51 protein-coding genes and 4 pseudogenes (2 of these 55 running past the window's edge) are annotated in these 57,671 nt (G+C 46.8%); 33 read left to right on the plus strand and 22 right to left on the minus strand.

The genetic code is table 11. The annotated features are described in order from the left end of the window. On the minus strand, positions 1-1,206 hold the 5' portion of the coding sequence (gltA, locus tag D791_RS02150) for a citrate synthase (RefSeq protein WP_036507085.1). The gene continues 75 nt to the left of window position 1, outside the view; the window shows 1,206 of its 1,281 coding nt (coding positions 1-1,206); the start codon lies at positions 1,204-1,206; its stop codon lies off the left edge, out of view. 446 nt (positions 1,207-1,652) lie between these two features. Here gltA and sdhC point away from each other — a divergent pair, with 446 nt between their 5' ends. The 11 genes and pseudogenes from sdhC to D791_RS20240 all read left to right on the plus strand — a co-directional run bounded on the left by sdhC (position 1,653) and on the right by D791_RS20240 (position 14,021). Beyond that, positions 1,653-2,030, plus strand: coding sequence for a succinate dehydrogenase, cytochrome b556 subunit (gene sdhC, locus D791_RS02155; protein ID WP_036507087.1), 378 nt, complete (start codon positions 1,653-1,655; stop codon positions 2,028-2,030). Beyond that, on the plus strand, positions 2,024-2,371 hold the full coding sequence (sdhD, locus tag D791_RS02160) for a succinate dehydrogenase, hydrophobic membrane anchor protein (RefSeq protein ID WP_036507089.1): 348 nt from the start codon (positions 2,024-2,026) through the stop codon (positions 2,369-2,371). The genes sdhC and sdhD overlap by 7 nt, the downstream gene beginning before the upstream one ends. A 3-nt stretch (positions 2,372-2,374) precedes the next feature. Next, a complete protein-coding gene (gene sdhA, locus D791_RS02165) occupies positions 2,375-4,147 on the plus strand; it encodes a succinate dehydrogenase flavoprotein subunit (protein ID WP_036507091.1) in 1,773 nt (590 codons plus the stop codon). A 12-nt stretch (positions 4,148-4,159) separates the two neighbouring features. Further along, positions 4,160-4,864: a succinate dehydrogenase iron-sulfur subunit gene (locus D791_RS02170; RefSeq protein ID WP_036507094.1), complete on the plus strand. Its 705-nt coding sequence runs from the start codon at positions 4,160-4,162 to the stop codon at positions 4,862-4,864. A gap of 311 nt (positions 4,865-5,175) precedes the next feature. Then, positions 5,176-8,007 carry a 2-oxoglutarate dehydrogenase E1 component gene (locus D791_RS02175; protein ID WP_081763681.1) on the plus strand — a complete coding sequence of 944 codons (2,832 nt, stop codon included), beginning with the start codon at positions 5,176-5,178 and terminating at the stop codon, positions 8,005-8,007. 48 nt (positions 8,008-8,055) lie between these two features. Further along, positions 8,056-9,270, plus strand: a complete 1,215-nt coding sequence (gene odhB / locus D791_RS02180; protein WP_036507096.1) for a 2-oxoglutarate dehydrogenase complex dihydrolipoyllysine-residue succinyltransferase — start codon at positions 8,056-8,058, stop codon at positions 9,268-9,270. Between the two features lie 39 nt (positions 9,271-9,309). Continuing rightward, positions 9,310-10,746 carry a dihydrolipoyl dehydrogenase gene (gene lpdA / locus D791_RS02185; RefSeq protein ID WP_036507098.1) on the plus strand — a complete coding sequence of 479 codons (1,437 nt, stop codon included), beginning with the start codon at positions 9,310-9,312 and terminating at the stop codon, positions 10,744-10,746. Positions 10,747-10,876: 130 nt separating this feature from the next. Further along, positions 10,877-12,042 (plus strand): annotated as a pseudogene (gene sucC / locus D791_RS02190) (ADP-forming succinate--CoA ligase subunit beta). 2 nt (positions 12,043-12,044) lie between these two features. Next, positions 12,045-12,926, plus strand: a complete 882-nt coding sequence (gene sucD / locus D791_RS02195; protein ID WP_036507100.1) for a succinate--CoA ligase subunit alpha — start codon at positions 12,045-12,047, stop codon at positions 12,924-12,926. 139 nt (positions 12,927-13,065) lie between these two features. Continuing rightward, on the plus strand, positions 13,066-13,767 hold the full coding sequence (locus D791_RS02200; RefSeq protein WP_202806787.1) for a 2-thiouracil desulfurase family protein: 702 nt from the start codon (positions 13,066-13,068) through the stop codon (positions 13,765-13,767). Beyond that, positions 13,686-14,021, plus strand: a complete 336-nt coding sequence (locus D791_RS20240; protein ID WP_237748475.1) for a YbgA family protein — start codon at positions 13,686-13,688, stop codon at positions 14,019-14,021. Before D791_RS02200 ends, D791_RS20240 begins: the two co-directional genes overlap by 82 nt. 34 nt (positions 14,022-14,055) lie before the next feature. Here the strand turns inward: D791_RS20240 and thiI are convergent, their stop codons facing one another. Together thiI and D791_RS02210 are read right to left on the minus strand one after the other, a co-directional pair. Further along, positions 14,056-15,534 carry a tRNA uracil 4-sulfurtransferase ThiI gene (thiI, locus tag D791_RS02205; protein WP_036507102.1) on the minus strand — a complete coding sequence of 493 codons (1,479 nt, stop codon included), beginning with the start codon at positions 15,532-15,534 and terminating at the stop codon, positions 14,056-14,058. A 91-nt stretch (positions 15,535-15,625) separates the two neighbouring features. Further along, positions 15,626-17,113 (minus strand): uracil permease, encoded by a 1,488-nt coding sequence (locus D791_RS02210; protein WP_036507111.1) that lies wholly within the window; start codon positions 17,111-17,113, stop codon positions 15,626-15,628. A 123-nt stretch (positions 17,114-17,236) separates the two neighbouring features. Here D791_RS02210 and D791_RS02215 point away from each other — a divergent pair, with 123 nt between their 5' ends. From D791_RS02215 to fdhA, 3 genes and pseudogenes are all read left to right on the plus strand, one after another. Beyond that, positions 17,237-19,504, plus strand: a complete 2,268-nt coding sequence (locus D791_RS02215) for a QueT transporter family protein (RefSeq protein WP_202806789.1) — start codon at positions 17,237-17,239, stop codon at positions 19,502-19,504. 226 nt (positions 19,505-19,730) lie between these two features. Continuing rightward, positions 19,731-21,686, plus strand: a complete 1,956-nt coding sequence (locus tag D791_RS02220; protein WP_036507113.1) for a methyl-accepting chemotaxis protein — start codon at positions 19,731-19,733, stop codon at positions 21,684-21,686. A gap of 330 nt (positions 21,687-22,016) precedes the next feature. Further along, positions 22,017-23,215 (plus strand): annotated as a pseudogene (fdhA, locus tag D791_RS02225) (formaldehyde dehydrogenase, glutathione-independent). A 75-nt stretch (positions 23,216-23,290) separates the two neighbouring features. On the opposite strand, the gene D791_RS02230 reads toward fdhA, so the two are convergent. The 3 genes from D791_RS02230 to D791_RS02240 form a co-directional block, all read right to left on the minus strand. Then, positions 23,291-24,463, minus strand: coding sequence for a vWA domain-containing protein (locus D791_RS02230; RefSeq protein ID WP_036507114.1), 1,173 nt, complete (start codon positions 24,461-24,463; stop codon positions 23,291-23,293). Positions 24,464-24,478: 15 nt separating this feature from the next. Then, positions 24,479-25,324 (minus strand): AAA family ATPase, encoded by an 846-nt coding sequence (locus tag D791_RS02235; protein WP_036507115.1) that lies wholly within the window; start codon positions 25,322-25,324, stop codon positions 24,479-24,481. Positions 25,325-25,415: 91 nt separating this feature from the next. Further along, positions 25,416-26,036, minus strand: a complete 621-nt coding sequence (locus tag D791_RS02240) for a LysE family translocator (RefSeq protein ID WP_036507116.1) — start codon at positions 26,034-26,036, stop codon at positions 25,416-25,418. A gap of 73 nt (positions 26,037-26,109) precedes the next feature. On the opposite strand from D791_RS02240, the gene D791_RS02245 reads away from it, so the two are divergent. The 4 genes from D791_RS02245 (at position 26,110) to D791_RS02260 (ending at position 30,458) form a co-directional block, all read left to right on the plus strand. Continuing rightward, positions 26,110-27,459 carry an MFS transporter gene (locus tag D791_RS02245; RefSeq protein ID WP_036507118.1) on the plus strand — a complete coding sequence of 450 codons (1,350 nt, stop codon included), beginning with the start codon at positions 26,110-26,112 and terminating at the stop codon, positions 27,457-27,459. Between the two features lie 15 nt (positions 27,460-27,474). Further along, complete coding sequence (gene gloA2, locus D791_RS02250) at positions 27,475-27,858, plus strand: SMU1112c/YaeR family gloxylase I-like metalloprotein (protein ID WP_036507122.1); 384 nt, start codon at positions 27,475-27,477, stop codon at positions 27,856-27,858. A gap of 160 nt (positions 27,859-28,018) precedes the next feature. Continuing rightward, positions 28,019-30,040, plus strand: coding sequence for a methyl-accepting chemotaxis protein (locus D791_RS21300; RefSeq protein ID WP_051513981.1), 2,022 nt, complete (start codon positions 28,019-28,021; stop codon positions 30,038-30,040). 76 nt (positions 30,041-30,116) lie between these two features. Further along, positions 30,117-30,458: a zinc ribbon domain-containing protein YjdM gene (locus D791_RS02260; RefSeq protein WP_036507124.1), complete on the plus strand. Its 342-nt coding sequence runs from the start codon at positions 30,117-30,119 to the stop codon at positions 30,456-30,458. Positions 30,459-30,471: 13 nt separating this feature from the next. Here the strand turns inward: D791_RS02260 and D791_RS02265 are convergent, their stop codons facing one another. Further along, complete coding sequence (locus D791_RS02265; RefSeq protein WP_036507126.1) at positions 30,472-31,017, minus strand: YaeQ family protein; 546 nt, start codon at positions 31,015-31,017, stop codon at positions 30,472-30,474. 133 nt (positions 31,018-31,150) lie between these two features. Between D791_RS02265 and D791_RS02270 the strand changes: the two genes are divergently transcribed. After that, complete coding sequence (locus tag D791_RS02270; protein ID WP_036507128.1) at positions 31,151-31,681, plus strand: GNAT family N-acetyltransferase; 531 nt, start codon at positions 31,151-31,153, stop codon at positions 31,679-31,681. 30 nt (positions 31,682-31,711) lie between these two features. Here the strand turns inward: D791_RS02270 and D791_RS02275 are convergent, their stop codons facing one another. After that, positions 31,712-32,647 (minus strand): 2-hydroxyacid dehydrogenase, encoded by a 936-nt coding sequence (locus D791_RS02275; RefSeq protein ID WP_036507130.1) that lies wholly within the window; start codon positions 32,645-32,647, stop codon positions 31,712-31,714. A 169-nt stretch (positions 32,648-32,816) separates the two neighbouring features. Here D791_RS02275 and D791_RS02280 point away from each other — a divergent pair, with 169 nt between their 5' ends. From D791_RS02280 to mqo, 7 genes are all read left to right on the plus strand, one after another. Further along, positions 32,817-34,085: a DEAD/DEAH box helicase gene (locus D791_RS02280; protein WP_036507132.1), complete on the plus strand. Its 1,269-nt coding sequence runs from the start codon at positions 32,817-32,819 to the stop codon at positions 34,083-34,085. Positions 34,086-34,150: 65 nt separating this feature from the next. Beyond that, positions 34,151-34,771, plus strand: coding sequence for a LysE family translocator (locus D791_RS02285; RefSeq protein ID WP_036507134.1), 621 nt, complete (start codon positions 34,151-34,153; stop codon positions 34,769-34,771). A gap of 9 nt (positions 34,772-34,780) precedes the next feature. Next, the gene (locus D791_RS02290; RefSeq protein ID WP_157682203.1) at positions 34,781-35,176 is read left to right on the plus strand and encodes a DNA-deoxyinosine glycosylase; all 396 of its coding nucleotides are present in this window, start codon (positions 34,781-34,783) and stop codon (positions 35,174-35,176) included. A 258-nt stretch (positions 35,177-35,434) separates the two neighbouring features. Continuing rightward, the gene (locus D791_RS02295) at positions 35,435-35,659 is read left to right on the plus strand and encodes a hypothetical protein (protein WP_157682205.1); all 225 of its coding nucleotides are present in this window, start codon (positions 35,435-35,437) and stop codon (positions 35,657-35,659) included. Next, positions 35,646-36,182: a hypothetical protein gene (locus D791_RS02300; RefSeq protein ID WP_036507136.1), complete on the plus strand. Its 537-nt coding sequence runs from the start codon at positions 35,646-35,648 to the stop codon at positions 36,180-36,182. The genes D791_RS02295 and D791_RS02300 overlap by 14 nt, the downstream gene beginning before the upstream one ends. Before the next feature lie 80 nt (positions 36,183-36,262). After that, the gene (locus D791_RS02305) at positions 36,263-36,727 is read left to right on the plus strand and encodes a hypothetical protein (protein WP_157682208.1); all 465 of its coding nucleotides are present in this window, start codon (positions 36,263-36,265) and stop codon (positions 36,725-36,727) included. A gap of 266 nt (positions 36,728-36,993) precedes the next feature. Further along, positions 36,994-38,484, plus strand: coding sequence for a malate dehydrogenase (quinone) (gene mqo / locus D791_RS02310; protein ID WP_036507138.1), 1,491 nt, complete (start codon positions 36,994-36,996; stop codon positions 38,482-38,484). Positions 38,485-38,532: 48 nt separating this feature from the next. Here mqo and D791_RS02315 read toward each other — a convergent pair whose 3' ends face one another. After that, a complete protein-coding gene (locus D791_RS02315) occupies positions 38,533-38,730 on the minus strand; it encodes a cation transporter (protein WP_036507139.1) in 198 nt (65 codons plus the stop codon). Between the two features lie 93 nt (positions 38,731-38,823). On the opposite strand from D791_RS02315, the gene mtgA reads away from it, so the two are divergent. After that, entirely contained in the window at positions 38,824-39,522 is a 699-nt protein-coding gene (mtgA, locus tag D791_RS02320) for a monofunctional biosynthetic peptidoglycan transglycosylase (RefSeq protein ID WP_036507141.1), read from the plus strand. A 6-nt stretch (positions 39,523-39,528) separates the two neighbouring features. On the opposite strand, the gene D791_RS02325 is transcribed toward mtgA, so the two are convergent. Genes D791_RS02325 through arsC form a run of 4 tightly spaced genes read right to left on the minus strand, consistent with a single transcriptional unit; the run spans position 39,529 to position 41,868 of the window. Further along, positions 39,529-40,509, minus strand: a complete 981-nt coding sequence (locus D791_RS02325) for a nucleoid-associated protein (RefSeq protein WP_036507143.1) — start codon at positions 40,507-40,509, stop codon at positions 39,529-39,531. A 41-nt stretch (positions 40,510-40,550) separates the two neighbouring features. Further along, complete coding sequence (locus D791_RS02330) at positions 40,551-40,919, minus strand: DUF2069 domain-containing protein (protein ID WP_036507145.1); 369 nt, start codon at positions 40,917-40,919, stop codon at positions 40,551-40,553. Further along, a complete protein-coding gene (wrbA, locus tag D791_RS02335) occupies positions 40,916-41,518 on the minus strand; it encodes an NAD(P)H:quinone oxidoreductase (RefSeq protein ID WP_036507148.1) in 603 nt (200 codons plus the stop codon). The genes D791_RS02330 and wrbA overlap by 4 nt, the downstream gene beginning before the upstream one ends. After that, positions 41,515-41,868 (minus strand): arsenate reductase (glutaredoxin), encoded by a 354-nt coding sequence (arsC, locus tag D791_RS02340; RefSeq protein WP_036507150.1) that lies wholly within the window; start codon positions 41,866-41,868, stop codon positions 41,515-41,517. The genes wrbA and arsC overlap by 4 nt, the downstream gene beginning before the upstream one ends. Positions 41,869-42,001: 133 nt before the next feature. Between arsC and D791_RS21640 the strand changes: the two are divergent. Next, positions 42,002-42,699 (plus strand): annotated as a pseudogene (locus D791_RS21640) (YihY family inner membrane protein); the annotation flags it as partial. A gap of 457 nt (positions 42,700-43,156) precedes the next feature. Here D791_RS21640 and D791_RS18740 read toward each other — a convergent pair. Then, positions 43,157-45,931, minus strand: coding sequence for an EAL domain-containing protein (locus tag D791_RS18740; protein ID WP_051513988.1), 2,775 nt, complete (start codon positions 45,929-45,931; stop codon positions 43,157-43,159). A gap of 10 nt (positions 45,932-45,941) precedes the next feature. Then, positions 45,942-46,418: a prepilin-type N-terminal cleavage/methylation domain-containing protein gene (locus D791_RS21305; protein ID WP_036507151.1), complete on the minus strand. Its 477-nt coding sequence runs from the start codon at positions 46,416-46,418 to the stop codon at positions 45,942-45,944. 258 nt (positions 46,419-46,676) lie between these two features. Here D791_RS21305 and D791_RS02360 point away from each other — a divergent pair, with 258 nt between their 5' ends. The 3 genes from D791_RS02360 to D791_RS02370 all read left to right on the plus strand — a co-directional run bounded on the left by D791_RS02360 (position 46,677) and on the right by D791_RS02370 (position 49,772). Then, on the plus strand, positions 46,677-48,095 hold the full coding sequence (locus D791_RS02360) for a solute carrier family 23 protein (RefSeq protein WP_036507154.1): 1,419 nt from the start codon (positions 46,677-46,679) through the stop codon (positions 48,093-48,095). 70 nt (positions 48,096-48,165) lie between these two features. Then, complete coding sequence (locus D791_RS02365; RefSeq protein WP_036507157.1) at positions 48,166-48,789, plus strand: transglycosylase SLT domain-containing protein; 624 nt, start codon at positions 48,166-48,168, stop codon at positions 48,787-48,789. Between the two features lie 71 nt (positions 48,790-48,860). After that, complete coding sequence (locus tag D791_RS02370; RefSeq protein ID WP_036507160.1) at positions 48,861-49,772, plus strand: universal stress protein; 912 nt, start codon at positions 48,861-48,863, stop codon at positions 49,770-49,772. 53 nt (positions 49,773-49,825) lie between these two features. Here the strand turns inward: D791_RS02370 and xthA are convergent. After that, a pseudogene (gene xthA / locus D791_RS02375) lies at positions 49,826-50,640 on the minus strand (exodeoxyribonuclease III). Positions 50,641-50,825: 185 nt separating this feature from the next. On the opposite strand from xthA, the gene gor reads away from it, so the two are divergent. Further along, positions 50,826-52,193, plus strand: coding sequence for a glutathione-disulfide reductase (gene gor, locus D791_RS02380; RefSeq protein WP_036507163.1), 1,368 nt, complete (start codon positions 50,826-50,828; stop codon positions 52,191-52,193). A 61-nt stretch (positions 52,194-52,254) separates the two neighbouring features. On the opposite strand, the gene D791_RS20585 is transcribed toward gor, so the two are convergent. Further along, on the minus strand, positions 52,255-52,731 hold the full coding sequence (locus D791_RS20585; protein WP_237748482.1) for a hypothetical protein: 477 nt from the start codon (positions 52,729-52,731) through the stop codon (positions 52,255-52,257). After that, positions 52,643-53,419 (minus strand): cation diffusion facilitator family transporter, encoded by a 777-nt coding sequence (locus tag D791_RS02385; protein WP_237748476.1) that lies wholly within the window; start codon positions 53,417-53,419, stop codon positions 52,643-52,645. Before D791_RS02385 ends, D791_RS20585 begins: the two co-directional genes overlap by 89 nt. Positions 53,420-53,903: 484 nt before the next feature. On the opposite strand from D791_RS02385, the gene D791_RS02390 reads away from it, so the two are divergent. Continuing rightward, positions 53,904-54,776: a bile acid:sodium symporter family protein gene (locus D791_RS02390; RefSeq protein ID WP_157682210.1), complete on the plus strand. Its 873-nt coding sequence runs from the start codon at positions 53,904-53,906 to the stop codon at positions 54,774-54,776. Here the strand turns inward: D791_RS02390 and queE are convergent. The 4 genes in view from queE to fnr are tightly spaced (at most 31 nt apart) and all read right to left on the minus strand, a layout consistent with a single transcriptional unit that may run on beyond the window. Next, on the minus strand, positions 54,773-55,402 hold the full coding sequence (gene queE / locus D791_RS02395; RefSeq protein WP_036507165.1) for a 7-carboxy-7-deazaguanine synthase: 630 nt from the start codon (positions 55,400-55,402) through the stop codon (positions 54,773-54,775). The two genes, D791_RS02390 and queE, sit on opposite strands and share 4 nt — an antisense overlap. A 12-nt stretch (positions 55,403-55,414) precedes the next feature. Then, complete coding sequence (locus D791_RS02400) at positions 55,415-56,329, minus strand: recombination-associated protein RdgC (RefSeq protein ID WP_036507167.1); 915 nt, start codon at positions 56,327-56,329, stop codon at positions 55,415-55,417. Positions 56,330-56,333: 4 nt separating this feature from the next. Further along, positions 56,334-56,876: an adenine phosphoribosyltransferase gene (locus D791_RS02405; RefSeq protein ID WP_036507170.1), complete on the minus strand. Its 543-nt coding sequence runs from the start codon at positions 56,874-56,876 to the stop codon at positions 56,334-56,336. A 31-nt stretch (positions 56,877-56,907) separates the two neighbouring features. Next, on the minus strand, positions 56,908-57,671 hold the 3' portion of the coding sequence (fnr, locus tag D791_RS02410; protein WP_036507173.1) for a fumarate/nitrate reduction transcriptional regulator Fnr. The gene runs 7 nt beyond the window's last position; only the last 764 of its 771 coding nucleotides appear in the window; its start codon lies off the right edge, out of view; the stop codon is at positions 56,908-56,910.

A 57,671-nucleotide genomic window follows, 5' to 3' on the forward strand; every position in this document is an offset into this window, starting at 1 on the left:
ATGGAACTCGTTCCAATGGGAAATCCAGCCAATGGTGCGAGACAGTGCAAATATCACCGTGAACATGCTTGTTGGAATGCCGATTGCTTTCAGAATGATACCTGAGTAGAAGTCGACGTTTGGATAGAGTTTTCTCTCAACAAAGTACGGATCTTCTAGTGCAATTTCTTCAAGGCGAGTTGCGATTTTTAATAATGGATCGTTCTCGATTCCGAGCTCACCTAAGACCTCATCGCAGGTTTTCTTCATGACTTTTGCGCGCGGATCAAAGTTGCGATAGACGCGATGTCCGAAGCCCATCAAGCGGAAAGAGTCTTCAGGGTCTTTTGCGCGTTGAATAAACTCTGGGATATTGGCTTCGTCGCCGATTTCTTCCAGCATGGTCAGTACTGCTTCGTTTGCACCACCATGTGCAGGTCCCCATAAAGCCGCAATGCCAGCAGCAATACATGCAAATGGATTGGCGCCTGATGAGCCCGCCAAACGAACGGTAGATGTTGATGCGTTTTGTTCATGATCAGCATGCAGTGTGAAAATTCGATCCATTGCGCGAACAAGGATTGGGTTGGCAACGTAATCTGCACAGGGCGTTGAGAACATCATACGCAAAAAGTTTTCAGCATAGGTGTTGTCATTGCGTGGATGCATGAATGGCTGGCCAATTGAATACTTATAACACATGGCCGCCAACGTGGGCATTTTTGCAATCAAACGATACGCACAAACTTCGCGGTGATGCGCATTGTTGATGTCCAGTGAGTCATGGTAGAAGGCAGATAGAGCGCCGACAACACCACACATGATCGCCATCGGGTGCGCATCGCGGCGGAAACCTTTAAAGAAGGCGCTTAGTTGCTCGTGCACCATTGTGTGATTGGAAATGGTGTTGTTGAAAACAGCTTTTTGTTGTTCGGTTGGGAGTTCACCGTTTAGTAATAAGTAGCAAACTTCCAAGTAATCAGACTTTTCAGCGAGTTGCTCGATTGGGTATCCGCGATGCAGAAGAATGCCCTTGTCGCCATCGATGTAAGTAATTTGTGATTCACAGGCCGCAGTCGACACGAAGCCAGGGTCATATGTGAATAGGCCTTTGCTAGTCAAAGGACGAACATCAATGACGTCGGGGCCCTCTGTTCCGGAGTAAACGGGTAATTCAATCGTTCCATCCAGACCATCGACCGTCAAACGTGCTTTCTTGTCAGCCATAGTTGGCTCCTATCATTCGGTTTAATTACAACGACTTGTGACCAGTCGCTTGATTACACTGTTGAGAATTGACCTAGTTAAGGACGGTACAACTATAAAGTTTGTCACGCGATTGTCAATTAAACCTAAAGGCGAATATTGCGCCGCAACATCAAAAAATTCGAACAGAGGTGATCAACTCGTAAGAAATGGCCTTATAATACGTGGGTTCGAAGAAAGGCATGCTCTGCAAGCCACGGTTTATGCTTAGACCATTGTTGTACATGCGTGATATCGCGTTGTATTCAAGGGTTGAAGTGACTATACTCCGTGGCCTGAGTTGACATTGTACTTATGTGTGCAATGCCACAAATGTGCAATGCCAGTTCGGCATCCCGAGCTACTGCTTCTGAGCACTTCCAAACAACCAAGTCCTGCAAAGGGACCCAAAAGTGTGAACTAGAGCCGTGAACAAAAAAAGACCTGTAAACTTAGATCTTCAAACGATTAAATTGCCGATTACGGCGATCACATCCATTCTGCACCGCGTAACAGGTGTAGCGTTGTTCTTCGGCGCTATATTTGCAGTGTATCTACTTGGGCTATCGCTCGAGTCTGAGGCTGGCTTTGCCGCTGCCTCTGACTTAATGAACAATAGCTTCTTGGCGAAATTGATAGCGTGGGGACTTGTGTCTGCCTTGCTTTACCACTTCGTAGCAGGAGTCAAGCATCTAGTCATGGACTTGGGTCACTGTGAAGAATTGGAAAGTGGCAAACAGGCCGCTAAAGTTACGTTGATCGTAGCTGGCGTATTAGTCCTTCTTGCAGGAGTGTGGATATGGTAACTAGCATTACGAGTTTTGGCCGTAGTGGTCTTTATGACTGGATGATGCAGCGCGTAACCGCTGTTGTCCTTATGGCATATACGATCTTTATGATCGGGTATCTTCTTTTTAACCCAAGTCTGGATTATGCACAGTGGAGCGGTCTGTTCTCAGGCACGGCTATGCGTATCTTTACGTTGTTAGCAATCTTGTCTATGGCGGCTCACGCTTGGATAGGCCTGTGGTCAGTTTCAACTGACTACATCAAGATTACTAGCCTTCGGTTTGTTTTTCAGTCCGTATGTGGCCTGCTCGCGTTTATTTACGTTGTGTGGGGCATTCAGATTCTGTGGGGTGCTTAAGAGATGTCTAATCTTCGTACATTAAGTTTCGACGCGATTGTTGTCGGAGGTGGTGGTGCTGGTATGCGTGCTGCTTTGCAGTTGGCGCAATCAGGTCTTAAAACCGCATGCGTGACAAAAGTGTTTCCAACACGCTCTCATACGGTATCAGCGCAAGGTGGTATTACCTGTGCAATTGCAAGTGCGGACCCTAATGATGATTGGCGCTGGCACATGTACGATACCGTCAAGGGATCTGATTACATCGGAGATCAAGACGCTATCGAATATATGTGCTCTGTCGGACCGCAAGCTGTATTCGAATTGGACCACATGGGATTGCCTTTCTCACGTACAGAGACAGGTCGCATTTATCAGCGTCCATTTGGTGGTCAGTCTAAAAACTTTGGTGAGGGCGGCCAAGCGGCTCGTACCTGTGCAGCGGCTGACCGTACTGGGCATGCGTTATTGCATACGTTGTATCAGGCGAACATGAAAGCGGGCACCACCTTTTTGAATGAGTGGTATGCCGTTGATTTGGTCAAAAATGCAGACGGTGCCGTCGTCGGAACGATTGCAATTTGCATTGAAACCGGTGAAACCGTTTACATCAAGTGTAAAGCAACAGTGTTGGCAACTGGTGGCGCAGGCCGTATTTACGCGTCAACCACTAACGCATTGATAAACACAGGTGACGGCATAGGTATGGCGTTGCGCATCGGTGTTCCTGCTCAGGACATGGAAATGTGGCAGTTCCATCCAACCGGTATTGCCGGTGCGGGTACTCTGGTAACAGAGGGTTGTCGTGGAGAAGGTGGTTACCTGATCAATAAAGACGGCGAACGCTTCATGGAGCGCTATGCACCGAATGCGAAAGATCTGGCGGGTCGTGATGTAGTTGCCCGTTCAATGATCCTAGAGATTCTTGAAGGGCGTGGTTGTGGACCTGATGGTGATCACGTGTTGCTTAAGCTAGATCACTTGGGTGAAGAAGTACTTCATTCTCGTCTGCCAGGTATCTGTGAACTTTCTAAGACCTTTGCGGCTGTCGACCCAGTTAAAGAGCCTATCCCCGTTGTGCCAACCTGCCATTATATGATGGGTGGATTGCCAACTAACATCGGTGGTCAAGTATTAGCGCCTGATGCTGAGGGTGTTGATCACTTGGTGCCGGGTCTGTTTGCTTGTGGTGAAGCGGCGTGTGTGTCTGTGCATGGTGCAAACCGTCTGGGTGGTAACTCACTGCTTGACTTGGTTGTCTTTGGTCGTGCAGCGGGCATGCACATTGAAGAGCAAATGCGTGAAGGCTACGAAGTTAAAGACGCCACAGATGCTGACGTCGAAGCGGCAATGGCACGTCTCAATCGTTTGAATAATTCAACGTCAGGTGAGCGTGTTGCTGATGTCAGAAAAGAACTACAAAGTACAATGCAATTGTATTTTGGTGTGTTCCGTGACGGTCCTAGCATGGAAAAAGGTTTGGGCTTATTAAAAGATATTCGTAAGAAAGTCGAAAACCTGTATCTAGAAGATAAGAGCCAAGCGTTCAACACGTCACGTATCGAAGCACTTGAGTTGGAAAACTTACTTGAAGTGGCGGAAGCGACAGCGATTGCAGCTGTTGAGCGTAAAGAATCACGTGGTGCACATGCTCGTAATGACTTCACTGAGCGTGACGATGAAAATTGGTTGTGCCATTCGGTCTATTTCCCGGTAGAAAAGCGTATAGGTAAGCGTGCAGTTAACTTTGCACCTAAAACTATGGACGCGTTCCCACCGAAGATTAGAACTTACTAAGGGGTTGTTATAATGCTGGTAAGTGTATATCGCTATAATCCTGAAAAGGACAATGCACCCTATATGCAGGATATCCATATAGATATTCCTGGTGGAAAAGACATCATGGTGTTGGATCTCCTTCAGCTGCTGAAAGAGAAAGACACAACATTAACGTTTAGACGTTCGTGCCGTGAAGGTGTTTGCGGTTCGGATGGTATGAACATGAATGGCAAAAACGGCTTGGCATGTATCACGCCTTTGTCGCAAGTGGTTGAAAAAGATAAGCTGGTATTGCGCCCGCTTCCTGGCTTGCCTGTGATTCGTGACCTCGTCATCGATATGTCGCAGTTTTATCGTCAATATGAGAAGGTTAAGCCTTTCTTGATCAACGATACGCCTGCGCCTGCAATCGAGCGTTTGCAGTCACCTGAAGATCGTGCTGAGTTGGATGGTTTGTACGAGTGTATTCTATGTGCATGTTGTTCAACGGCCTGTCCTTCATTCTGGTGGAATCCAGATAAGTTCATTGGGCCTTCTGGTTTGCTGCAGGCATATCGATTCTTAGCCGATACGCGTGACACCGCTCGTGATCAGCGTTTATCTGAGCTTGATGACCCATTCAGTGTTTTCCGCTGTCATGGTATCATGAACTGTGTGAATGTCTGTCCTAAGGGGTTAAACCCTACCAAGGCGATAGGTAAAATCAGAAATATGCTCTTGCAGCGTGCGACCTGATTAGTACTTTCCCTTAAAACGGCGCTTATGCGCCGTTTTTATTATAATAATATAACAAAATGTTACAATGAGACTCGTTCAGTACCCAAAGGTCTATGTTACGTGGAAGCTTATTTTCTGTAGAATTTCATGTGCATGATCTGTGTTAACCTATGCCTAAACGTCGTAAAATAGCCTGATGTAATTAGGCTGATACAGCGGCTGGCAAACATTACAACAATCGGTAATTAGCAGCGAGGCAGCGTTCTAAACGTTAAGGATATGGTGCAGCCTTATCGAATAGCTTCCTCCAGACTCAGGGTGAAAAAATAATGCAAGACAGCATGATGGAGCTGATGTGGAAGAATGCACACCTATACGGTGGAAATCTTTCATACGTAGAACAACTTTACGAAACATACCTCATGGATCCAAACGCTGTTCCACAAGAGTGGCGCGAAGAATTTGACCGCTTACCTGTAAGTGCTCAAAACATTACGCAGGATATTCCCCACTCTCCGATACGTGATCATTTCTTAGCCATGTCTAAGAATAAGCGTCGCGCTCTGCCCGCAGCTGTTGCGAGCGTCAGTTCTGAACATGAGAAAAAGCAAATTCGTGTATTGCGTATGATTAACGCATACCGAGTTCGCGGGCATCAGGTTGCACAGATTGATCCGCTGAAATTGTTGAAGCGTGAGCCTGTACCTGATTTAGATCTTCGTTTCCACGAACTATCTGAAGCCGATAACGATACACAATTCCAATTGGGTTCGCTGTTTTTTGGCCCTGAAGAAGCGCCACTGCGGTCCATTGTCGAAGATTTGAAAAAGACCTACTGTTCATCCGTAGGTGTTGAGTATATGCACATTGTTGATACTCAGGAAAAACGCTGGATTCAGTCACGTATGGAGCCTGTGCGCTCAAGCCCAGTGCTTGAAGCTGAAACGCGTAAACACATTCTTGAGCGTTTAACGGCAGCAGAAGGGCTTGAAAAGTATTTAGGCTCTCGTTACGCGGGTGCTAAGCGTTTTGGTGTTGAAGGGGGTGAATCTCTCATTCCATGTCTTGATGAACTGATTCAGCGTGCAGGTAAAGAAGGCGCTAAAGAAGTGGTTATCGGCATGGCGCACCGTGGTCGTTTAAACGTACTGGTCAATATCTTTGGTAAAAACCCATCCGATCTTTTCGGCGAATTTGAGGGTAAAAAGACCCTTGAAACATCAGGTGACGTTAAATACCACCAAGGTTTTTCATCCAATGTGATGACGCCAGGTGGAGAAGTTCACCTTGCCATGGCCTTTAACCCTTCCCATTTGGAAATTGTATCGCCAGTGGTTGAAGGATCGGTTCGTGCACGCCAAGATCGTCGTGAAGATGAAGTTGGCAACTCAGTTATTCCGGTTTCTATTCACGGTGATGCTGCATTTGCTGGTCAAGGCGTCGTCATGGAAACCTTCCAGATGTCTCAAACCCGTGCTTATAAAACGGGCGGGACGATCCATCTGGTCATTAACAACCAAGTTGGTTTTACAACGTCTAAAAAAGAAGATGCACGTTCGACTGAATACTGCACAGACGTTGCCAAAATGGTCCAAGCACCGATTTTCCATGTGAACGGTGACGATCCAGAAGCTGTTCGCTTTGTGACTCAGCTTGCACTTGATTACCGTAATGCCTTTAACAAAGATGTGGTTATCGACCTGGTATGTTACCGTCGTCGAGGTCATAACGAAGCCGATGAGCCATCAGGCACTCAGCCTTTAATGTATCAGCAGATTAAGGTTCAGAAAACAACACGTGAGCTTTATGCGCAGCGTTTAGTTGATGAAGGCGTGCTAACGGCTGAAGACTGTAAAGAAATGGAGCAGGCCTACCGTAAAGCCTTAGAAAACGGTGAGCATGTTGCGAACGCACTGGTGCTTGAGCCAAACACTGAATTGTTTGTCGACTGGAAGCCTTACTTAGGCCATCAGTGGTCATTTGAGGCTGACACTCGTGTTGACATTAAACTTCTGCAGGAACTTGGGCAAAAAATGTGTCGCTTCCCAGAAGGGTTTGCAATTCAAAAGCAAGTACAGAAAATTTACGATGACCGTTTGCGCATGGCGGCAGGTGCCATGGAAATCAACTGGGGCTTTGCTGAAACCCTTGCCTACGCAACCTTGTTGGCAGAAGGTCACCCGGTTCGTATTACCGGTCAGGATGTGGGTCGTGGTACCTTCTCGCACCGTCATGCGGCTGTGCATCATCAGAAGGATGCGAGCACCTATGTTCCATTGCAACACTTAGCAGACGACCAGCCTGACTTTGATATTTACGACTCTTACTTGTCAGAAGAGGCTGTCTTGGCGTTTGAGTATGGCTATGCCACGACCATGCCAAATACGATGGTGATCTGGGAAGCTCAGTTCGGTGACTTTGCCAATGGCGCACAAGTTGTTATCGACCAGTTCATTACCAGTGGTGAGCATAAGTGGGGACGTCTGTGTGGTCTAACCATGCTGTTGCCTCATGGCTTTGAAGGTCAAGGACCTGAGCACTCATCTGCACGTCTTGAACGCTTCCTGCAGCTTTGTGCTGAGCACAACATTCAAGTTTGTGTTCCCACGACGCCTTCTCAGATTTTCCATCTATTGCGTCGTCAAATTACGCGTCCTTTAAGAAAACCATTGGTGGTTATGTCGCCGAAGTCTTTGCTTCGTCATAAGCAAGCGACATGTTCACTTGAAGATCTTGCAGAAGGTAGCTTCCAGCCTGTGATTGGTGAGGCCGATAAACTAGATCCAGCAAACGTTAAACGTTTGGTTCTGTGCAGCGGCAAGGTTTATTATGACCTTTACAATCGTCGTGCAGAATTGGCAAAAGAGGATGTGGCAATTGTTCGTATTGAGCAATTATACCCCTTCCCTGAAGAGATCTTAGGTCAGACAATTGCAGAATATACCAACCTTGAGTCGGTGGTTTGGTGTCAAGAAGAGCCAATGAACCAAGGCGCGTGGTACTGCAGTCAGCATCACATGCGTCACGTTTTACAGAAGCATAATCCTTCACTTCATTTGGAAGGTGTGGGTAGACCCCATGCGGCTGCGCCAGCTGTGGGTTACATTTCTGTTCACGTTGAGCAGCAAGAGCAGTTGGTTAACGAAGCGATCAATGGTTAATAACACGTTCTCACAAGAACATCAGTGCAGCATATAGAAGGAAAGAGCATGAGTATCGAAATTAAAGCCCCAACATTCCCGGAATCCGTTGCAGACGGTACCGTTGCAACTTGGCACAAACAACCTGGTGAGGCGTGTGCAGCTGATGAGCTCATCGTTGATATAGAAACGGATAAAGTTGTTCTGGAAGTCGTTGCGCCTGCTGATGGTGTGCTTGCATCCATCATCAAGGGTGAAGGCGATACAGTATTAAGCGAAGAAGTTCTCGCTATTTTTGAAGCAGGGGCTGTTGCAAGTGCTGCGCCAGCGGCTGCAACTGCAGTTGTTGCAGATGTGACTGCAACGGATGCTGAAAAAATTGGACCTGCTGCCCGTAAGTTGATCGACGAGAACAACTTGGATGCCAGTAAGATTCAAGGTACAGGCAAAAATGGTGGGATCACCAAAGAAGACGTTCAAAACTACATCAACAATCCAAGCGCAGCCGCTCCTGTAGCTGCAGCGGCTCCAGCGCCTGCAGCTAAACCTGCTGCCGCTGTTATTAATGTTCCTGTTGGTGACCGAGTTGAAAAGCGTGTTCCTATGACGCGTTTGCGTGCCACCATTGCTAAGCGTTTAGTTGAAGCACAACAAAATGCCGCGATGCTAACCACCTACAACGAAGTCAACATGAAGCCTGTTATGGAGCTTCGTAAGCAGTATAAAGATCTGTTTGAAAAAGTTCATGGTGGCACTCGTTTAGGCTTCATGTCCTTCTTCGTTAAGGCGGCGACGGAAGCATTGAAGCGCTTCCCAGCCGTAAACGCATCGATTGATGGTAATGACATGGTTTACCATGGCTACCAAGACATCGGTGTTGCTGTTTCCACTGAGCGTGGTTTGATGGTGCCAGTATTGCGTGATACAGACAGCATGAGCTTGGCTGACGTTGAAGCGACCATCGCTGATTTTGGTAAGCGTGGCCGTGATGGTAAGCTTGGCATGGACGATATGCAGGGTGGAACCTTCACGATTACGAATGGTGGTGTCTTTGGCTCATTGATGTCTACGCCCATTCTGAACCCACCACAAACAGCTATTTTGGGAATGCACAAGATCCAAGAGCGCCCAATGGCTGTGAATGGTCAGGTTGTGATTTTACCAATGATGTACCTCGCATTGTCATACGATCATCGTATGATTGATGGAAAAGAGGCTGTACAATTCCTGGTTACAATAAAAGATCTGTTAGAAGACCCTGCACGTCTGTTGCTTGAAGTCTAAGTAACATCCGTAATCAACGAATTAAAACAGGATAAGTGAATGTCTGAAAAATTTGATGTCATAGTGATTGGTGCCGGCCCTGGCGGTTATGTTGCGGCGATTCGTGCAGCTCAGTTAGGTTTGAAAACAGCCTGCGTTGAAAAATGGGTTGACGGAAAAGGTGCACCTGTTTTAGGTGGAACTTGCTTAAACGTAGGTTGTATTCCTTCTAAAGCACTGCTCGAAACGACACACAAAATGCATGAAGCACAGCACGGGTTTGCTGCGCAGGGTATTGTGGCTGAAAACGTACACATCGACCCTAAGCAAATGGTTGCTCGCAAAGATCAAATCGTTAAGAACTTAACCGGTGGTATCGCGGGTTTATTCAAAGCAAATGGCGTTACTCTGCTGCAAGGTAAAGGTCGTCTTCTTGCCAATAAGCAAGTTGAAGTAACGGATAAAGATGGCAATGTTAGCCTCCATGCTGCTGAAAACGTCGTATTAGCGGCAGGCTCTGTGCCTGTCGAGATCCCACCAGCGCCATTAACTGAAGGTTTGATTCTTGATAATGCGGGAGCTCTCGATATTGACGAGGTTCCAGCGCGCTTAGGTATCATCGGTGCAGGTGTTATCGGTTTGGAAATGGGTTCAATTTGGGCTCGTTGTGGATCGCAAGTTACTGTACTTGAGGCAATGGATACATTCTTGTCTGTTACCGACCAAGACGTATCAAAAGAAGCCTACAAGCTGATGACTAAGCAAGGTTTAGACATCAAGCTGGGTGCGCGTTGCACGGGAACTGAAGTTAACGGTAACGAAGTGACCGTTAAGTACACCGATGCAAACGGTGAACAAAGCTTGGTCGTTGATAAGCTGATTGTTGCTGTAGGTCGTCGTCCATTAACTCAAAACTTGGTATCTGACGACTCTGGTGTCAAGCTGGACGAGCGTGGCTTTATCTTTGTTGATGAGCAGTGCCGTACCGATGCACCAGGTATCTATGCGATTGGTGATATTGTTCGTGGTCCTATGCTTGCGCATAAGGCGTCTGAAGAAGGCATCATGGTTGTCGATATCATTGCTGGCCACAAAGCGCAATTAAACTACGATTGTGTCCCGAACATCATTTACACCTTCCCTGAGTTGGCTTGGGTCGGCAAGACCGAGCAAGAACTTAAGAATGAAGGTGTAGCGATTAAAGTTGGTAAGTTCCCATTTGCGGCATCAGGCCGTGCGATGGCTGCCAATGCGACGGAAGGTTTCGTCAAAATGATCGCAGACGAAAAGACTGACAGAATTCTGGGCGTTCATATCGTAGGCGGTATCGCCTCCGAGCTGATCGCTCAGGCCGTTATCGCAATGGAGTTTTGTGCTACTGCAGAGGATTTGCAAATGACGGTATTCGCTCACCCAACCGTGAGTGAAGCGGTTCACGAAGCCGCACTTGCAGTGGATAATCACGCCATCCACATTGCGAATCGTAAAAAACGCTAACCGAAGGGTTGCAAATGAAGACCGGGCCAAAAGTCCGGTCTTTTTGAACGCAGTCTAAAGTGCGTGCAACCTTAGTAACCCTGTTTACTAAAGTTGCGCATGTATAATCGATAATTCAACGGATTAGAACATGAACCTTCATGAGTACCAAGGCAAACAACTGTTTGCTCAATATGGTCTGCCGGTTTCCAAAGGTTTCGCGGTAGATACCCCAGAAGCAGCAGCTGAAGCTGCTGAAAAAATCGGTGGTGATAAGTGGGTTGTTAAAGCTCAAGTTCACGCTGGTGGCCGTGGTAAAGCAGGTGGCGTAAAGCTTGTTTCTTCTCCTGAAGAAGCTAAAGCTTTTGCTGAAAAATGGTTGGGTCAGCGTTTAGTCACGTATCAGACAGACGCCAATGGTCAGCCTGTTACCAAAATTCTGGTTGAAACCTGCACAGATATCGCCAATGAGCTTTATTTGGGCGCTGTTGTTGATCGTTCTAGCCGTCGTATCGTCTTCATGGCGTCTACTGAGGGTGGTGTTGAGATCGAGAAAGTTGCTCATGAAACGCCAGAAAAAATCTTGAAAGCCACTATCGATCCGTTGACAGGCGCTCAGCCTTATCAAGGTCGTGATTTGGCGTTCAAACTGGGCTTGCAAGGTGACCAAATCAAGCAGTTCGTACAGATCTTCATGGGTCTTGCGAAAATGTTCCAAGAAAAAGATTTGGCTCTGTTAGAGATCAACCCTTTGGTTATCACTGATGCTGGCAACCTTCACTGCTAGATGCAAAAATTGTCATCGACAGCAATGCGGTTTACCGTCACAAAGATCTTCAAGCGATGCACGATCCGTCACAAGACGACGAGCGTGAAGCGCATGCGGCTCAGTGGGAGCTTAACTATGTTGCCCTTGAAGGTAACATCGGTTGCATGGTAAACGGTGCAGGTCTTGCAATGGGTACGATGGACATTGTTAAGTTGCACGGTGGCCAACCTGCTAACTTCCTGGACGTTGGTGGTGGTGCGACCAAAGAGCGTGTAACTGAAGCGTTCAAAATCATTCTGTCTGACAGCACTGTCAGCGCAGTATTGGTTAACATCTTCGGTGGTATCGTTCGTTGCGACCTGATTGCTGATGGTATTATCGGTGCGGTTAAAGAAGTTGGTGTTAACGTTCCTGTTGTTGTACGTCTGGAAGGTAATAACGCTGAACTCGGCGCTCAGCGTCTGGCTGAATCCGGTCTTGATATCATTGCAGCGACCAGCTTGACTGATGCTGCACAGCAGGTTGTAAAAGCCGCGGAGGGTAAATAATCATGTCCGTTCTGATTAATAAAGACACTAAAGTCATCTGTCAGGGTTTCACTGGCGGTCAAGGTACCTTCCATTCAGAGCAGGCGATTGCATACGGCACGAAAATGGTCGGCGGTGTCACTCCAGGCAAAGGCGGCACTGAGCACTTAGGTTTACCTGTGTTCAATACTGTTGCTGAAGCGGTTGAAGCAACGGGTGCTGAAGCATCGGTTATCTACGTACCTGCTGCTTTTTGTAAAGACTCTATCCTTGAAGCTGCAAACGGTGGCATTAAGCTGATCGTTTGTATCACTGAAGGTATCCCAACGTTGGATATGCTTGAGTGTAAAGTGAAGTGTGATGAGCTTGGTGTGCGTTTGATTGGTCCTAACTGCCCAGGTGTTATCACTCCGGGTGAGTGCAAGATCGGTATCATGCCTGGCCACATTCACTTGCCAGGTAAAGTGGGTATCGTTTCACGTTCAGGTACACTGACGTATGAAGCGGTTAAGCAAACTACTGATGCAGGCTTCGGTCAATCCACTTGTGTGGGTATCGGTGGCGACCCAATTCCAGGTTCTAACTTCATCGATATTCTGGAGCTTTTCCAGAACGACCCACAGACTGAAGCGATTGTTATGATCGGTGAGATCGGTGGTTCTGCTGAAGAGGAAGCGGCTGCTTACATCAAAGCAAACGTGACTAAGCCTGTTGTATCTTACATTGCTGGTGTTACGGCTCCTGCTGGTAAGCGTATGGGCCATGCGGGCGCAATCATTTCTGGTGGTAAAGGAACTGCAGACGAGAAGTTCGCAGCACTTGAAGACGCTGGTGTGAAGACTGTTCGTTCACTGGCTGATATCGGCAAGGCTCTGGCTGAAGTAACGGGTTGGGCGACTAAGTAATTACGACGTCCTAGTCTCTACTCAAAAAAGCAGCGAAAGCTGCTTTTTTTGTTTTAAGCTGCTAACGTTATTCGTAAACATGACGGCTGAGTTGGCGTCGTGTCGACAAATACACACGACAAAGGAGTATCAAACCAGCATGAGCCAGTTTAATCCAGATAGTATCCAAATAGGGATTAGTGCGTGTTTGCTCGGTGAAAAGGTCCGTTATGATGGCGGTCATAAAGCCTCTCAGTATTGCATGCAGGAGCTTTCCCAGGTCTTTTCGTATGTGCCTGTTTGTCCTGAAATGGCCATAGGATTAAGCACACCTAGACCGACCATACGTTTGGTTCAGGAAGAGTCAGGCATGCGCTTATTGGCCTCTGATAAAAGCTTTGATGTTACCGATGCTATGCAGGCCTTTAGTGAAAAGCGGATCTCAACGCTTGATTATTTAAGTGGCTATATTGTCTGTGCAAAATCACCGTCCTGTGGCATGGAGCGGGTTAGGGTATATGATGGTCGTACCGGGTATAGCCGTAAATCAGGTGTAGGGCTTTACACAGCGAATTTGCAGCGGATCTATCCTTACCTTCCCGTAGAGGAGGATGGCCGCTTACATGATCTCGTCTTAAAAGAAAATTTTATTACACGTGTATTTGCAAACCACGCCTGGAAAACGCTTAAGCATGAAGCATCACGCGCCAATCGTTGGTCGCTTTTCATACCCGTTATAAATTCTTATTGTTGGCGCATCATCAGGCACACTACCGTGAATTGGGCCGTTATGTTGCGAACTTCAGTGATGATATTGAACAAGACGCAGAGCAGTACTATCAATTGTTTATGCAAGCACTGATGCATCCAGCGACACGGAAAAATCACACCAATGTGTTACAGCATATACAAGGATTTTTTTCCGACAGGCTTACGCCTAAACAAAAGCAAGAGTTGACGGAATCGATTGCTAAATATAACCAAGGACTGCTTCCGTTGTTAGTCCCCATTACCTTGATTCGTCATTATCTCAACGAGTTTGATGAAGAATATATTGCGCAGCAAGTGTATTTAAACCCACATCCGCAAGCGCTCAAACTCCATTACGGCTATTGAGAATAGCGGTCTAATCAGACCGCTTTTGTACGGATTACTCTGCTAGTAAACGAGCAGGGCAGATTTTGATATTGCTAAATCCAGCACTCAGGAGGTTCTGAGTTTGCAGTTTGCTCATGATGCCTTGATCGCAATATAACCAGTATTCTTTACTCTGATCCAAGTTTGCGAACTGGGAGTGAAGTCGATAAAAGGGCAGTTCGATAACGGGATATCCCTGGTTTTTTAACGGTGAAGACTCACGTTCGTCGGGTGCACGAATATCGATAATCACCACTCGATCATCCGGCTCGCTTGCAATCTGTCCTTCTTCAACCTGAGGTATGTCGGGAGTTTCGTTGAGCACCTGTGTAATCGACTGGAATACGGCAGATGTGACGGCGTCTTGAAGAACCAGCGAGTCCATTGCATCTTCTGCGGCTTCGATCTCGGTTAATTTTGCACGAGAGGTCGGGCGCTGGCTAATGACACCACAATATTCCGGAATTCGTTCGCAAAGCTCAGCAACACCAATAGCCCGCGCTTGGTCAATAATCAGCTGTTTGTTAGCACTGATTAAGGGGCGGAGAATCAATCGGGGAACCGTTTGATCAATGATTTGGAGATTGGTCAGCGTTTGACTGGATACTTGTGCAATCGCTTCGCCCGTAACGAGTGCCGAGGTTTTCAGCTTTCGGGCCAACTGATCAGCACAACGTATCATTGCTCGTTTAAGTATTACCCCCATGAGTCCCTGATCGACGTGCGTCAAAATATGCTCGACGACGCCTTCAAAAGGCACGGTAACAAACTTAACTTGATGGGACTGGCAGTATTGCGACCAAAGATAATGGGCCACCCGTTTGACGCCCTCCTCATGAGCAGCTCCGCCTAAACGGAAGAAAACAAAGTGGGTGTAGATGCCTCGTTGCAGCATTTGATAGGCCGCTACACTTGAATCAAAGCCGCCAGACATCAGCGTAACTACATTCTCCTGTGTTCCCAAAGGGTAGCCACCCAGTCCCTCACGACGCCTGCCTACGATAAACAGTCGATCGTGGTGTATTTGCAACAGTACAAGCTCGTCGGGTGATGTCAGATTCACCCCGGCTGCGGAGGAATGCTCCAACAGATAAGCACCAACCTTCCTTTGAAGCTCCAAGGAACTATAGGAATGAATCCCGGCTCGCTGAACCCGCACGGCAAAGGTTTTATTCTGCAAACGTTCGGCCACCGTACTGAGAGTCAGCGTGCAGATTCCCTCAATATCCGGCAGTGGGTGTTCTTGCGTTTCCATAAAATGATGAATACCGGGGATTCGTGTCAGCGCATCGCTGATGGCTTGAATCTGGGCAGTCGATGTACTTGGATCGGTTTCGACTTCCAGTAAATCCCAGCAGCCACCAACGCGGCTAAGCTCACAGATGGGTTTAACCAAGTGGCGTATGTTTTTTTTCAGCTGCTTAATATACTGCTGACGGACACCACGACTTTTTATCGTGATTTCGGGGAAGAGGCGAATAATAAATTTCATGCGATACGTGTTGATTAGGTTGGTCGCCGACGATGCGACAAAAAGCCCATTATTTTAATGGAAAATAAGGGGCTTTGGCAGTTTTTATTTGTTAACTGCTTTTTGCTGTCGGCGCTTTGACGACATAGTAAGCAAAAAAGGCCGCCATGATCAGATAACCTTGTACAAAGTCGGGTGCTGCATAAAAGCCGAGCTTTGGAGCATGCATTAGCCCGATGAAAGAGAGAGCCGCTGCAATCAGCGCAAATACGGTTGCACGTTTAAAGTGGCGGTCGATCACACTGACGGCAATGGCACCCAGTAGAATGGCTGTAAACATCGCGCCTTGACCTAAGGGGACAATTCCCTCAGAAATACCGGCCATGACCTCACTGGCGCCTCGCCCAAAACGTGTCGACAGATAGTTGGCGAAGTAGGGAAGCATGGCTAAGGCGACCGCTGGGTAGTAGCGAGTATCATTGGTTTGGAAGCTGGTCGCAATCATCGACATACCGACAAACACTAGAATAGGCGCGACAACGGCAACTGGAATTAAGGCAGCCAACACCGCAATCAATCCAAATAAGGTGGCTAACACATAGACCAAACCATTGAGCAAACTGTAGCCTCGGCCAGCATTCATCCACTTGGCACCAACAGTGGCGATGTACACTGTGGTTGGAAATAGACCTCCAAACACAGCACCGAGCAACGTACCTACACCGTCAACGGCTTGACACTCCCGTACATCGTATTTATCACCAGCGGCTTCCATCGCCTCAACATTGTTCATCGTTTCAATGGCGTTATAAAGCGTAATAGGCAGAATCACAGTAATCAGCGCAGCCCCGACACCAAACAGCATGCCTAAGCCCTCAAGCCAAGCAAAAGAAGGAAAAATAGGGTAAAAACCAAAATGCGTAAAAGCTTCAGTCAGTTTGACCGTATCGGTTTCGCCCATTAGATACGCCAGTGCGGTTCCGATAATTATGGCAAACAGCGATGCCGGAATATTGAAAGGAAGGCTGACACGCGCGACCAGTCCGACCAAAATAATGGCGATGACCAGTAAACCTATGACCGGCATCTCCAGTGTTTTGAACAGCATCTCCCCCGCAATAAAAGTCAAGGCGACACCTGCAACAGCTCCCAGCATCGCGGCTCGGGGTAGGTTTTTTTGCACCCAGTTACCAATGAAGCTGATTAAGATTTCGATCACACCGCTAATTAAGCACGCCGCCACCGCGATTTTCCACGCCAGTTCAGCATCTCCAGTCAGGGTTTTAGCCGGTAGCAAAATGCCAAATAAGAAGACAAACATCACAGGTGTACTAATCCCGTAGGATAAAGCGGTAACATCGGTACGTTGTTCTTTTTTAGCTAGCCGAGCCGCACTCCATGCGTAGTAAAAATTACCAAACATAACGGCAACGGCAGCACCTGGTAGCACTTTACCGAAGACAATCTCGGCCGGAAAACCCATGCCGAGCATGGAGATAGCAATAATGACAAAGTTAGCAATGTTATTCTGGAACAGTGCAAAGAAAGCATCCGTATCTTCTTTTTTATACCAAGGGTAATGGAAGGTTTTTTCGTTCATGGGGGGCTCTACTTGTGTAAAAGCGGAGCATTTTAACAGCCTAGCAAGGCTTTCCCTATCCTTGTATTTATATTTCACGAATTAAAAAAAACTGTTTCTATGCAGGGGGCGATGAGGAGTAAAATGCAAAATGTCTTAGACTTACTAGTCTATTCGACTCTGGACGACTATCTTAAGGAACTCTCTATGCGCTCATCACTCGTAACAGGCTCTTATCCTTGGCGGTTTTTTCGTTCAGGGGGCTTTGATCAGGTGCAAATTGAAAATGCAGACGATTTGAGGCACTTGGCTGAGTTGGATCAAAAACTTTGGTCTGTTCTAGCCTGCCCAACCGTTGGATTGGAGTTTGATCCGCGCACCCTTGCGTTACTGGATAACGATGGAGATGGCCGTATACGTGCGCCTGAGATTATTCGTGCCGTCCGTTGGGTTATTAAAGTGCTCAAGGCACCTGATATTTTATTTGAAGAGGGTGATCGCTTGCCTCTAGAGGCAATCAATCATGAGGATGAAGAGGGAGCTAAGCTGCTTGCAACCGCCGAACAGATCTTACAATACCTTGGCAAAGGCAATGCGGATGTTATCACGATCGAAGATGTGTCAGATACCACCCAACTGTTTACTCCTGATCATTACAATGGTGACGGTATTATTCCGGTTCAGCTCACCAATGATGAAACCTTAATTCAAGCCATTGGCCATATTATGGCCTGTTATGGCGAGCAAATGGACAGAAGTGGGCAGCCTGGCATCAATCAAAATACATTAGATCAATTTTTCAATGATGCGCATGCTTTATCTGATTGGTTAGCAAAAGCTGAATTGTCTTCACAAGATATTTTACCCTTAGGTGAAAGCACAGCCGCAGCGGCTGATTTGTTTGCACTTATTCAGGCGAAAGTGGATGACTTCTTCACTCGGTGTCAGCTTGCAGTTTTTGATGAGAAGGCCGCTGTCTCTTTGAATCCTGCAGATGAGTTGTATCAATCCCTAGCAAATCAACAGCTTCATGATAAAACAGAAGGCGTTGCGGCTTTGCCCTTGGCGTTAGTAGGACCGGGTAAAGATTTGCCCCTCAATGAAGGGGTTAACCCTGCTTGGTCGGATTTGATTCAACGCTTTAAAGCCGATGTTATTTTACCTATTTTGGGTGATTGTGATGTTTTATCCCTTCAGTCATGGAGCGATTTGTCAGCACGTTTCACCTCTTTCCGTCAATGGATGCAAGAAAAACCAGACAGCCCTGTAGCATCCATGGACATTATGGAGTTAAGAGGTCTGTTGGCCGGTAATGTCTATGAGGCGCTAGCGGATTTAATTCAGCGCGACCTGAATGCAGAAACGGCCGCAGAGTTGGTTGAAGGGGTTGAGCGCTTGACACGCTACAACCGAGATCTAGTGGTTTTGCTTAAAAACTACGTTAATTTGTCGGATTTCTACGGTGGAAAACGCAAAGCTATCTTCCAGGCGGGAACACTCTACCTCGATCAGCGCAGTTGCGAGTTGTGTTTACGTGTTTCAGATTTGGACAGGCATTCACAGCAGGCCAGTTTAAGCGGAGCCTATCTTGTCTATTGTCAATGCACTCGTTTAGGTGAGTCTCCGATGACTATTGTTGCAGCGATGACGGGAGGAGACGCTGACGATATGATGGTGGTGGGTCGCAATGGGGTTTTTTATGATCGCCATGGTCGAGATTGGCATGCATCAGTGGTGAAGGTGATTGAAAATCCGATTAGTGTTCGGCAGGCGTTTTGGTCGCCTTACAAACGTATTGCGAGGATGATAGGTGAGCAAATACAAAAATTTGCCGCTGCGAAAGATAAAGCTGTAGAGGACAGGTCCTCTGCCAGTTTAGCCGAAGGAGTTAAGCCAGCTGTATCTGCACAGGCATTTGATATTGCAAAGTTTGCGGGTATTTTTGCAGCGGTGGGGTTGGCATTCGGTGCACTGGGGACGGCACTGGCTGCTATAGTCTCTTCTTTGTTACAGCTTCCCTTGTGGCAAATCCCGTTGGTTTTTATCATCATCATGCTATTAATATCCGGTCCATCCATGCTCTTGGCTTCGTTAAAACTGCGAAAGCGTAATTTAGGCCCCTTGTTAGATGCGAACGGTTGGGCAGTGAATACGCGTGCTCGAATTAATATTCCCTTCGGTGGCTCACTTACTGGTGTGGCGAGCTTACCCAAAGGTGCCAAGCGCACGCATTACGACCCTTTTGCCGATCAAAAATCGCCTAAATGGATAATAGCGATTTTCCTGTTACTGATTTTAGCGGGAGTGGGGTATTTTGCAGGATGGTTTGAGCCACTGTTGACTCCAATAACGACTGAAGTGAGCAATCTTGATCGCTTACCCGCTGAGGTGGTGAATGAGGTTTCTGAGTAGCCTTATTCATAGTATTGTTTAAGATCCGAATCGCTTGGCTGTTAGCCAAGCGTTTTTTCATTTGTTCAGTTTGACAATAATCCTTAAAGAATAAACATTTATAGAAATCTATTAAATATTTATTAAACGTCGTAATACATGGACTTGATGGCGCTTTTAGTTATTTATTTTCCCATAACAGTTCTATACTGTGATGGGTAACAAAACTAGAGTGAGGATTTAGCCAGTGAAAATACGAACAAAATTGATTCTGGCATTTATTGCTTTAGCGGTGTTGCCGATCGTGATTATCTCAGCCGTTGTGGTCACTCACCTGCGCCAGCAAGCGGAAGACACTTTCCAAGCCAGTACTTCCCGCGAAATCCGCCAGATAGACAACGCAATGCAGGTCTATTTTGACGCAATCAATAAAAGTGTTCATTTTCTTGCAAGTCATCCTTTGATGATGCAGGTAGATAAGAGCATCACACATTATTTGACAAGCCCTGAGGTGGTCATGACGCCGGATAAAGCTGGCGGGATAGAACAAGAGGTTTTTGAACTTTTTAATCACTTTGCAGCTACGCATCCAGGTTTAGCGTATGTGTATATGGGGACATCGGAAGGCGCGTATATTCAGTGGCCACTCGGAAGTGTATCCGCACGCTACGATCCACGGCAGCGCCCTTGGTTTCAAGCGGCAATGGCACAGCCGAATGTACCTGTCAGAACCTCTGCCTATTATTGGGAGCCCGACGATGCGGTGATTGTGAGTACTGTTATGAGTACAGCCAATACGCTTGGCAGGCAGGGTGGTGCCATCGGTTTGGATGTGTCGCTTGGTCAATTGACGGCAATGGTTCGTGACATTAAGTTGGGCGAGACGGGCTATCTGATGCTGCTTGAAGCCAGTGGTAATATACTGGTCGATGCCGCCAATCCTGAACACAACTTTAAGAATATTAAAGAGCTTTCAGCGGACTATCGTGCCTTGTCTGATGCAACTGCGGGGGGGAAGCGTATACGTTTGTCTGGTACTGACTATATGGTATCGGTTTATGAGTCACCCGGCCTTGGTTGGCGTTACATCGGTTTAATTGAGTATAACGAAGTGATGGGGCCAGCAAATCGAATGATCGGTATCTTGTCGTTGGTCGTGCTGGTTATGGTATTACTCTTCTCTTTGGTTGGTAAGCTTACGGCTGATGTGATTGTCAGACCTATTCGCGCCGTCTCAGAGAGCCTTAAAGAGATCGCTCAGGGAGAGGGGGATTTGACTCGAGAGTTGTCGGTCAAGGGGCGAGATGAGTTGTCCGAGTTGTCGAACTGGTTCAACCATTTTTTGAAATCGATACGAAAATTAGTGTCAGAAATTACTTTAAGTGCTGAGGGCTTGAAGGTGTCTTCAGCGGAGTCAACCAAACTGTCGCAGGATATGACCGATACAGCTGGGCGTCAAGGTCACTCCGTCGATATGGTGTCAACGGCTTTTCATGAAATGGTCGCCACAGCCAACGAGGTTGCTAAGTCATGCAGCAATGCAGCCCAAGCTGCCGATAATGGCTATCAAGAGGCCCAAGCAGGCCAGACCAGCATCAACGTAGCCGTTGCAGAAGTGGACCGACTTAATTCTGAGATTGAGGACTCTGTCAGTGCCATTGTGCAACTAGAGGAGGACTCGCGCAATATCAACCTGATTCTTGACACAATACGGGGTGTAGCCGAGCAGACCAATTTGTTAGCACTCAATGCGGCTATAGAGGCAGCGCGAGCAGGTGACCATGGTAGAGGCTTTGCTGTAGTGGCGGATGAAGTGCGGGGGTTGGCACAGCGAACGGCGGATTCGACCGAAGAGATCAACTCTCTGCTGAGTAAACTCAACACACGTACCGCATTAGTAAGCCAGCGCATGTCGGCGAGTCAGCAAGCCACTGGAAAAACGGTCGCCAGCATTCGGGCTGTGACTGAAAGTTTTGATCGTGTTAGAGCATCAGTGGACATGATCCGGGATATGAATACGCAAATTGCGGCGGCAGCGGAAGAACAGCACCAGGTTGCTGAGGAGATTAATCGCCATATCGCCGAGGTGAATGGTGATGCTCAGCGAGTCAATGAGATGTCGGAGCAGGTGAAGTATACATCTTCATCACTTGCAAAACTGTCTCAACAGTTGGATAGCCTAGTTAAAGCCTTTAAAACATGATCCTACTGACCAGAGTCGGGTAAGTCTTTAAACTCGATTCAATTCTCAAACCTAGGAAAATTGCACACTCAATTTTCTAGGTTATTTAATGTTCAACCACAGGTCGAAAGGTGGGATTTATTAGCTCTATACCTTGAAGAGTTATCTCAATAGATTCATTCACAATCGATACCTCTGACGAGGATACGCGGTTTTTTTCCTTAGCTGTGGTGTCGTAACCATCTCGTTTAACGCCGTATTTAAATAATTCACTTCGCATTTTCATCCCTACACTGTATCGGCGTTCCGTAAGTTATGGACCGCTAAAATAACCATAAATGGAGAAAAGCCATGGCTATTTCTACCGGAAATCGCGGTGTAGTGTACACAGGCCCTGGAGAGGTTGAAGTTCGTTCGATTGCCTTTCCTGAACTGTCTATCGGCAAGCGCCAGTGTCAACACGGTGTTATCCTCAAAGTCCTCACAACCAATATTTGTGGTAGTGACCAACACATGGTTCGCGGCCGCACCACAGCGCCTTCAGGGCTCGTCTTAGGGCATGAGATTACAGGTGAAATCATCGAATGTGGTCGAGATGTCGAATTTCTTAAGGTCGGAGATATAGTCTCTGTTCCATTTAACATTGCTTGCGGCCGTTGCCGTAACTGTAAGGAGGGTCGGACAGGTATCTGCTTGAACGTGAACCCCGCACGTCCGGGCGCAGCTACGGCTATGTTGATATGGGAGGATGGGTTGGCGGTCAGGCCGAGTATGTCATGGTGCCGTACGCTGACTTTAATCTACTCAAATTCCCTGACTCAGACCAAGCACGGGAAAAAATTCGTGATTTGACCCTATTATCCGATATTTTCCCAACGGGTTTCCATGGCTGTGTTACAGCTGGTGTTGGACCCGGTTCAACCGTGTACATTGCAGGTGCTGGGCCCGTTGGACTCGCGGCTGCCGTCTCGGCTCAGTTGCTGGGTGCAGCCTGTGTTATTGTCGGGGATATGATTCCTGATCGTTTGGCGCAAGCAAAAAGCTTTGGCTGCGAGACAATCGATCTTCGTCAAGATGCTGAATTGCCCGAGCTTTTGGAGCAAATTCTGGGCGTTCCTGAAGTGGATGCAGCAGTTGATTGTGTTGGATTTGAAGCCCGTTGCCATGGTCATTGTCACCATGAAGAAAAACCTGCAACCGTTTTAAATTCAATGATGGACATTACCCGAGCGGGCGGTCAGATCGGTATACCTGGCTTATATGTTACAGAAGATCCGGGCGCGCATGATGATGCGGCCAAGCAAGGTAGTTTGAGTATGCGCTTTGGCTTGGGTTGGGCAAAATCCCACTCCTTCCATACGGGGCAGTGTCCTGTCATGAAATACCACCGTCAATTGATGCAGGCCATTTTGTTCGACAAGGTTCAGATTGCAAAAGCGGTTAACGTTCAGGTTATTTCACTGGATGATGCACCCAAAGGCTATGCTGACTTTGATGGAGGTGCTGCGAAAAAATTTGTCATCGATCCTCACAGGCTCTTTGCTGCTTAGTCGGTAATTTGTGTCACTTATCGAGAGGCCTTCACAGGCCTTTCTTTTGATGTTGATTGCTAAAACAATTAACGGTTACTTCGCTAAACATTTCATGGCTCGCTCAAGTCCTTCAAGCGTCATCGGAAACATTCGGCCTTCGATCTGTTGTTGAATCATTTGGATGGATTGAGTATACATCCATGCGCTATCAGGAACAGGGTTCAGCCAAACCAAGGAAGGCCATTGCTTGATAATACGGCTTAACCATACTTGGCCTGTTTCTTCATTGAAGTGTTCGACACTGCCCCCAGGTGCCGCAATTTCATATGGGGACATGGATGCATCACCGACCAAGATGACCTTGTAGTCCTGCCCATATTTGTGAATTAAATCGTAGGTGCTAATACGTTGATCAAAACGCCTTGTATTGTCCTTCCAGACAGATTCATACACACAGTTATGAAAATAAAAGTGCTCCAGATGCTTAAACTCATTACGGCAGGCGCTAAACAGGGCTTCAATTCGTTGAATATGATCATCCATAGACCCCCCGATATCCAAGAGTAGCAAGACCTTCACCGCGTTATGCTTTTCTCTGACGGTTTGAATATCAAGGTAGCCTTTTTGAGCGGTGGCCCGGATGGTTCCGTCTAAATCCAGCTCTTCATGAGCTCCTGTGCGAGCAAACTTGCGCAAACGCTTAAGTGCAACTTGTAGGTTTCGATCAGCCAGCATTTGGCGATCATCGAGGTTGCGGAATTCGCGCTTTTCCCACACCTTTACTGCCTTACGATGACGGGACTCACCCCCCACGCGAATGCCTTCGGGATGATAACCACCGTGCCCAAATGCAGAGGTTCCACCCGTGCCAATCCACTTGTTTCCACCAGCATGACGCTCGGTTTGTTCATCAAGGCGTTGTTTAAAGGCCTCCATGAGTTCATCTAAGCTTTCATAGCCTTTGAGTTTGGCTTTATCCTCATCGGATAGATAACGCTCAAATGTTTTCTGCAGCCAATCATCGGGCACTAGGCTCGACAGCGAGGCATCTGCTGCTTCGACACCCTCAAAAAACTGCGAAAAGGCGAGGTCAAAGCGATCATAGAGTTTTTCATCTTTTACCAAACAGGTGCGTGCCAAAAGATAGAAATCGTCCATGCTGGCAAAGGCAAGGTCGGCTTGTAATGCGCGAATCAAGTCCAGCAGCTCTCTCGGTGTAGCGGGGATCTCTTTCGAGCGCAGTGTTTCAAAAAAATCGATTAGCATGCTGCTGTCCGAGTATTAACGATTCTGACGTCTAATCATGAATGCAAGTCGCTCCAGTAGAGATGCATCCTGTTCATTTTTGATGAGGGCACCGCAAAGAGGAGGAACGGAATTCAGGGCGTCTTTTTCCAATAAGAGTGAGCGTGAGATCTCGTCCGACATTAAAAGCTTCAACCAGTCGATCAGCTCAGAGGTGCTGGGCTTTTTCTTTAAACCTGACATTTCGCGTAAATCGTAAAAAACGGCCAAGGCTTTCTGCACCAGTTCTTCTTGAATGCGAGGGAAATGCACCTGGATAATCTGTTCCATTGTGTGTTTATCAGGAAAGCGAATGTAATGAAAAAAGCAGCGACGCAGGAAGGCATCCGGCAGCTCTTTTTCATTATTGGAAGTAATGATCACCAGCGGGCGATGGACGGCTTTAATTTGCTGTTTTGTTTCATAAACGTAGAACTCCATGCGGTCGAGTTCTAATAAAAGATCATTGGGAAACTCTATGTCGGCTTTATCAATCTCGTCGATCAGCAGCACACAGGGCTCTTCATGACTAAAGGCTTCCCACAGTTTTCCTGGAACAATGTAGTGACTGATGTCTTCTACTCGCTCACGGCCGAGTTGCGAGTCCCGTAGGCGCGAGACAGCATCGTATTCATACAAGCCTTGTTGTGCCTTGGTAGTTGACTTTATATGCCAGCTGATCAGAGGGCGATTCAAAACACGGGCGACCTCTTCAGCCAGAAGTGTTTTACCTGTGCCAGGTTCCCCTTTAATTAATAGGGGCTTTTCTAAAGTCAGAGCGGCATTTACCGCCACTTGTAGTTCGGGTGTGGCGACGTATTTTTCAGAACCTTTGAACTGCATGACAGGGACACTCATCAATATAAACGAATAATACGAGTTTACCCTTACTCGTGTCAGAGCTCAAATGGCCATACAAACTGGCGATGCTTCGTTAAAAAAGCAGTCGTGAAGCAACGAACACCAACAAAAGTCCGAAAATAAGATCAACTCCTTGACGCATCTTCATAAAGAAGTGGCGACTTTGAGGGTTGGATAGAATAAAGGCGACCAGTAAATACCAAACGGTATCAATCCCCATTGCCATGCCTGCGACGAGGACTTTTGTCAGCGGGGATTGCTCAGGGCTTAGGAATTGGCTAAACAGCGCAACAAAGAATAAGGGGACTTTGGGGTTCAAAAATGCGATTAAAAAACCCTCGCGCCATGCCAACGCGTGATGTGAAGACGTCTGCTCGACAGGCAAGCTCGCAGAGGACTTTCCGAGAGCACTGCGCAAAGACATAAAGGCGAGATACAGTAAAAATCCAGCACCAGCCAATTGCAATAGAGTGATGAGCCAAGGAGCGGCCACCATTATACTGGCAATTCCAAGCATGCTAAGGGCCGCATAAAGTCCGATGCCGAGCCCGTGGGAGAGGGCGGCAATCATGCCTTGCGTACGCCCACCGTACAGACTGTGTTTAATGATGACGGCCAAACTAGGGCCTGGTGACATCGCGCCTAAAATAAAAATGCCCGCGAGCGCGAGCCAGTCACTCCATTGCAATATCATAGGTAGAACATCGCTCTTCGTTAAAAATAATAATAGTATAAGGCATTGAATCTTAAATCAGAGTAGGTAAGCCATGGAAAACACACAATTGGCTGCGAAACGGGAGATTTTTGGTTGGTCGATGTTTGACTTTGCTAACCAAGCCTATACGCTCCTGATCATTACCGTCGTGTATGGCGATCTTTTCACGCGGATAATTGTTGGCGATGCGCCGGATTATCGTTTGGGTAACCTGCTATGGAGCGGTGCTCTGGCATTGAGTTATGCCATGGTGGTCGTTGCGAATCCGGTGTGTGGCGCGGTGATGGATTACTCTAAACGTCGTAAGCAATTTTTGTTTGCAAGTTACGTGCTCACCGTCATTACCACTTCCTTACTCTATTTCATTGAGCCAGGTTGGATATTTCCTGCCATTGTGCTGATTGTGCTTTCAAACTTTGCTTATGCAATGGGCGAGGGCTTTATTGCCAGCTTTTTAACGGATTTAGGGCCGAGAAAGTCCTTGGGCTGGATTTCGGGCCTGGGTTGGTCAGTGGGCTACTTAGGTGGGATGGTGGCCACGATTGTTGCCTTGCTTTTTTTGGGCGAAGTGTCTGACGAAAATTTTGAAAATGTACGCTGGGTTGGCCCCTTCGCAGGTATTTTCTTCTTAGTCGCTGCGATTCCTACCTTTATTTGGCTGACGGAAAAAGCACCGAAGCGTGCCAAGCCTCAACATGAGACCTGGAGCAATATTGCAAAAGTTCGACTCATGGATACGCTTTCTCAGATGCACCGATTTAATGACTTGCGTTGGTTGTTGGTGTCCATCTTTTTTTCCATGGCGGGTATCTACATCATTATTGCCTTCTCCTTTATCTACGGTGCTCAAGTCATCGGTTGGGAGGATCATGTTCGCGTGCTGATGTTTGTGACTGTACAAGTGACGGCCGCTATCGGTGCGTTAGGTTTTGGAGTTCTACAAACACTCAAAGGTGCCCGATACATTTACATCTTGACTTTGTGGTTGTGGATACTGGCGATTTTGGCGATTTGGCAAACCCCATCACTGACTCAATTGTTGAATGTTAGCTTGGGCGTCGAGTGGCAAGCTCAGTATGTTTTTTTGGTTGCGGGTGTTCTCTCTGGATTGAGTCTTGGTGCTTCCCAGTCTTCCGCTCGAGCACTGGTCGGCACCTTGTCGCCAAGGGCGAAAGCAGCTGAGTTTTTTGGCTTTTGGGGAATGGCATCAAAATTGGCCGCTGTATTTGGCATTCTAGGTCTGGGGCTGATGCAATGGGCATTTGGCTTGGCAGATGCCATCGTGTTTTGTTTGATTCTATTTATGCTTGCAATCCTGACCATACTGCCCGTCAACGAGGGGCGAGGAATTGACACGGCGGTGAGCTGGAAAGAGCCATCCACTCGGGCAGATGCCCCCTAGTTGTGAGGATGAAACATGTTATTGGGTATACATCATGCTGCCATTATTTGCTCAAATTATGAGGTGTCTAAATCGTTTTACACTCAAACACTAGGGCTTAAGATACTCGCTGAGCACTACCGTGCTGACAGAGCCTCTTGGAAGTTAGATTTGCTATTGCCAGATGGTGGGCAGTTAGAACTCTTCTCTTTTCCTGAACCGCCAAAGCGCCCCTCTTATCCAGAGGCTTGTGGGTTGCGTCATTTAGCCTTTAAAGTGGCGAATATTGAGCAGTATCAAGGTTATCTAGAGGAAAATGCGGTAAAAACAGAAGCGATACGCATGGATGAGTATACAGGCAAACGCTTTCTGTTTTTTTCCGATCCTGATGGACTTCCGATCGAACTTTATGAAACCTAAGACTAAATATGGGTTTTGTCGGCTTAATGTCGTATTGAAATTTTGTCTTTATACGTCATGCTTATAAAAAGAGCACGCCTTGAATTATGGATTGAGTGGCTGTCGAAGAGTGATTTGACTTCGAGGTGTGGTATTACAAGTGTTCACTCTTGGAGTTAATATGGCTTTTTCATGGTTTGGAAGGGATCAGAAGTCCCAGAAGTCTGTACATTCAGTTGATGTCGAGTCCATTAAAGTTCAACAGATTAGCAGCCGAGATATTTCCGCTGAGCGGTTGCGTCAACTCCAATTTGACGGTGCAAATGTTGCCTTAGTGTTAGCGTTTATTTCGCCGCATTTAGAGTTTGATGCGACGGTTCGTTCACTCAAAAATGCAATGCCCTTTGCTAAAAATTTGGTCGGAGTGATGACCGCTGGAGAGCTCAGCTCCTGTGGGAATCAGTTATATCATTCCGCTGATAAACACTGGGATAACATTGTTTTGCAAAGTTACAGTGACGAGGTCTTTGCACAGGTGCATGTGGCGTCTGTTCCACTGCATTGTGAAGACATACGATCAGGACGCGCCGGATTGACTCGTCAGCAACGTGTAAAAGCCATTGAAAGTGAAATAAAGAAAATCAAACTTCCATTTGATGTTAATTTTCAGAACACGCTGGCATTAACCTTTATTGATGGTTTAACCAGCAGCGAAAACTTTTTTATGCAAGCGCTCTACGAGAGTGAGCGCTTCCCTTGCTATTTTATTGGAGGTTCCGCAGGCGGAAAGTTGGATTTTCGCCAAGCCTTGGTTCATGACGGCCAGAAAGTGGCTCAAAATTGCGCCGTAGTGATTTTTGTGCGACTTGCCAGCGATATTCGCTACAGCATTTTAAAAACTCATAATTTCCAGAAAACTAACCTATCGTTTATTGTGGCTGATTCTGACGAAGCGGCACGTGTCGTCAACACGGTTATGCCAGAGGGCAGCACACGGATTGTGAGTATTGTCTCATTCCTCTGTAACCATTTTAAATGTAAACCCGGCCAGCTGAGTTCCATGCTTGCAGGCTATTCGTTTGCAGTTGAAATAGGTGGCGAATTGTTTATTCGCTCGGTTTCGGGCATTAATGAACAGACTGAGTCAATCAACTTTTTTTGTGATTTGACCTTTGGCGACCGTTTGTTCTTGGTTAAAGCTAAGGATTTTGTGTCAAGTACAACGCAAGCGTTTAAACAGGTCATGCAGTCGAAGCCAGTGCCTCCTTTTGCCATGTTGGCCAATGACTGCATTCTTAGACGTTTGAACAATGCCAATCAGTTGAGCCAAATTAAAGACTTTGATCAGATGAAGGTGGCGGGCTTCTCAACCTTTGGTGAGATTCTCGGGGTGCATATGAACCAGACACTCACGGCCTTGTTGTTTTTTAAAATCAAGCCAGGAGATGTCTTCCGCGATGAGTATGTGGACCAGTTCCCTATTCAGTACAGCCATTTTCGTATGTTTTTCATGGCATCAAAGATTCAGAGTTTAGAGCAGATTAACCGAGTGCAGGCCACCTTGGTCGAGCATCTTACTGAGTATCGTCCTTTATTAAGGGAGATGGTCGAGAGCTTTAATAACGTTGCCAATTATGCACAGAGTACGGGGCATTCGCTTCAATCGATGCAGTCACAGTTTAATGTGTTTTCAGATGTGATTGAAAAACAGACATCGCAGCGACATCAGCTTCAGGCCCGAGTGTCGGGGTTGCAAAAAAACTCTGAAGAGGTACTTTCGATACTGCAAGTGATCTCCGGGATTGCGGATCAAACCAATTTGTTGGCCTTAAATGCAGCAATTGAAGCGGCTAGGGCGGGGGAAGCCGGTCGAGGATTTGCGGTGGTGGCTGATGAGGTTCGACAGTTATCTCAGAATACACAAAAAAGCTTGGATCAAACTGGCGCAACGATTAAATCGGTAACAACCGCGATAGTGGCCATTCGGGATACGCTAGAACATACAGAAACAGCGATGAATAGTATAACAGAGAGTGCTCAGCAGCTGAGCCTGGAAATGGTAACACTCTCTGAAGCCTCGCGCGTGGCAGAGGGGGAGGTTGAAGGCAATATACATACCATCGCTAAAATGACAGAAACCATGGATCATATTGACCATGAGGTCGCTGCTATTGATCAGTTAAAAGCCTTACGTAACCAATAACCCCACTTTAACTGATTTTAGCGGTATAATAAGCCTTGCAAAACGCAAGGCTTATTAATTTTTACAAGGTAGAAAAATGTCAGATTTACCGAATTGTCCAAGTTGTGGTTCAGAATACACCTACGAAGACGCGTCAATGTTTGTGTGTCCTGAGTGTGCACATGAGTGGTCAGCGACAGCGGAGCTTGATCAAAATGAAACGGCTAAGGTGTATCGTGATGCCAATGGTAACACCCTGGTTGACGGTGACTCGGTAACCGTTATTAAGGATTTGAAAGTCAAAGGATCCTCTTTAGTGGTAAAGGTTGGCACCAAAGTTAAGAGTATTCGCCTGGTTGATGGCGATCACGACATTGATTGTAAAATCGATGGAATCGGTCCGATGAAGCTCAAATCAGAGTTTGTCAAAAAGATCTGATTTGAGCTAAGCATTACGAAAAGTCTTTTAGTAACACCGGCTCAATCATCAAACTGTCGCTTGAGTTTGATAGCCAAATTTGTTTATCACTAATATTGCATTGCAACTGCAGATTTCGAGCGGCCAGAAGAGCCAGTGCGTTTACTTGTTCTTCTGGTATTTCCCACACTTGTAAGTTGTTGTATCTCGTTAAGGATGACTGAATTTGTTTCCACCAGTTGGGAACGCTACGTCCTCCATAGGCATAAAGCTTGACGTGCTTTGCTCGGCCACTTGCTTTGCGCAGCCATTTTTCGTCACTTTGACCGAACTCAACCCAGAGATTTATATCCCCGTTTAGGCTTTTATCCCAAAGCTCGGGCTCTCCTTCATCGCTTAACCCTTTTGAAAAATGCAAGGTTTCAGATGCGTTTAAAATAAAGGCTAAGACACGAACCATTAAACGCTCTTCAGTTTCAGACGGATGCTGAGCGACTGTTAACGAATGATCCTGATAATAATGCCTGTCCATGTCGGCAATCTGAAGTTGCACTTTGTAAACGGTAGCTTTAGTCGCCATACATAACCTGAATGCTGAAGAATGTGCTTAGTCTACCTGAGCCTTTTCTGGACGCAAGTTTTGACCTGTATGGACTTGATTTATGATAGGCTTTTGCAATATTCCTCGCATAGATTGATCGGAAGCCTTGATAATGCAGTTAGTCGATTGTGATTACGAAACACACGGAGCCGCTATTCTGACCATTTTTAATCATGCCATTTTGCACACCACGGCTTTGTATGAATATAAACCGAGAACGGAACAACAGTTAGAGGACTGGTTTGTGGCCAAACAAGGTGGAAACTATCCGGTGATTGGCTTGATGACAGATGCAGGCGAATTGGCCGGATTTGCTTCCTATGGATCGTTCAGAGCTTTTCCAGCCTTTAAGTACACGCTTGAACACTCCGTCTATGTCAGTCAAAACCACCAACGACAAGGAGTGGCTAGGCGCTTGCTCACGGAGATTATCGAACGTGCGCAAAAGAACGATTACCATACATTAATTGGCGCAATCGATGCGACTAATCATGCGAGTATTCAGCTCCATGAAGCGCTTGGCTTTCAGATGTCAGGGTGCCTACGTCAAACCGGTTTTAAATTTGGCGAGTGGTTGGATTTGGTCTTTTATCAACGAATCCTTGATACACCGCTCAAGCCAGAAGACGATCCCGTTTATTAACGCGTTGATACTTGAGCGGTGTGCCTAAGGTCAGTAACCCCTACGCCGATCCACACACCCTGAAATATCCTGGCCCGCTTCGAGTTTAATGATTTTTTCAGCAATTTGAGCAACCGTACTGTCCCTGAGTGTTCTGGCCGACACATGAGGTGTAATCGTAATCTTTTCATGTCCCCAGAAAGGATGTTGTGCGGGTAAGGGTTCTTGGCGAAAAACATCCAATATCGCATGCTGAATGCGGCCTTCTTGAAGCGCGAGGAGTAAGTCCTCGTCGACCAAATGTTCTCCACGCCCCACGTTCATCAGAATCGCGTGCTCTTTAAGTTGGGCGAGTCTTGTGTAGTTGAGTAGGTTCTCAGTTGAATCCGTTAAGGGCAGTGTGTTGATCAGAATACGTGATCGATTTAAAAAAGGGTTCAGATTTTCGCTTCCACAAAACATCTCAATAGTGTTGACGTCGGATTCTCGCGCTTGTCTGACCCAGGTCGCGACGGGGTATTCTAAGCTCGAAAGCACCTGTGCAACGGCTGAGCCTATTTTACCATAGCCCAGTATTCCGATAGGCCATTGCTCTTTGCGGATGGGAGGCAGCGTTTTCCAGACTTGGTTTGTGGACTGTTGGCGGTAAGTGCCCATATCACGACTAAATTCGGTCACAAAATGGACTGCGTACTCGGCCATTTGCGATGACATTCCAGCATCTTCGAGTCTATAAATTGGAAGTGTGTCTGGAAGCGCGGGGGATTTTAATAAGGCATCGACCCCTGCACCCAAATTAAACAGAGCTCTAAGATTGGGTTCCAGTGTAAACAGTGCATCAGGTGGCTGCCAGACAACGGCATAGTCAGCATCGCCCATGGCCGTATCAATTGACCAAGCTTCGATTTTAGCGTTTGGAATCAGAGCACTTAATAACGAGGTCCAGCGCTCGGGTTTCGGGTCTTGAGAGACAAAAATAATCTTCATAGGTTGCCTAGCTTATTCTTTAGGTTTTACGGAGCATCGGATTGAAAATCATTCTGAACCAATTCCTTGCCGGAATAAAGAGTGCGCTTATGAGGGGATTCCTGTAAGCTTCACTGCCGTCGATTTGGCGGCCCTAATCTATCCGATGTGATAAAAAAGAGATGATTGAATGAGTTTTGCCTCCTTGGGGTTGTCCGCCCCTATTCTGACTGCTGTGGCGGAGCAGGGTTACGATACGCCTTCACCGATTCAAATCCAAGCCATACCTCAAGTCCTCGCCGGTAGAGATTTAATGGCGGCTGCTCAAACGGGCACAGGTAAAACAGCTGGATTTACCTTACCGATTTTAGAAAAACTGCTCAATGGGGAATCGGCAAAGCCGAACCATGCGCGGGTTTTGATTTTGACACCCACGCGTGAACTGGCCGCTCAAGTGGGTGAAAGTGTGACCCTTTACAGCAAGCACCTTCGTTTGCGGTCTGCGGTTGTCTTTGGAGGCGTGAAAATTAACCCTCAAATGGTCGCGTTGCGCAGAGGGGTTGATGTATTGGTAGCAACTCCAGGACGTTTGCTGGATCTGTATCAACAAAACGCAATACGCTTCAATGGATTAGAGACTCTGGTCCTGGATGAAGCGGATCGTATGTTGGATATGGGGTTTATTAACGACATTAAAAAAATTATGGCAGTGTTGCCAAGGCAGCGTCAAACCTTAATGTTTTCGGCGACCTTCTCGACAGAGATTCGAGCCTTAGCAAAGCAGTTTCTCAATAATCCGGTCGAAGTCTCAGTTACACCCAGTAATGCAACAGCACCGACGGTGACTCAATGGGTCTCGCCTGTCGATAAAAAGCGTAAAGCGGCGCTGTTGACCCTCCTGATTCAAGAAGGGGATTGGCAGCAGGTGTTGGTTTTTACCAAAACCAAGCATGGTGCGAATAAGTTGACCGCTCACTTGAATGCGGAAGGAATATCGGCGTCGGCTATTCATGGCAATAAAAGTCAAGGTGCACGCACAAAAGCCTTAGCCGATTTCAAGTCCGGCAGTATACGTGCATTAGTGGCGACCGATATTGCCGCACGAGGGTTGGATATTGATCAGCTGCCGCAAGTGGTTAACTTTGAACTCCCGCATGTACCTGAGGATTATGTTCATCGCATAGGACGTACTGGACGCGCAGGTGCTTCTGGCCACGCGGTCTCACTGGTGTGTGCCGATGATTTGAAGCTTTTGCACGCAATTGAAAAAGTGACGCGTCAGACGATTGAAAGAAGGCAAGTACCCGGTTTCGAACCTGTTAATCTGGTTCCAGAAGAGACAGCCACCACTAAGCCAAAACACAATCATAATCGTCGTCCTAAAAAACCCGTTAAAGGCCATGCAGATGGTCAGCGTTCGGGGTTTGTGGCATCAGGACATAAACCTAAGGCAAGATAATATTGAAGTCGAGAGGGGCTAAGACTATAGTGGTGCCTCTCGATATTTGATCATTTAGGTGCCTTATGAGCCTGGCTCTTTTGTCAGTGTTTGTTCCAACATTTTTCTTTGTTTCCATTACCCCTGGTATGTGTATGACGCTAGCTATGACCCTAGGCATCACCCTTGGGGTTCGTCGCACGTTATGGATGATGTGGGGGGAGATGCTAGGGGTTGCGTTGGTTGCGCTTTTAGCCGTGATGGGTGTGGCGACACTGATGTTGGCCTATCCTGGCTTTTTTCAGTTTTTTAAGTGGATCGGTGGTGCGTATTTGGGGTACGTCGGCATCCAGATGTGGCGTTCCAAAGGTCGCATGGCGATTCCAGAGTCGGCCGGCGTTCGTCAAACCGTTTCGCCCGCTCAACTCTTCAGTCAAGGGTTTGTCACAGCTGTGGCTAACCCTAAAGGCTGGGCATTCCATGCCGCACTTTTACCTCCCTTTATTTTGGCATCTCAACCACTGGCACCTCAATTAGTTGTGTTGCTGAGCATTATTGTTTTATTAGAGCTGCTGTGTATGTTGATTTATGCAAGTGGTGGTAAAGCTATGCGCGTGTTCCTGCAGCAGACTCACAATGTGCGTTTAATGAATCGCATCGCTGGCTCTCTGATGGTAGGAGTGGGTGTTTGGTTAGCGTTTTTTTAGGAGACGGGTTTGGTTGAGGGACGTGTTTCAAGTTTTGCCCCTGTTGTGGATGAGCGTGCCAAGGTTTTAATACTGGGAAGTATGCCGGGCCTAGCGTCGTTGACTGCGCAGGAATATTACGCTCATCCCAGAAATGCGTTTTGGCCAATCATGAGCACGTTGTTTCAGTTTGATGTAGCCTTACAGTATTCGGAGCGACTGGAAAAGCTAAACGCATCGGGGGTTGCCCTTTGGGATGTATTGCAGCAGTGTGAGCGTAATGGCAGTCTTGATTCTTCGATAGTTAGATCCTCTCAGCAACTGAATTCATTTGCTGAATTTTTTCATGCTTATCCTGGAATTCAAGCGGTCTTTTGCAATGGCAATAAAGCGTATCGAGACTTTAGCGAGAAGTGCAACGATTAAAAATACTGAATAATCGGTTTGAGGCACTTCATATTCAATGTTTACCTTCTACCAGTCCAGCGCACGCATCCATGACGTTTGAGAAAAAACTAAGCGAATGGAAAAGTCTATTGCTGTTTATATAAAGGCCGTTGCAGCGGCTGATAAAATTGAGCTGGCGGACGTACCTTGTAAACCCAAGTACAACAGTCGTACATTAATATCTAAGCTAAAATGGCAATGAACAGGATCGTTATCGGCATGAAGGAAGCAAATGGGATGAGTAAGCAACGCGCGTTTGTCTGGATTGCGGGTATCGCGATGCTACTGGCGGCCCAGCAGGTGACGGCTGATGTTCAACGCTTTTTACCACAGCCTCCAATACTGATCATTGAAAATATTCTGAGTAAGCAAATCAGTTCGGCGCCTGTTGATCTTCCTTCCGATGTCCAGCGCCTGTATCAAGAGGAATATGAAGAATCGAAAGTCTATGAGCTATTTTGATGCCAAGAAGTGCTATATCTACGCCGATGGAATGGATGAAAGCGATACCTATTTTTACCCGGATTTTCATTCGAGATCGCATTTGTGCCCTGGGCCTTTTTGGAGTGGTAATTTTTTAAACTGGGCGACAACGTCGAGTTTAGACCCTTTTCGAAAAACCTTAACGGGTGGGTTGCGCGTAAAAGACACGCCAACCGAAACTTGGCTAGAGTCTGCTCGCTTAGATCGTGAGACCTTCTATCAAGTACTTCGCTTTCCGAATGAAGGAATATCGCCTGAGCGCGTTAATAACGCAACCCCTTTTAGCGTCAATTGGATTGGCTTGCGCAGTCAGGGAAACCAATTGCGGTTAAGATTGCTGAGCGAAGATCTGGTGCAGCCGACTACCTCTCCCTTGATCATGTCAGAACCCTACAGTTTGGATAAAACTTACGAGCTGCTCGTTCGCGTTGCGGTGTGTGTGAATGGTTTACGAGAGGACAACTGTAAGGCTTACGGCAACTATGCAAAACCGGAAGGTTGATTCAGGGCTTTTCGCAAAGTATGCGTTTTACCGTCTTGGGATATTTGAATGATTTGTTTTTGGCTGATGAAGGTTGCGTAATGAGAGCCCCTTTAAAATTTGTAGGGCCTAAGCGCTTGAGTGCCGACGGGGAGTGGGAAGACAATCCTAGTAAAGAGTGGAGTGAAACAACGGGTGTTTTAATCCGCAATCCGGATAAGGAGGAGGCCATTCAAACCAATCGTATTGCAGGTTTACGCGGTGACTATGCCATTATTGATAGTGGTGTTATTAATTACATAAATAAGTTTGGTCATATGCCGTCTAAGAATCACAAAGGGGCAGATCCCGCCAGTGAACTGTTTCATCAGTCGTTAGCGTACCTTCGAAAGCTTGCCCCAATTGATCAATATTTGGCTGTGCGGGGTACACAGCTAGACAACTATCAGCTTGTCGATGGCTTTCCTGTCATGAATTGGATCAGCGACCCCCTGATCAATCTCAATACTTGGTGTAAGCCTAATCGGTCAGGAGCACTTAAGCTGAGTTGTAAACAACTTGCTTAAGGCGCGCTTGTCGTAGTGAGTGGTGTCTTTTTGGATGGTGCGGTACTTTTTGAGGTTTTTTTTCTATTAATCCACCAAAAATACAGGGTTTTTAACCATCGCTGAAATCAGTGGATGATAGTCAATTACCCTCATTGCTTTGCCCTTGTTGATTAATAATTGTCCTAAAATAGAAATATTGTCGACATATTCCACTATTGGTGGATTGAATGCTGCAGTTGCGGCCGTATAATTCTAACTTTCATTTTCTTAGGGTGAGGATCAAGATGACCGCAAGAACAGCCGATGTGTTGCTAGTTGGGGCAGGTGCCATGAGCTCAACGTTGGGGGTGCTGTTAAAACAGCTCGACCCATCCTTGAAAATCATCATGGTTGAGCGTCTTGACCACGTTGCACAAGAAAGTACCGATGGTTGGAATAATGCGGGCACTGGACATGCGGCCTATTGTGAGTTGAACTATACGCCTAAAAAAGCCGATGGTTCGATAGATACAACAAAAGCCTTTACCATTAACTCAGCTTTTGAAGTGAGTCTCCAGTTCTGGTCGTATTTGGTTGAACAGCAGGCATTACCAGAGCCATCTAATTTTATTAACACCGCTCCGCATTGCAGCTTTGTGTGGGGTCAAGAAAATGTCGATTTCTTGCGTAAGCGTTATGAAACTCTGTCATCCCATGTCATGTTTAAAGACATGGAATACAGCGAAGACCCTGAGGTCATTCGTGGTTGGATGCCGTTGGTGATGCAAAATCGTCCCGCCTCTCAGCCATTTGCTGCAACGCGTGTCCGTTATGGATCGGATGTTAACTTCGGCGCTTTAACCCGTTTTATGGTTGAGCATTTAGGTAAACAATCTGACTTCGACTTACTGGTCAGTCATGATGTTCAGTCCTTAGCGAAGCAGTCCGATGGACGTTGGTTAGTCAATGTTAAGAATAAAGCCGATAAACACTTAACCCCCATTACCGCCAAGTTTGTCTTTTTGGGAGCGGGAGGCGGTGCACTGCCTTTGCTTCAGAAGTCTGGAATCGCTGAAGGCAAGGGCTACGGCGGTTTTCCGGTGAGTGGTCAGTGGCTGGTGTGCACCAAGCCAGAAATTGTTGAGCAACATGCGGCAAAGGTATACGGAAAGGCACCCATTGGCGCGCCTCCGATGTCGGTTCCACACTTAGACACGCGTATTATGAACGGTCAAAAATCGCTGTTGTTCGGACCTTTCGCGGGCTTTACGACTAAGTTCTTAAAAAATGGCTCGTATTTGGACCTGATCAAGTCAGTGAATCCTGGCAATATTGGCCCAATGATGTCAGTCGGTGCCAATAACATGGACCTGACTCGCTATTTGATTTCGGAGTCTTTGCAGTCTCATGAGTCACGTGTCAAAGCCTTGCGCAACTTCTTTCCTGATGTTGAAGAGGATGACTGGGAATTGTCGATTGCAGGGCAGCGTGTTCAAATTATTAAAAAGAATCCTGCTGGAGGAGGTAAGCTGGAGTTTGGTACAGAGGTGATTATTTCTGCCGATGGCTCGCTTGCTGCGCTTTTAGGTGCGTCTCCAGGTGCTTCTACCGCCGTGCAAGCGATGCTGAGCATCGTTGAGCGTTGCTATAAGGATCAATTAGCGACAGATGCCTGGCAGCAAACCTTAAAGGCCATGATCCCATCTTATGGCAAGGTTCTCAGCGATGAGCCTGAGCTGCTGAGTGAAGTAAGAGCACGCACTTTGTCTGTGTTAAAACTCGATCCAACACTGTAAACCCATCAGGAGTGATCTGGGCCGGCTTGGCACAGATCACTCATCATTTTATTTGATCTGTGCTTCAAAGCCTGCCGTTTCGATTGCCTCGATGAGGTCTTCTGTTGATGCAGTTCCATTAATTTCAGCACTGTCTAATTCTACAAGCACTGTCTCAACGCCATTGACCTGCTCAAGCGCTTCTTTGACCTTTTTGACGCAACCTCCACAGGTCAGTCCTAATAAAGCAAGTTGGATAGTAGCCACTAAAGTTGTCTCCTTTGTATTGGGTTACGATAAATTTAAGGTAAACTGGGAATAACCTTAGCGCGATCTATGTGACTTGTATAGGATGATCATTTGAAAAAAGCCTTAAAAATACTGTGTTTATTGCCTGTCATTTTATTGGGTGTTTTTTTAACAATTGTTGTACTGCTGAAGTGGCTCCCTGTCCCGACAACTGCATTTATGCTTCATCACAACTGGAAAGCCTTGTGGAGTGAAGAGATTGAGTTTGCCCGATACCAGTGGGTTCCCTATGAAGACATTCCATGGACGCTGAAAATGGCGGTTATTGCGTCTGAGGATCAAAAATTTCCAGACCACTGGGGTATTGATGTGGCGGCGACTCAAGCCGCAATTAGGGCTTACCGTGAGGGGCGATCAGCCGGTGGTGGCAGCACCATTACTCAACAAGTGGCTAAAAATTTGTTTTTATGGGGGGATCGCAGTCAGGTGCGCAAGGTCTTGGAGTGGGGGATTGCCATCGTGCTTGAGCAATTCTGGGGAAAAGAGCGCATTCTAGAAGTCTATTTAAATATTGCGCAATTTGGCAAACAGGAGTTTGGAGTGTGGGCGGCGACCGAGTATTTGCTTATGAAGCCACTGCCTAACGTGTCGGTGCAGGACGCAGCCTTAATGGCTGCAGTGCTTCCTTCACCTGCCCGTTACGATATTAAACGCCCATCCGCTTACATGCGCAGCCGACAAGCGTTTATCCAGCGACAGATCAATAACTTGGGTGGGCGTGCTTACTTAAGGCGTTTTGAAGCAGAGTAAGCCTAACTAATTCCCATGAAGTTTTTTTAGCTGCTGTAACAAGGATTTAGGCAGGTTCTTTATCATAAGGACTTCTTGGTTGGGATCAAACTCAACAATGTTCCCTAAGCTGCTGCTGGCAAAACTAATCGAGATGTCGCTGTTTTTACCCGCAAAGCGTAGATATTGTTTAAGCTGCTTCCGATCCGGGATAAGCTCCGTCTTCGGTGTTTCTTGGTGTTTAGTCAAAAACGTGTCTATGCCAGGACTGACCTCCTCCGACAGGTTGCTAAACACAACGGGCTCACCCGCTTTATCCTGCTCCAAGCAGTATTCTACAACGCGCTCACGTATCGGCTCGCTTTCTTCATCGGGTAGGGCATTGCAGTATTGCTCGATAATCGATAAAAATTGCTCTGTTTCAACTTTCTTATCGACAGTATCTGTATAGCCTAGCCACTCACATACAACCGCTTTTACGCCTTTTTCACTCCGACCAAAACTGATGGTCAGATACTTGTCTTCATTGTTCTCAAGTGCCGAAAGATCGAGACATACGCCAAATCCCGTCTCACTAAATTCAATGTAGTCAGTCTCGTGCAGTGAAAGGTCTTGTGAAAGCTGCAGGGCTGACGAGGGGCGCAGATGAAAAATGAAAAGACGATCACCCCGCTCAAGTGTCTCACTGACAAACACAATATAGCCTTGGAGCAGCTCATTGCCTTTATCCAACTGTAAGCCCAGATGCTTGGTCAGTTGGGCAGTTAAAGACGAAAAGCCTAAGCTTCCTTCTCGCCACTGCATAATCAAAGGCCGAATCCCCATGATTTCCTGACTGAAGCAGCCGTATTGTCGCCCTGAACGGCTGCCCTGAATGCGTTTTAATTCACTCAAGATAGACGGCGCGAAGCGCTCCAAGGCCAGTTCTGTCTCGGCTAAGTGGCAGTTAGCTGCAGTTTGATCATCCGTTTTCTGAATGGAATGGATGATAAAGTGTGTCACAGGCATAGATGAATCCCAGTCAGGAGGCTGTAGCAAAAAAGTAAGAACTATACCAGTCCGCGATCAAGTTGACTTTGCCAACGTGCGAACATCATGGAGCTGGTAAATAAAATGCACAACAATATAGATTCGATTAAGCCCAGCCAGCGTGTTAAGGGCATCAGCGTGGCCAGTACGGAACCTAAAAAGTAAAAAAGTAAAACAAAGCAAAACCACGCATGCGCGCGCGCATGTCCACGAATCAGTTTAGGTGAAAAAGCGAGCAATGGCAGAACATGGACAAGCCAGATAACCCAGGGATGATCACTTTTTGCAGGAGCCAACCACAAGTACCATAGGGTAAACAGCAGCAATAAGCTGGCATAGGTAATAAGGGTGACTTTATGGCTAATATTCGCTTTTTGTGCAAGCGTCATGATGGATTCCTTAATTGAAGCGCCAGTTGCCCTAAGCGTGCGCCTAGTGCTTGGCAGAGTGCGCGTTCATCTTTGTCGAGTGGGCGTTGACTGTCGGTGCTGGCAAGATGACTGGCCCCATAGGGGCTACCGCCTGATTGCGTCGTGGATAATTCAGAGACGCTGTAGGGAATTCCGGTTAGGAGCATGCCATGGTGCAAGAGCGGCAACATCATACTGAGCAGGGTGGACTCATGGCCACCGTGCAGTGTTGATGCCGACGTGAAAACTCCTGCGGGCTTGTTAATTAAGGCACCGGACAACCACAAACTACTGGTTGTGTCTAAAAAGTATTTTAAAGGGGCAGCCATATTGCCAAAGCGTGTCGGGCTGCCTAGGGCTAAACCTGAGCAGTGTTTGAGCTCATCAAGTGTACAATAGGGCGCGCCTTCCGTTGGTATTTCAGGTATGGTTTGCTCTGACTCTGGCGATATACTTGGCACCGTGCGAATCATGGCTTCAATCCCGGCTTGTTCTGCACCACGAGCGATCTGTTGTGCCATGGTTTTCGTTGCACCATGGCGGCTGTAGTACAAAACAAGTAAATAAGGATGGGTCACGGTAAAATCTCCAGAATCGCTTCAGGTGGGCGCCCAATGCGTGCACGATCTCCTACGACCACAATTGGCCGTTCGATCAATTTTGGCAGTTCAACCATGGCTTGGATTCGCTGCTCGTCAGTCACATCATCTCTATCCAGCCCTGCGCTTTTGAACTCAGCCTCTTTGCTACGCAACAGATCTTTAACCTGAATGCCCAGTTTGCCTACTAGGTCACGAATTTCCTCGGCATTTAACGGGGTTTTCTGGTAGTCGCACACGGTCGGCACAAGATCCCGGCTTTCGAGCAAGCTAAGCGCTTCTCGCGATTTTGAGCAGCGTGGGTTATGGTAGATTATAATGTCTGGCATAGTGTCCCTTTTCTTACATTCAATAAAAGCTATGGCTATTGTATATGGCTCTGTTTCAGTTACCAACTCACAGGTGAATTTAGTGAACGTAAATGTGATGACTCCAATGACCCTTTTTTTCTTTTTTAGAGACATGGTTCGGCAGTTTTTTGTGAACCAAGGCGTGTTAAATGCATCGGCCTTGACCTACACAACCTTGTTTGCCGTGGTGCCTTTGGTCACGGTTTCCTACTCGATGCTGGCGGCGGTGCCTTCTTTTCAGGGGGCAGGGGAGCAGGTGCAGCAATGGATTTTCGAAAACTTTGTGCCAGCAACGGGTGAGGTGGTTCACGAGTACTTAAAAGACTTCACCGATCAGGCTCGGCGTTTAACGGCTGTGGGTATCGTGTTTCTGGTGATTACGTCCATCATGATGATGAAAAATATCGAAGCAGCCCTCAATCGAATTTGGCGAGTTACCGAGCCGCGTAAGGGCGTTTCTAGCTTTTTGTTGTATTGGGCGGTGTTAAGTTTAGGGCCCTTGTTGATTGGGTTTGGTTTATTACTCACGTCCTATATTACGGCTTTGCTTTATACACCAGTGCCACGGAGGTGGTGGGCAGTGCACGTTTTCTTTCAATCATCCCTATCGTATTTTCAGCGATTGCCTTTATGTTGCTCTATGCCGCCGTTCCCAATTGTCGAGTACCGATTCGGCATGCGTTTTTAGGCGGTGTGGCCGCTGCGTTGATGTTTGAGGTTGCGAAGCGAGGGTTTGCATTTTTTGTGACGCAGTTTCCATCTTATGAGCTGATATATGGTGCTTTTGCGGCGGTTCCGATGTTTTTAGCTTGGATTTTTATCAGTTGGGTGATTATTTTGTTGGGGGCTGAGTTGAGTCGAGCGTTGACGATCTTTCATATCACTCAGCGTAATCGACGAGAGCCTCATTTATACACGGTGCTGGGGGTTTTGCATCAGCTTTGGTTGGCGCAAAGATTAGGTCAAACTCGATCTGATACTTGGTTATTGCAACAAACGCCGGGGTTGACGCAAGAGCGTTGGGATCAATACATCCCTATTTTGCTGGAGGCAGGTATTATTCAGAGAACACGAAGCGGAGATTACGTGTTGGCACGGGATTTAAGCCATTTTACGCTGGATCAGTTGCAGTCACTCTTGCCTTGGCCGTTGCCTGATGCCATGTCACAAACCAGTGATGTTCAGTGGGAGAAAGCATTTGGCGAGCGTTTAAAAACCTTGTCAGACGCACGTCATGACGCATTGGATGTGCCCATTGGTGAGCTGTTTAAGGCTTAAAAAAGGCATCTAGATTAGGTGTGATCAGGAGTGCCTCGGCGTCTTGTGCGCTTAGAGGCCTACTGTATAGGTAGCCTTGGATATCCTGGCATCCGTGTTCGATTAAGAAACGGAGTTCCTCCGGTGTCTCGACGCCTTCAGCCGTTACATTCAGGCCTAGGTTCTGACCTATCTGAATCATACTCTTAATAATGCCCACATGCTTATTGCCATCCTTGATACTGCTGACGAATGCTTTATCAATTTTTAGGTTATTTAGTGGCAGTTGGGTGATGTACGCCATGGATGAATAGCCCGTACCAAAGTCGTCCATCGCAATGGTGATACCGAGCGCTTGAAAATGCGCCAAGCGTTCTTTTGCTTCATGATTATTTTCGATGAAAACGCCTTCCGTAATTTCTAATTCGATCAACTCAGGCTTAACGCCGGTTTCGTGCATTAACGACTCTACCTGAGCAACAAAGTCAGGCGATGACAGTTGCAATGGCGATACGTTAATGGCCATGCGACCTGTCCAAAGATTGCGTGTTTGCCATTGTTTGAGTTGTTCAAAGGCTTGACGCATAACGGCAAGACCTAAACCATGAACTTGTCCAGACTCCTCCGCAATTTTAAAGAGCAGGTCTGGGCGAATAAACCCCTCTTGTGGATGATGAAAGCGAGCTAAGGCTTCAAATCCAGACAGATGTCGCGCTTGGATGTTGACCTTGGGTTGATAATACACGGACAAATACCCTTCACTGACCGCTTCACGCAAGAAAGTTTCGAGCTGAGTGCGACGCGCCAGTTCGTTGTGTAGGGTTTCACTGTACATGAAGTAGCGATTACGGCCCTGACTTTTTGCTTCGTACATGGCCATGTCTGCACAGGTTAAAAGCGCTTCATATTCGCGAGTGTGGTCAGGCGTCAGAGAAATACCAATACTGGCGCCAATGTTGACGATCCGTCCTCGAAGTTGAAATGGCTCAGCGATAATAGCAAGCCAGGTTTGTGCGACGACCTCCGCATCAGCGGGGGTGGCGATCGGCATCAGCAGAATAAACTCATCACCACCAAAGCGGGATAAAAATGCGTGAGATGGAAGGTGTTCCATCAAGCGTTTAGCAACCGATTTCAGCAATTCATCGCCAAACGAGTGGCCTAATGTATCGTTTATGTTTTTGAATCGATCGAGATCCACAAATAAAAGTGCAAAGGATTGAGTTTCTGTTAATGCTAGGGATTTTTGTGCGTGTTCTTGTAGAAAACTACGATTGTAAACACCTGTAAGTCGGTCAAAGTAGGCTTGATAGCTTAATAGTTTACCCCGTTGCAGCGCGTTAAAGGCAACGGTGCAATGGGATAAAAAATCAGTAAAGCGCAAATCCAGCTGTGCTTTAGGAAGATTGAGAACTAAAAAAGAAATTAATTGGCCATCTTGGTGTAATGGATAATAGTGGGAATATCCGTTTCCTGCTTTGGTAAGATCGGGAATGAGTTTACTGAACTCATCATTTGAGACGATACAGGCTTCGCTGTGAAGAATGGACGAAAACTGCATCAGAATCTCGGAAGACGATTGTTTGATTTGCTTGAATGTCTGATTTGAGTATTCGTAGGTGTAATATCGATCCACAATCGGGTTGTGTTTGTTCAGTATGTAGAGGACTGAGTACAAGGGTGTGGCGAAACGAGCGATTTCGCTTAGGATCTGATGAGCACAAGACGATAGGTTTTCATTGAGCAATATTTTTTGATTGATATTAAATAAAGCCGTGTTGTACTCAAATGCGTAGGCTAAGTTTTGAGTCATTTGATTAAACGAGTGAGCGAGGTCTTCATACTCATCGTCCGTATCAACTTGAACGGTATAGTCCAGTTTGTTTTCTGATAAGGACTTAGTGCCTTTAATCAGCGCCTCAACGGGCTTTAAATGCCGGCGTACCATATAGAGGCTAACAAACACCACAAGTAAAAAAATCAACAAGATAGCGGGAAGGAAGGACTGCCTGAAATCATTCACGCTTTTCATAAATACGTTTTCAGGCTTGCTGATGATGATACGCCAGTCATCTTGAGCAAATTGATAGCGCATAAATAAAGACCAAGAGGCGGAGATCATTTTTTCAGAATGATCGTCTATCCAGTGAACGGGTGTTTGAGGTGATGCTTTAAGTAATAAGGCTATCGTGTCTTCGCTTAAGGGTGAGGAGCAAAATATAATAACTGAGTCTGCACCAATCACACACAGCTCTTCAAAGGCGCTTAATTCCGCTTCAGGCCACAAGTAGACTGGATCTAATTCTGCAAGCCAGCGTGACTCCTGTGTTGCTAGAGTTATAAAAACGCGTTTGACGCTGGAGTGATTACTTTGAAGAGTGAACACTCCACTGTTTGGCGTATATTGAAGTAGGCTCTGCCAATCCAGAGTGTCTGCATCGGTGTTGTGTTGCCAAATAATCTGTTCATTTTGGGCGACTGCATAGTTTGAAAAATACGTTTGGAGTAAGTGAAGATATTCAGGTTGAATGTGGTTGAGGTCCTGTGTATGTTGGCTGGCGTTGAGTAAAAGATCGTATGCATAGCTCAAGCGTCTAAAAATACCCAGCCCATACTCTTTCGTTGCACGTTGTAAGTGATGATGGTGCTCAGTAAAAATGAGGCCACTGACTTTATAAAAAGAGCCCACGGCAATAAATATGATTGGCACCAGAATAATAAAGAAAAACATTCTAAAGAGGCGACGTGCCACTCGGCTTTTTAAAGAAGAAAGCTCAATTCTCATAGGCTAATTATCAATAGTCGCTCGCTAAACCATAAAAATTACCATTGTTGGCCCTGATAATATCATCACGGCTGAGCGCAGAGGTTAACGGCGATGCAGAGCGACCATCTTTACCCATACTATATAAATCAAAATCATTATTGATTGGTACCAAATTCTTATCCTTTCTTACCTTGCCTTTGTTGGTTTGAATCGTGACGTCAAGATATTGATAGGGGGCACCCCAAGGGTCTTGTAATTGGTCACCGCTTAAATTGAGCTGGTTTAAAGACCCAGGAAATTGACGATTTAAAATATAGTAACGCTCAATCGCCGCGCTGATCACCTGTAGGTCGGTAATTGCCGTATGATTATCAACGCGTTCTTTGTATCGTTGGTAACCGGGAATAGCAATAGAGGCTAACACACCAAGGATCGCGACCGTGATTAGAAGTTCAATTAGGCTAAATCCTTTTAGCTTTTGCAGAAAAGCCTTGTAATGCGTCATGAGTCGTCTCACCAACGTTGATTGGCCACAATCTTTTTCGACCAGTATAGCATTCTGTCTATCGGCTGTCTTAATAAACCTTGAGAGGGAAAGGGTAGAGGATACAGTGGAAGCCCCTTAATACTTTGGTATTGAAACGCGACTAAAGTCTTTGAATAAACCCTCGACTCAATCAAGGGTAAGGGTATACCTTTACGCCCAATCACAGGGATTAGGAAATTCCCTAATTGAGCGTTTAACAATTAAAGAGAGAAGACTATGTTATATCAGCGTAAGCATGGAGAGGAACATCCGTATTGGCCTGCCGGACCCTTTAAGATTCGGTTACCCTTTATTCACTATCGTTGGGAAGTGGCTGAAACCATTCAAGCCTTAGTGATGTTCGTTGTGGCGATGGGGATGATTCCATTATTGGAGCGTTATTTAGGTTTACCTTATGACGTTGCATTGGCCTACGTTGTGGTGTGTGGCATTGGATTTATGCTGCCTAACCTCTTGGGTGTTCCGTTCGTACCGGGTTGGATTACACCGGCAATTCCCGTTGTCTTGCTCTTTGTGGGTGGTTTCGAGCCAGGCCCTGATGCAATAAAAGCATTGGTGGCATTGCAGTTGGTGGTGACCTTTATTTTTCTGTTTATGGGCATTACTCGGCTTGGGTCTAAGTTGGTGAATAATATTCCCAATTCCATCAAAGCCGGTATTCTTCTCGGTGCAGGTATTGCAGCGATTAGTGGTGAGATCAGTGAAGGTGGGCGCCTATTTAACACGCCTATATCCCTAGGTATCGGTGGTTTGATTACGGCCTATGTGCTGTTTTCGCTGTCGTTTCGCGATTGGGTTGAGAAGCACCGTTGGGCTAAGGTTGTCGCAGGCTATGGTATGGTGCCTGGTATGCTCATCACCATGGTTATCGGCTGGTCGGTTGCTGAGTATCCATTACCTGCGGTTCAGTGGGGGATTGAGCTGCCAGCGTTTGGGAAAATTTGGGATTATTTACCCTTTACGGTTGGATTCCCGACATTTCAGTTGCTGTTGGCTGCCATTCCAACGGCCGTGATTGCCTATATCATTGCATTTGGTGACATTATTGTTGGCCAAAGCTTGATCAAGCGTGTTGACCATTTACGTCCTGATGAAAAAATTGAAATTAACGTGGATCGTGTGCATTTAGTGACGGGTATCCGTAACCTGATGCATTCATTCTTTGCACCTTACCCTGGTTTAGCGGGTCCTCTTTTCACTGGAGTGATGGCAACCATCGCAGAGCGCTATCGTTACGGTCGCGGTGCTATGGATACAATTTATTCAGGCGCGGGTGTGTTCTGGATCGTTGGCTTCTTTGCGCTCTTTTTGTTGCCACTTGTTACTGTGTTTAAACCGGTATTGCCGATTGCGCTGTCGATTACCCTTTTGATTACAGGTTACTTGTGTATTGCGGTAGCTGTAGAGCAAATTGACAATGCAACCTCAATGGGTGTCGCGGGCATTATGGGCGTTGTGCTGGCGACTCATGGCGCGGCATGGGGACTTGGTGCTGGTCTGGTTTTGTGGTTCATGATTGAGTTGCGCAGTAAAAAGGCACTTAAAGAGCATGAAGGGGAGCAGCCTGAAGAACCCATTCATATAGAAGAGAACCCTGACCCGGAAGTGGTTGCCGAAGCTAAAAAAATGGGTTAACTCGTTAAAGTCTTTCAAAAGCAGCGGACTACCCGCTGCTTTTTTGTTTTAAAAAGGCTATATTCGATCCATGAAATTGAACTCTTGTCTGCCTACATGTGTTGTTGTCGGTCTTTTCACTGTATTAAGTGGGTGTGCAACATCACCTCCGCCGTCGCGTGCGCAGAATAATATCTGTGACATTATCCAACATGAGCCTTCTTGGTATTTTGCTGCAAAAGCATCAGAAGAAAAGTGGGGCACCTCGGTTGCGATACAAAAAGCCTTTGTGCAACGCGAGTCCTCGTTTGTTCATAATGCGAGACCTCCACGTCCTTACTTGCTGGGCTTCATTCCTATGCCTCGCAAATCCTCTGCCTATGGCTATGCGCAAGCTCAAGATGCCGCTTGGAGTGATTATAAGCAAGCGACAGGTAAACGTATGGCCCAGCGCACCTCGATGGCTGATGCACTGGATTTTATTGGGTGGTACAACCAAATGTCTCGTCAACGTAACGGTGTCTCGTTAAATGACCCTTACAATTTGTATTTAAATTATCACGAGGGACATACGGGATTTCGTAATCGTACTTATGAGCAAAAAGCCTGGCTGATATCGGTTGCTCGGCAGGTTGAGTCGCAATCTAGACGCTACGAGCAGCAATTGCCCAGTTGTAAAATCCCTTCTCGCTTGTGTGTTTGGCCCTTTTGCTGAGCTAGGTCAGCGCTTTGTTCTCAAAACCCGCTACACTATTGACAAGATGAGTGAAGAGAAGGAGTTTTGACATGAACAGCTTATCAAAAATACTGGTGAACATTACTCAAGAGCAAGATAAGTATTTGTTACCCGAAAAAGCGATTCGTTTGGCTCAAGCGCTATCGGCGAAGATTGAGTTTTTTAAATGCGGCTACCAGCCTCACTACAGCTCAATGAATTTATTGGGCAATGATATTCTCGAAAAGCTTCAACACAATCGTTTGCGTGACTTAGAAGGCAGTTTAAACGAGCTGTTAGCCACCTTAAAGAAAGACTATGACAATCTATCTGTCGATGTCGCTTGGGATAGAGGCATTGCCGAAGGCCTATTAACTAAGGTTGAAAGAAGTAATCCTGATCTTGTTCTTCATGAGGTTGCCGAGCATCCGCATTTGCTGCACCGTTTATTGGTTCCACATGATTGGCAAATACTCAGAGAGTGCATGGCACCTTTGATGCTGTGTAAATCCAAACCTTGGCCTGAGCGTATTCGCATTGTGGCCGCCGTCGATCCGTTTCATGCCCATGACCACGCCGCGTTGATGGATCAGAAGATCCTCAATGAAGCGAGCTTGCTGGCTCAAGTATTGGGGGCCGAGTTGCATATTTTCCACAGCTATGTGGTGTTTCCGCAATCAGCGATTTTTGACGATAGCCTGATGTCAAACTTCAAAACCCTTCAGTATCAAGTCACCAGTGAGCATCAGGCTGGGGTTGAGCGTTTGGTGAACGGCTTTGATCCTACTATTGATGCATCTTGCATTCATGTTGTTGAAGGAGAGGTGCATGATGTTTTACCAGACTTCATTAAAAAGCAGGAAATCAATATTTTAGTGATGGGCTCTTTAGCACGCGGAATGCTGGATCGATTGCTCTTAGGCAGCAGTGCAGAGCGCCTATTGGATGCGGTCGCATGTGATGTATTGGTACTTAAAGCCTAAGGTGTGAGATTCAACTGATCTCCTGCTGAGGTCAGTTGAATCGCCTAGACGACTTAAAAGTCGAATGAAGACCAAACGGGCGCATGGTCAGATGGCTTGTCCATGCCGCGGATGTTGTATTCGATATCACTGTCAGTGCAGACGTCAATTAAGGACTGAGTTGCCAGAAGGGTATCGATTCGTAGACCGCGCTTGGGCTCATCCTCAAAGCCTTTGCTGCGATAATCAAACCAGCTGAACTTGTCGTTCTTCGTTGGGTGGATTGCACGGTAACTGTCTTTGAGTCCCCAGCCTTTTAAACGCTCAAACCATTCGCGCTCTTCTGGTTGGAAGCTGGTTTTGCCTGTTTTTAGCCAGCGAACACGGTTCGGCTCACCGATGCCTATGTCAATGTCTTCTGGCGAAATATTAAAGTCGCCCATCACGACAATGGCTTGGTCAGCGCTGTAGTGGGTTTCTAGCAGGTTTTGCAAATCGGCATAAAATTTACGTTTTGCTGGAAATTTGATTTCGTGATGAATGCTCTCGCCTTGCGGAAAATAGCCATTGATCACTGTGTAGGTTTGTCCTTTATCGCTGACGAACTCACCAATGATCAAGCGCTTTTGAGCCGTTTCATCATCGCTAGGGAAACCTTTAGTCACAGAAATGGGTGGAACCTTAGACAATAAGCAGACCCCGTAATGGGTTTTTTGTCCGTGGAAGTGTGCGTGATAGCCAAGGGCCTCAATTTCTGCAAGTGGGAAGCTTCATCAGTGACTTTAGTCTCTTGAATGCCGATGACGTCAGGTTGATGCGCCGCAATCAGTGCTTCTAACTGATGAAAGCGCATACGAATGCTGTTGGTATTAAAAGAAACCAGTTTCATGCTTAAGCCTTGTCGTATTAAATCGTAAAGATGCTGTATTCTAAGCACCTAACCACCAGACATCAAATTTCATTCAAGGCTGTTCGATTAAGATTTGTGATGGGGCGAGTTAAGATTTTTCATTGGTCAGCTGGTCGTAAAGACGTTAGAGTTTTCACCAATATCCAAAACACTAGGAGAAATCCGTGAGTCAGTTTGATTTTGATTTGTTTGTGATTGGGGCGGGTTCTGGCGGTGTTCGAGCCGCACGTATGGCTGCAGGCATGGGCGTTAGGGTGGCAATTGCTGAAGACCGTTACATGGGGGGAACCTGCGTTAACGTTGGTTGTGTGCCCAAAAAACTCTATGTGTATGCCTCGCATTATGCGGAAAGCTTCCATGAGGCGGCTGGGTTTGGCTTGATCGACGCGTCTTATCAATTCGATTGGCCCACATTGCGCGACAACAAAAAACAGGAAATCAGCCGCCTCAATGGTATTTACGCCAATCTTTTAAAAAACTCGGGTTGTACCCTGATCGACGGTCGAGCAACACTTGAAGGGCCGAATGCAGTTCGCGTGGGCGAACAGGTGTTTACCGCTGAACGCATTTTGATTGCAACGGGGGGCTGGCCTTTTGTGCCGGATATTCCCGGTAAAGAACACATTCTGACGTCAAATGAAGTTTTTGACCTGGAGACCTTTCCATCACGTGTTTTGGTGGTGGGCGGGGGATACATTGCGGTCGAGTTCGCAGGGATTTTTGCAGGTCTTGGTGCGCAAACGGATTTGGTCTACCGTGGCGATCTGTTCCTGCGTGGATTTGATCAAGAGGTGAGGGCATTTACCTCACAAGAGGTTGCCAAAAAAGGCGTGAATCTGCGCTTTAATACCGATATCGCCTCCATTACGAAATGTGCAGATGGGCGTTTAGACGTTGTGTTTAATGATGGGGCTCAAGAGATGGTTGATGCCGTCATGTACGCGACAGGCCGTGTTCCCAATACTCAAGGATTAGGATTAGACGCCTTGGGCGTGAATTTGAGCCGCAAAGGGGCGATTCAGGTTGATGATCTGTTTCAAACCAATCTCCCTTCTATATACGCGGTGGGGGATGTCATCGACAGGGTTCAGTTAACGCCGGTTGCCCTGGCTGAAGGTATGGCCTTGGTTAAGCGCTTATATGGCGGTGCCGAGACAAATGTTGATTATAATTTGATTCCAACGGCTGTGTTTTGTCAGCCCAATATTGGCACAGTCGGGCTTTCGGAAGAAGAAGCCTGTAAAGTCTATCCAAACCTTGATGTCTATCGCTCTGAATTCCGTGCCATGAAGCACACCTTAAGTGGCAGCCAAGAACGCACGCTAATGAAGCTGCTGGTTGATCGAGACACGGATCGCGTGGTTGGGGCACATATGGTGGGGGCGGAAGCGGGCGAAATTATTCAGGGAATTGCAATCGCGATGAAAGCGGGCGCAACCAAGGCGATGTTTGACGCAACGATCGGCATTCATCCAACAGCCGCTGAAGAGTTTGTGACGATGCGAGAGCCTAGCCGACGTTATAATATGTAAAGTTCGTCATTCTTCACTTTCTTATACATGAGCCCAGAGGCTTGGGCTCATGTTACTCACACTACCGAGCCGGTAACCAGATCTGAATCGCCTTGAACCACTCTAAGGTTCGCAATTCGTCATTTAACCGTGCCTCAAGCTCTGCAGCCGTCACCCCTTGTTGCTCTAAAAGTGCAAAGATCGCCATTGGACACTTGATATCCAACTCAATAAAGCGGGGAGTGTAGTAAATAATCAATTCATAATCTGGGGCTTCACCTAAAATTCTCGCGAGTGCTGCATTCAGGTGCTGTTGAATTTCTGTGCGTGCCGGTAATGTCAATTGGGCGGGCAGCGATAGACCGTGGTCATCGTAAGTGTCAATGTGATAGATAATGTGGGCAATATCATCAAAGCGCTCTTGCAATAAACGCGTGGCATAGTCACCTATGTAATGCCTTCGGCGGCACTTAAGTGAGGGGCAACTTGAACGTGCATCTCCAACAGCTTTGCCCGCCCATAGAGCGGGTTTTAAAACTATGGACGCCCAATACGCCATCTACGGACATCACGGTCTCTCTAAGCGTTGTAAGGCGCTCAGGTGGTAAGGCAGTGTCGACCAGCTCCGCCAAGCTTTTGCTTAACAACTCCCAACCAATTTTTGCAATCAGTAAAGCTACTAACACCGCCGCCAGCGCATCCAGCCACCAAATGCCGAGAATCGCGCCTGCGATTGCTATCAAGACCACGACGGAAGAAAGTGAGTCACTCCGGTGATGCCATGCATTTGCGATTAAGAGTCGCGATTGAATTTTTTCCCCAACGCGTAAGGTATAAAAGAATAAAATTTCATTCGCTAAAATTGAGGCACCTGCAATGAACAGGGCTACGACACTGGGTGGGGAGGGGATTTCACCCGCAAATAGAAGGCGCAAACTATCCCAGGCCATGAACCCGGCAACGCTCAGTAGCACAAAAGACAAGGCCACCGTTCCAAGTGTTTCAAAACGACCGTGGCCATACGGGTGATTGGTGTCTGCTTTTTTATGGGAGACGCCTAACAAAAAAACGACCATTAGGTCGGTAATGACATCCGATAAGGAGTGAAAGCCATCGGCCACTAATGCCGCTGATCCAGAAAATACGCCACCCACTATTTTTAGAAGGCTCATGACTGTATTGACAAGCGCTCCAATCAGGCTAACGTTTTGTCCGGCGCGTTTGCGTTCATCTAAGGATGGGTTCACACAGAATTCCTACTCAAAAAGATCAGTGTATCGACGTGTTCGGAAGGTCTCTAGTGTTGCAATTTAATACAGACTGTCAAGAGTGAACATGAATAAAAAGTTACAAAAAATGTGAGTAACCTTGTAATTTATGCTTGACACCTGTGAGTGTTTTTTTAATGGTTGAAAAATGAACAGAAAAAAGCGGAAAATCTGATAATTAAGCTATTGATTTATTTAAGTTGTTGAAAAATAAAAGATTTGTGTGTTGGTTAAAAAATGATCAATTTGTCTGAAGCCGTGAATTTATGGGGCAGGATAGGGGTTATGTGCATTTTTTTCACAGGCTTATCCACAGATAATGTGGGTAGCCTTGCGAACCCGATGCAGAGCCTATTTTCATACACACAGGTGTGAATAGATTTTTTTTGCAATGCACAAACAAGATTTGAGATACTTTACTCAATTTAAAACCACATGGCTATTTTCATTCATGCAGGCTTCTATGATCACGCAACTGTTTCTACCGATTGCTTTGTTTATCATCATGCTCAGTGTAGGCCTTGCGCTGACGCTTGCAGACTTTAAACGTGTCTTGAAGTACCCAAAAGCCGTCTTTCTGGGGATTACGGCTCAGTTTTTCCTTTTACCGCTTCTGGGGATTGCCGTCGTTTGGATCTTTGATCTTCCCATCATGCTTGCGTTAGGCTTGATCATATTGACCTTGGCTCCAGGTGGGGCAACATCCAATGCAATTACCTTGCTAGCAAGAGGTGATGCCGCGTTGTCGGTCTCATTAACGGCGCTATTGAGTCTCATCACACCCTTTACCTTACCTTTGATGACGGCCTTGTTGTTGAAGGTGACTTTAGAGGATGATGTGTCAATTGCCTTCCCGGTCGGTCAAGCTTTAATGCAGATGTTATTGATTACGTTAGTGCCAGTGTTGATAGGAATGGTGTTTAGGCATCGTTATTTGGCGATCACACTACGCATAGAAAAGGCCATAAGACACCTAGCCTTTTTGTTGATGGTGGCAACGGTGATTCTGTTGGTTGTCAGTCGTTGGCCCATGCTCATGCAGGTCTTGCCGTTGTTGTATCTGCCCGTTTTTACGCTGGTGCTCTTGGCTATGCTGACAGGGTATGGCGTGGCGGTGATGGGGCGGCTGGATGACCCGCAGCGTGTCTCGTTAACGATTGAGGTGGGGTTGCAGAATGCGGGAACGGCACTTTTGGTGACTGGCGCCTTGTTGCAAAACGCTGAAATGTCGGCCAGTGCGTTGACCTATGGTGTGTTAATGCAGCTACCGGCCTTCGCGTTGATTGCCTGGCGAAATCGAGATGTGTTTTTTCGCCAAGCAAAGGTGATGACCTAATCGATACCCAGAATTTTGTGGGTCTGTAAACTGAGTCGCCACTGAGGGTGGCGCAAACAATAATTGAGGGTCGCTTTTAGATTCTCTTGAGCATCCGCTGAATCCATGGGCTGTAAGTAAAAATTGTCAAACTGATAAGACACAAATCGCTCTGGCATGGCGTGCGATTGAGGGTACACCAGTTTGAGCTCGTTACCTTTGCGAATGATGATATCTGTGTCTGCTTTTGGGCTAACACAAATCCAGTCAATCCCATTCGGGAGCGGCTTAGTGCCATTGGTTTCAATGGCAATAATAAAGCCTGCTTTATGCAAGGCATCGACCAAGGGTTGATCGAGCTGCAGAGCAGGCTCTCCACCCGTGCACACAACGTAAGGAGGCTCTGAGCTTAAAGGCCAAAAGCGTTGCAAGTGGGTTACCAACGCGTCTGGACTGTCAAATTTTCCGCCGTTTTGACCATCATGGCCAATAAAGTCAGTATCGCAAAATTGACAGATCGCTTTCGAGCGATCAATCTCACGGCCTGACCACAAATTACAGCCCGTAAACCGACAAAAAATAGCCGGCCGCCCTGCATGGGCACCTTCACCTTGCAGGGTATAAAACACTTCTTTTACGCTGTACATACGAGGTTAGACCTAAGCAGATTCAGGTTCGCCACCAAAGCTGGCGATCAACGAGGGCATTAGATTCGACAATTCAAGGCCCATTTGGTTGAGTTGAGCATCGAAAAACGCTTTTTCGTCCTCAGGGCTGTCTTGCTGAAGCTGTTCCTGATATTGATCCGTTAGCTTAAGGCGGTGCAAGCTTAAGTCAGAATAAATCATAAAGCTTAACTGATCTTGCCAAGTTAAGGCCAAACGCGTGACTTGCATATCAGTGGCTAAATGAGCGCGAATTTCATCGGAAAACAAATTCTGCCCTTTGACACGGATAACGCCGCCCTCAGCAGAGGTGTCCCTGAGTTCGCACTCATCATCCACGGCAAACCCAGTGCTAATTTGATCTTCGTCCTGAACCCAAAGACTTAAGACGCTTGCTGGCGCTTGATTGACGGTTAAGGGCTTAACTTTCAATGTGCCTAACACTTCTCTTAAGCTGTTCAGCAAGTCTTCAGCGCGCTTGAAGCTGCCCGCATCAACAAAAATCCAACCGAGTTGCGGCATAATCAAAGCGCGAGTGGCCGAGCGTTTTGAAAAGGCACGTGGAAGAAGCTCCAAAATGATTTCATCTTTGAGCTGATCTTTTTCTTTGCGGTAGACTTTTCTCGCTTCGTCTTGCTCAATTTTACTGACTTTAACCTGTAGCTCATCTTTGATGACGCTGGCGGGTAGAATGCGCTCTTCCTGCAGCAAACTGACAAGGTACATGCCATTGCTAACAAACACGGGGCTTTCACTAAAGGAACAGGGTGAAACCCAGCCCTGACGTTTGAGTTCTTGGCGTCCACAGGGCACAAAGGGTTTCGTCAGAAGTGCATTTTCCAAGTGTTGCTCAGAGAAGTCTGCATCAGGGGTAAATCTGTAAATCAGGATGTTCTTAAACCAATTCATTCAGTTAAAGTCCTTCGTAGGCGAGTAACGCAAAAACAGGTATGCCACTGTCTTGAATACGTTGCGAGCCTTTTAGATCGGGTAGGTCGATTAAGGCAGCGACTTCGGCCACTTGTCCGCCTAAGCGCTTAATAAGAGACGCTGCCGCAAGAACGGTTCCGCCTGTTGCGATCAAATCGTCAAAAATTAAGACAGTATCACCCTCTTGGATGGCGTCTTTTTGAAGTTCGACCGTCGCCGATCCATATTCAAGCGAGTATTCCTCTGCGATGGTTTCGCCGGGTAGCTTGCCTTTTTTTCGGATCAGCACCAAGGGCAAATTCAGTTGATACGCAACCACAGAGCCCAGGATAAAGCCTCTGGCATCTATACACGCGACATGGGTAATCGAGCTGTCTATGTAGCGCTGAATAAACGCATCACAGGTGATTCGCATGGCTTTGGGATCTTTAAAAACAGGGGTGACATCACGAAAAATAACGCCGGGTTCTGGCCAGTCTGAGATAGACCGGACCACGGATTTGACATAAAACTCATCGTAAGACATTTAAAACTCCAGCGAGACCCGGACATCGGGTTTAAAGAGAGGTTTTGCAAGCAGGTGTCGGCTTGTCAATGGCTTCACCTGATAGTTCGAAAAGCGCATCATAGTTCAGAATTTCAACTTGTTTACCATCAACAAGAATCATGTTTTGCGTTTGGAAGCGTGTGAAAATACGGCTGATGGTTTCAACGGCTAAACCAAGATAATTGCCTATCTCATTTCGTGACATAGATAAACGCAAGTAGTTTTGAGAGTAGCCTCGTTCATGAAAACGTTGCGTCAGCTTGATCAGAAAGGTGGCCACGCGCTGCTCCGCTGTTTTTTTCGACAAAAGCGTCATCATCTGTTGGTCATTGCTGATTTCGCGGCTCATGGTCCGAAGAATCTGGCGACGCAGCTCAGGCATGTGGCCTGATAGATCGTCCAAGCGCTCAAAAGGGATTTCGCAGACGGTGGTGGTTTCCAGAATTTTGGCTGAAACAGGGTAGGCCGTATCGTTGAAGCCACTGAGCCCCACCAGCTCTCCTGGAAAAAAGAAACCTGTGATCTGCTCTTCGCCATCATTGGTGATGCAGTAGCTTTTTACAGAGCCCGCACGAATGGCAAAAATGCTTGTAAAGGTATCACCTTGTCTAAACAGGTGCTCGCCTTTTTTTAATGGACGGCTTTTATCAATGATATTATCAAGGCGCTCCATCTCCGTCATGTTCAAGGATACGGGCAGACACAAGGAGCTTAAACTGCAGGTGCTGCAGTGCACTTGATTGAGACTGTGAAGTTTGCCTGTTGAGCGTTTTT

It is taken from the genome of Nitrincola nitratireducens (assembly GCF_000585235.1).
Lineage (GTDB): Bacteria > Pseudomonadota > Gammaproteobacteria > Pseudomonadales > Balneatricaceae > Nitrincola > Nitrincola alkalisediminis.

Bases quoted from the DNA above. Each gene is read 5' to 3' on its own strand.
- D791_RS02210 (WP_036507111.1), bottom strand. From the start codon at position 17,113: ATGAACGAAAAAACCTTCCATTACCCTTGGTATAAAAAAGAAGATACG.
- D791_RS02270 (WP_036507128.1), top strand. From the start codon at position 31,151: ATGCAGTTAGTCGATTGTGATTACGAAACACACGGAGCCGCTATTCTG.
- D791_RS20585 (WP_237748482.1), bottom strand. From the start codon at position 52,731: ATGGCGTATTGGGCGTCCATAGTTTTAAAACCCGCTCTATGGGCGGGC.
- D791_RS02275 (WP_036507130.1), bottom strand. From the start codon at position 32,647: ATGAAGATTATTTTTGTCTCTCAAGACCCGAAACCCGAGCGCTGGACC.
- D791_RS02305 (WP_157682208.1), top strand. From the start codon at position 36,263: ATGAGAGCCCCTTTAAAATTTGTAGGGCCTAAGCGCTTGAGTGCCGAC.
- odhB (WP_036507096.1), top strand. From the start codon at position 8,056: ATGAGTATCGAAATTAAAGCCCCAACATTCCCGGAATCCGTTGCAGAC.
- D791_RS02365 (WP_036507157.1), top strand. From the start codon at position 48,166: ATGAAATTGAACTCTTGTCTGCCTACATGTGTTGTTGTCGGTCTTTTC.
- D791_RS02285 (WP_036507134.1), top strand. From the start codon at position 34,151: ATGAGCCTGGCTCTTTTGTCAGTGTTTGTTCCAACATTTTTCTTTGTT.
- D791_RS02360 (WP_036507154.1), top strand. From the start codon at position 46,677: ATGTTATATCAGCGTAAGCATGGAGAGGAACATCCGTATTGGCCTGCC.
- D791_RS02325 (WP_036507143.1), bottom strand. From the start codon at position 40,509: ATGCCTGTGACACACTTTATCATCCATTCCATTCAGAAAACGGATGAT.
- thiI (WP_036507102.1), bottom strand. From the start codon at position 15,534: ATGAAATTTATTATTCGCCTCTTCCCCGAAATCACGATAAAAAGTCGT.
- D791_RS21305 (WP_036507151.1), bottom strand. From the start codon at position 46,418: ATGACGCATTACAAGGCTTTTCTGCAAAAGCTAAAAGGATTTAGCCTA.
- D791_RS18740 (WP_051513988.1), bottom strand. From the start codon at position 45,931: ATGAGAATTGAGCTTTCTTCTTTAAAAAGCCGAGTGGCACGTCGCCTC.
- mqo (WP_036507138.1), top strand. From the start codon at position 36,994: ATGACCGCAAGAACAGCCGATGTGTTGCTAGTTGGGGCAGGTGCCATG.
- D791_RS02235 (WP_036507115.1), bottom strand. From the start codon at position 25,324: ATGCAGTTCAAAGGTTCTGAAAAATACGTCGCCACACCCGAACTACAA.
- D791_RS02265 (WP_036507126.1), bottom strand. From the start codon at position 31,017: ATGGCGACTAAAGCTACCGTTTACAAAGTGCAACTTCAGATTGCCGAC.
- D791_RS02295 (WP_157682205.1), top strand. From the start codon at position 35,435: ATGAGTAAGCAACGCGCGTTTGTCTGGATTGCGGGTATCGCGATGCTA.
- sdhA (WP_036507091.1), top strand. From the start codon at position 2,375: ATGTCTAATCTTCGTACATTAAGTTTCGACGCGATTGTTGTCGGAGGT.
- arsC (WP_036507150.1), bottom strand. From the start codon at position 41,868: ATGCCAGACATTATAATCTACCATAACCCACGCTGCTCAAAATCGCGA.
- D791_RS02240 (WP_036507116.1), bottom strand. From the start codon at position 26,036: ATGATATTGCAATGGAGTGACTGGCTCGCGCTCGCGGGCATTTTTATT.
- D791_RS02400 (WP_036507167.1), bottom strand. From the start codon at position 56,329: ATGAATTGGTTTAAGAACATCCTGATTTACAGATTTACCCCTGATGCA.
- D791_RS02300 (WP_036507136.1), top strand. From the start codon at position 35,646: ATGAGCTATTTTGATGCCAAGAAGTGCTATATCTACGCCGATGGAATG.
- D791_RS02370 (WP_036507160.1), top strand. From the start codon at position 48,861: ATGAACAGCTTATCAAAAATACTGGTGAACATTACTCAAGAGCAAGAT.
- D791_RS02330 (WP_036507145.1), bottom strand. From the start codon at position 40,919: ATGACGCTTGCACAAAAAGCGAATATTAGCCATAAAGTCACCCTTATT.
- sucD (WP_036507100.1), top strand. From the start codon at position 12,045: ATGTCCGTTCTGATTAATAAAGACACTAAAGTCATCTGTCAGGGTTTC.
- gloA2 (WP_036507122.1), top strand. From the start codon at position 27,475: ATGTTATTGGGTATACATCATGCTGCCATTATTTGCTCAAATTATGAG.
- D791_RS02170 (WP_036507094.1), top strand. From the start codon at position 4,160: ATGCTGGTAAGTGTATATCGCTATAATCCTGAAAAGGACAATGCACCC.
- D791_RS02215 (WP_202806789.1), top strand. From the start codon at position 17,237: ATGCAAAATGTCTTAGACTTACTAGTCTATTCGACTCTGGACGACTAT.
- D791_RS02200 (WP_202806787.1), top strand. From the start codon at position 13,066: ATGAGCCAGTTTAATCCAGATAGTATCCAAATAGGGATTAGTGCGTGT.
- D791_RS21300 (WP_051513981.1), top strand. From the start codon at position 28,019: ATGGCTTTTTCATGGTTTGGAAGGGATCAGAAGTCCCAGAAGTCTGTA.
- lpdA (WP_036507098.1), top strand. From the start codon at position 9,310: ATGTCTGAAAAATTTGATGTCATAGTGATTGGTGCCGGCCCTGGCGGT.
- D791_RS02280 (WP_036507132.1), top strand. From the start codon at position 32,817: ATGAGTTTTGCCTCCTTGGGGTTGTCCGCCCCTATTCTGACTGCTGTG.
- D791_RS02230 (WP_036507114.1), bottom strand. From the start codon at position 24,463: ATGCTAATCGATTTTTTTGAAACACTGCGCTCGAAAGAGATCCCCGCT.
- queE (WP_036507165.1), bottom strand. From the start codon at position 55,402: ATGTACAGCGTAAAAGAAGTGTTTTATACCCTGCAAGGTGAAGGTGCC.
- D791_RS02405 (WP_036507170.1), bottom strand. From the start codon at position 56,876: ATGTCTTACGATGAGTTTTATGTCAAATCCGTGGTCCGGTCTATCTCA.
- D791_RS02245 (WP_036507118.1), top strand. From the start codon at position 26,110: ATGGAAAACACACAATTGGCTGCGAAACGGGAGATTTTTGGTTGGTCG.
- D791_RS02390 (WP_157682210.1), top strand. From the start codon at position 53,904: ATGATCACGCAACTGTTTCTACCGATTGCTTTGTTTATCATCATGCTC.
- D791_RS02175 (WP_081763681.1), top strand. From the start codon at position 5,176: ATGCAAGACAGCATGATGGAGCTGATGTGGAAGAATGCACACCTATAC.
- sdhD (WP_036507089.1), top strand. From the start codon at position 2,024: ATGGTAACTAGCATTACGAGTTTTGGCCGTAGTGGTCTTTATGACTGG.
- D791_RS02260 (WP_036507124.1), top strand. From the start codon at position 30,117: ATGTCAGATTTACCGAATTGTCCAAGTTGTGGTTCAGAATACACCTAC.